This is a genomic window from Mesobacillus maritimus (assembly GCF_044803185.1).
Lineage (GTDB): Bacteria > Bacillota > Bacilli > Bacillales > Cytobacillaceae > Mesobacillus_B > Mesobacillus_B maritimus_B.
Map to the genome: position 1 here is coordinate 4958952 of NZ_CP085225.1, position 57671 is coordinate 5016622.

Annotated in this window: 52 protein-coding genes and 2 other RNA genes (2 of these 54 cut by a window edge); 13 read left to right on the top strand and 41 right to left on the bottom strand. The window is 42.2% G+C overall.

The window, feature by feature from the left end:
* A protein-coding gene (locus LG336_RS24005; protein WP_404329994.1) for a TetR/AcrR family transcriptional regulator crosses the window boundary here: on the top strand, window positions 1-301 show its 3' end. 581 nt of this gene lie to the left of the window's left edge; only the last 301 of its 882 coding nucleotides appear in the window; its start codon lies off the left edge, out of view; it ends in the stop codon at window positions 299-301.
* 63 nt (window positions 302-364) lie between these two features.
* Here the strand turns inward: LG336_RS24005 and wecB are convergent, their stop codons facing one another.
* Complete coding sequence (wecB, locus tag LG336_RS24010) at window positions 365-1513, bottom strand: non-hydrolyzing UDP-N-acetylglucosamine 2-epimerase (protein ID WP_404329995.1); 1149 nt, start codon at window positions 1511-1513, stop codon at window positions 365-367.
* A gap of 238 nt (window positions 1514-1751) precedes the next feature.
* Between wecB and LG336_RS24015 the strand changes: the two genes are divergently transcribed.
* The 3 genes from LG336_RS24015 (at window position 1752) to LG336_RS24025 (ending at window position 3257) form a co-directional block, all read left to right on the top strand.
* Window positions 1752-2234, top strand: a complete 483-nt coding sequence (locus LG336_RS24015; protein WP_404329996.1) for a YndM family protein — start codon at window positions 1752-1754, stop codon at window positions 2232-2234.
* Window positions 2235-2256: 22 nt separating this feature from the next.
* On the top strand, window positions 2257-2412 hold the full coding sequence (locus tag LG336_RS24020; RefSeq protein ID WP_404329997.1) for a hypothetical protein: 156 nt from the start codon (window positions 2257-2259) through the stop codon (window positions 2410-2412).
* Between the two features lie 164 nt (window positions 2413-2576).
* Window positions 2577-3257 carry an oxidoreductase gene (locus LG336_RS24025; RefSeq protein WP_404329998.1) on the top strand — a complete coding sequence of 227 codons (681 nt, stop codon included), beginning with the start codon at window positions 2577-2579 and terminating at the stop codon, window positions 3255-3257.
* A gap of 507 nt (window positions 3258-3764) precedes the next feature.
* Here the strand turns inward: LG336_RS24025 and tuaH are convergent.
* The 8 genes from tuaH to LG336_RS24065 all read right to left on the bottom strand — a co-directional run bounded on the left by tuaH (window position 3765) and on the right by LG336_RS24065 (window position 13051).
* Window positions 3765-5087, bottom strand: coding sequence for a teichuronic acid biosynthesis protein TuaH (tuaH, locus tag LG336_RS24030; RefSeq protein WP_404329999.1), 1323 nt, complete (start codon window positions 5085-5087; stop codon window positions 3765-3767).
* Window positions 5088-5117: 30 nt separating this feature from the next.
* Window positions 5118-5876: a teichuronic acid biosynthesis protein TuaG gene (gene tuaG / locus LG336_RS24035; protein ID WP_404330000.1), complete on the bottom strand. Its 759-nt coding sequence runs from the start codon at window positions 5874-5876 to the stop codon at window positions 5118-5120.
* A 52-nt stretch (window positions 5877-5928) separates the two neighbouring features.
* Complete coding sequence (locus LG336_RS24040) at window positions 5929-6603, bottom strand: hypothetical protein (RefSeq protein WP_404330001.1); 675 nt, start codon at window positions 6601-6603, stop codon at window positions 5929-5931.
* Window positions 6604-6652: 49 nt separating this feature from the next.
* On the bottom strand, window positions 6653-7942 hold the full coding sequence (gene tuaE, locus LG336_RS24045; protein ID WP_404330002.1) for a teichuronic acid biosynthesis protein TuaE: 1290 nt from the start codon (window positions 7940-7942) through the stop codon (window positions 6653-6655).
* A 70-nt stretch (window positions 7943-8012) separates the two neighbouring features.
* Complete coding sequence (tuaD, locus tag LG336_RS24050; protein ID WP_404330003.1) at window positions 8013-9341, bottom strand: UDP-glucose 6-dehydrogenase TuaD; 1329 nt, start codon at window positions 9339-9341, stop codon at window positions 8013-8015.
* Window positions 9342-9607: 266 nt separating this feature from the next.
* Window positions 9608-10804 carry a teichuronic acid biosynthesis protein TuaC gene (tuaC, locus tag LG336_RS24055; RefSeq protein WP_404333272.1) on the bottom strand — a complete coding sequence of 399 codons (1197 nt, stop codon included), beginning with the start codon at window positions 10802-10804 and terminating at the stop codon, window positions 9608-9610.
* Window positions 10805-10884: 80 nt separating this feature from the next.
* The gene (gene tuaB, locus LG336_RS24060; protein WP_404330004.1) at window positions 10885-12363 is read right to left on the bottom strand and encodes a teichuronic acid biosynthesis protein TuaB; all 1479 of its coding nucleotides are present in this window, start codon (window positions 12361-12363) and stop codon (window positions 10885-10887) included.
* A 19-nt stretch (window positions 12364-12382) separates the two neighbouring features.
* Window positions 12383-13051 carry a sugar transferase gene (locus tag LG336_RS24065; RefSeq protein WP_404333273.1) on the bottom strand — a complete coding sequence of 223 codons (669 nt, stop codon included), beginning with the start codon at window positions 13049-13051 and terminating at the stop codon, window positions 12383-12385.
* Window positions 13052-13454: 403 nt separating this feature from the next.
* Here LG336_RS24065 and LG336_RS24070 point away from each other — a divergent pair, with 403 nt between their 5' ends.
* Entirely contained in the window at window positions 13455-13748 is a 294-nt protein-coding gene (locus LG336_RS24070) for a c-type cytochrome (protein ID WP_404330005.1), read from the top strand.
* Between the two features lie 54 nt (window positions 13749-13802).
* Here the strand turns inward: LG336_RS24070 and LG336_RS24075 are convergent, their stop codons facing one another.
* From LG336_RS24075 to LG336_RS24090, 4 genes are all read right to left on the bottom strand, one after another.
* Complete coding sequence (locus LG336_RS24075; RefSeq protein WP_404330006.1) at window positions 13803-14183, bottom strand: hypothetical protein; 381 nt, start codon at window positions 14181-14183, stop codon at window positions 13803-13805.
* 567 nt (window positions 14184-14750) lie between these two features.
* Complete coding sequence (locus LG336_RS24080; RefSeq protein WP_404330007.1) at window positions 14751-15473, bottom strand: DUF421 domain-containing protein; 723 nt, start codon at window positions 15471-15473, stop codon at window positions 14751-14753.
* A 62-nt stretch (window positions 15474-15535) separates the two neighbouring features.
* A complete protein-coding gene (locus LG336_RS24085; RefSeq protein WP_404330008.1) occupies window positions 15536-16258 on the bottom strand; it encodes a DUF421 domain-containing protein in 723 nt (240 codons plus the stop codon).
* A gap of 138 nt (window positions 16259-16396) precedes the next feature.
* Complete coding sequence (locus tag LG336_RS24090) at window positions 16397-17866, bottom strand: alkaline phosphatase (RefSeq protein ID WP_404330009.1); 1470 nt, start codon at window positions 17864-17866, stop codon at window positions 16397-16399.
* 514 nt (window positions 17867-18380) lie between these two features.
* Between LG336_RS24090 and LG336_RS24095 the strand changes: the two genes are divergently transcribed.
* Window positions 18381-19826 (top strand): alkaline phosphatase PhoX, encoded by a 1446-nt coding sequence (locus tag LG336_RS24095; RefSeq protein ID WP_404330010.1) that lies wholly within the window; start codon window positions 18381-18383, stop codon window positions 19824-19826.
* Window positions 19827-19976: 150 nt separating this feature from the next.
* Complete coding sequence (gene tatA / locus LG336_RS24100; RefSeq protein ID WP_404330011.1) at window positions 19977-20222, top strand: twin-arginine translocase TatA/TatE family subunit; 246 nt, start codon at window positions 19977-19979, stop codon at window positions 20220-20222.
* 924 nt (window positions 20223-21146) lie between these two features.
* Here tatA and ssrS (LG336_RS24105) read toward each other — a convergent pair.
* The 16 genes from ssrS (LG336_RS24105) to LG336_RS24180 all read right to left on the bottom strand — a co-directional run bounded on the left by ssrS (LG336_RS24105) (window position 21147) and on the right by LG336_RS24180 (window position 39903).
* Window positions 21147-21343, bottom strand: a non-coding RNA gene (ssrS, locus tag LG336_RS24105) — 6S RNA.
* Window positions 21344-21519: 176 nt separating this feature from the next.
* Window positions 21520-21716: non-coding RNA, 6S RNA (ssrS, locus tag LG336_RS24110), on the bottom strand.
* A gap of 97 nt (window positions 21717-21813) precedes the next feature.
* Window positions 21814-22671 carry a biotin-dependent carboxyltransferase family protein gene (locus tag LG336_RS24115; RefSeq protein WP_404330012.1) on the bottom strand — a complete coding sequence of 286 codons (858 nt, stop codon included), beginning with the start codon at window positions 22669-22671 and terminating at the stop codon, window positions 21814-21816.
* A complete protein-coding gene (locus LG336_RS24120) occupies window positions 22655-23431 on the bottom strand; it encodes a LamB/YcsF family protein (RefSeq protein ID WP_404330013.1) in 777 nt (258 codons plus the stop codon). Before LG336_RS24120 ends, LG336_RS24115 begins: the two co-directional genes overlap by 17 nt.
* Before the next feature lie 90 nt (window positions 23432-23521).
* Window positions 23522-24274 (bottom strand): 5-oxoprolinase subunit PxpB, encoded by a 753-nt coding sequence (pxpB, locus tag LG336_RS24125; protein ID WP_404330014.1) that lies wholly within the window; start codon window positions 24272-24274, stop codon window positions 23522-23524.
* Window positions 24267-24878, bottom strand: coding sequence for a pyroglutamyl-peptidase I (locus tag LG336_RS24130; protein ID WP_404330015.1), 612 nt, complete (start codon window positions 24876-24878; stop codon window positions 24267-24269). Before LG336_RS24130 ends, pxpB begins: the two co-directional genes overlap by 8 nt.
* A gap of 3 nt (window positions 24879-24881) precedes the next feature.
* Window positions 24882-27896: a M14 family metallopeptidase gene (locus tag LG336_RS24135; protein WP_404330016.1), complete on the bottom strand. Its 3015-nt coding sequence runs from the start codon at window positions 27894-27896 to the stop codon at window positions 24882-24884.
* A 10-nt stretch (window positions 27897-27906) separates the two neighbouring features.
* Window positions 27907-28815, bottom strand: a complete 909-nt coding sequence (locus LG336_RS24140) for an ABC transporter permease (protein WP_404330017.1) — start codon at window positions 28813-28815, stop codon at window positions 27907-27909.
* Window positions 28812-29744, bottom strand: a complete 933-nt coding sequence (nikB, locus tag LG336_RS24145; RefSeq protein ID WP_404330018.1) for a nickel ABC transporter permease — start codon at window positions 29742-29744, stop codon at window positions 28812-28814. The genes LG336_RS24140 and nikB overlap by 4 nt, the downstream gene beginning before the upstream one ends.
* Window positions 29745-29959: 215 nt before the next feature.
* Window positions 29960-31537 (bottom strand): ABC transporter substrate-binding protein, encoded by a 1578-nt coding sequence (locus LG336_RS24150; protein WP_404330019.1) that lies wholly within the window; start codon window positions 31535-31537, stop codon window positions 29960-29962.
* Window positions 31534-32361 carry an IclR family transcriptional regulator gene (locus LG336_RS24155; protein ID WP_404330020.1) on the bottom strand — a complete coding sequence of 276 codons (828 nt, stop codon included), beginning with the start codon at window positions 32359-32361 and terminating at the stop codon, window positions 31534-31536. Before LG336_RS24155 ends, LG336_RS24150 begins: the two co-directional genes overlap by 4 nt.
* Window positions 32358-33377 (bottom strand): ABC transporter ATP-binding protein, encoded by a 1020-nt coding sequence (locus LG336_RS24160; RefSeq protein ID WP_404330021.1) that lies wholly within the window; start codon window positions 33375-33377, stop codon window positions 32358-32360. The genes LG336_RS24155 and LG336_RS24160 overlap by 4 nt, the downstream gene beginning before the upstream one ends.
* A complete protein-coding gene (locus LG336_RS24165) occupies window positions 33374-34360 on the bottom strand; it encodes an ABC transporter ATP-binding protein (RefSeq protein WP_404330022.1) in 987 nt (328 codons plus the stop codon). The genes LG336_RS24160 and LG336_RS24165 overlap by 4 nt, the downstream gene beginning before the upstream one ends.
* Before the next feature lie 626 nt (window positions 34361-34986).
* Complete coding sequence (locus LG336_RS24170; protein WP_404330023.1) at window positions 34987-38076, bottom strand: efflux RND transporter permease subunit; 3090 nt, start codon at window positions 38074-38076, stop codon at window positions 34987-34989.
* Window positions 38077-38079: 3 nt separating this feature from the next.
* Window positions 38080-38943, bottom strand: a complete 864-nt coding sequence (locus LG336_RS24175; protein ID WP_404330024.1) for an efflux RND transporter periplasmic adaptor subunit — start codon at window positions 38941-38943, stop codon at window positions 38080-38082.
* 81 nt (window positions 38944-39024) lie between these two features.
* Window positions 39025-39903, bottom strand: coding sequence for a TetR/AcrR family transcriptional regulator (locus tag LG336_RS24180; protein ID WP_404330025.1), 879 nt, complete (start codon window positions 39901-39903; stop codon window positions 39025-39027).
* A 72-nt stretch (window positions 39904-39975) separates the two neighbouring features.
* Here LG336_RS24180 and LG336_RS24185 point away from each other — a divergent pair, with 72 nt between their 5' ends.
* Window positions 39976-40155, top strand: a complete 180-nt coding sequence (locus LG336_RS24185) for a hypothetical protein (RefSeq protein WP_404330026.1) — start codon at window positions 39976-39978, stop codon at window positions 40153-40155.
* A 173-nt stretch (window positions 40156-40328) separates the two neighbouring features.
* On the opposite strand, the gene LG336_RS24190 is transcribed toward LG336_RS24185, so the two are convergent.
* Complete coding sequence (locus tag LG336_RS24190) at window positions 40329-41045, bottom strand: toast rack family protein (protein ID WP_404330027.1); 717 nt, start codon at window positions 41043-41045, stop codon at window positions 40329-40331.
* A gap of 383 nt (window positions 41046-41428) precedes the next feature.
* Here LG336_RS24190 and LG336_RS24195 point away from each other — a divergent pair, with 383 nt between their 5' ends.
* Together LG336_RS24195 and LG336_RS24200 are read left to right on the top strand one after the other, a co-directional pair.
* On the top strand, window positions 41429-41923 hold the full coding sequence (locus LG336_RS24195; RefSeq protein ID WP_404330028.1) for a CarD family transcriptional regulator: 495 nt from the start codon (window positions 41429-41431) through the stop codon (window positions 41921-41923).
* 380 nt (window positions 41924-42303) lie between these two features.
* Window positions 42304-42504: a cold-shock protein gene (locus LG336_RS24200; RefSeq protein WP_221875074.1), complete on the top strand. Its 201-nt coding sequence runs from the start codon at window positions 42304-42306 to the stop codon at window positions 42502-42504.
* A 630-nt stretch (window positions 42505-43134) separates the two neighbouring features.
* Here the strand turns inward: LG336_RS24200 and LG336_RS24205 are convergent.
* The 4 genes from LG336_RS24205 to LG336_RS24220 form a co-directional block, all read right to left on the bottom strand.
* Window positions 43135-43692, bottom strand: a complete 558-nt coding sequence (locus LG336_RS24205; RefSeq protein ID WP_404330029.1) for an HAD family acid phosphatase — start codon at window positions 43690-43692, stop codon at window positions 43135-43137.
* A 91-nt stretch (window positions 43693-43783) separates the two neighbouring features.
* Window positions 43784-44515: a GTP cyclohydrolase II gene (locus tag LG336_RS24210; protein WP_404330030.1), complete on the bottom strand. Its 732-nt coding sequence runs from the start codon at window positions 44513-44515 to the stop codon at window positions 43784-43786.
* 40 nt (window positions 44516-44555) lie between these two features.
* Window positions 44556-45656, bottom strand: coding sequence for an FAD-dependent monooxygenase (locus LG336_RS24215; protein ID WP_404330031.1), 1101 nt, complete (start codon window positions 45654-45656; stop codon window positions 44556-44558).
* A gap of 317 nt (window positions 45657-45973) precedes the next feature.
* Entirely contained in the window at window positions 45974-46825 is an 852-nt protein-coding gene (locus tag LG336_RS24220; RefSeq protein ID WP_404330032.1) for a VOC family protein, read from the bottom strand.
* Window positions 46826-47000: 175 nt separating this feature from the next.
* Between LG336_RS24220 and LG336_RS24225 the strand changes: the two genes are divergently transcribed.
* From LG336_RS24225 to LG336_RS24235, 3 genes are all read left to right on the top strand, one after another.
* On the top strand, window positions 47001-47336 hold the full coding sequence (locus LG336_RS24225) for a winged helix-turn-helix transcriptional regulator (RefSeq protein ID WP_404333274.1): 336 nt from the start codon (window positions 47001-47003) through the stop codon (window positions 47334-47336).
* A gap of 621 nt (window positions 47337-47957) precedes the next feature.
* A complete protein-coding gene (locus LG336_RS24230; RefSeq protein WP_404330033.1) occupies window positions 47958-48626 on the top strand; it encodes a SurA N-terminal domain-containing protein in 669 nt (222 codons plus the stop codon).
* A 275-nt stretch (window positions 48627-48901) separates the two neighbouring features.
* A complete protein-coding gene (locus tag LG336_RS24235; protein ID WP_404330034.1) occupies window positions 48902-49936 on the top strand; it encodes an aldose epimerase family protein in 1035 nt (344 codons plus the stop codon).
* Between the two features lie 681 nt (window positions 49937-50617).
* Here LG336_RS24235 and LG336_RS24240 read toward each other — a convergent pair.
* From LG336_RS24240 to LG336_RS24270, 7 genes are all read right to left on the bottom strand, one after another.
* Window positions 50618-51253, bottom strand: a complete 636-nt coding sequence (locus LG336_RS24240) for a queuosine precursor transporter (RefSeq protein WP_404330035.1) — start codon at window positions 51251-51253, stop codon at window positions 50618-50620.
* Window positions 51254-51317: 64 nt separating this feature from the next.
* On the bottom strand, window positions 51318-51818 hold the full coding sequence (queF, locus tag LG336_RS24245) for a preQ(1) synthase (protein WP_404330036.1): 501 nt from the start codon (window positions 51816-51818) through the stop codon (window positions 51318-51320).
* 658 nt (window positions 51819-52476) lie between these two features.
* The gene (locus LG336_RS24250) at window positions 52477-53790 is read right to left on the bottom strand and encodes a UDP-glucose dehydrogenase family protein (RefSeq protein ID WP_404330037.1); all 1314 of its coding nucleotides are present in this window, start codon (window positions 53788-53790) and stop codon (window positions 52477-52479) included.
* Entirely contained in the window at window positions 53787-54692 is a 906-nt protein-coding gene (gene galU / locus LG336_RS24255; RefSeq protein WP_404330038.1) for a UTP--glucose-1-phosphate uridylyltransferase GalU, read from the bottom strand. The genes LG336_RS24250 and galU overlap by 4 nt, the downstream gene beginning before the upstream one ends.
* A 132-nt stretch (window positions 54693-54824) precedes the next feature.
* A complete protein-coding gene (locus tag LG336_RS24260) occupies window positions 54825-55667 on the bottom strand; it encodes a HipA family kinase (RefSeq protein WP_404330039.1) in 843 nt (280 codons plus the stop codon).
* Window positions 55660-56775: a glycosyltransferase family 4 protein gene (locus LG336_RS24265; protein WP_404330040.1), complete on the bottom strand. Its 1116-nt coding sequence runs from the start codon at window positions 56773-56775 to the stop codon at window positions 55660-55662. The genes LG336_RS24260 and LG336_RS24265 overlap by 8 nt, the downstream gene beginning before the upstream one ends.
* 64 nt (window positions 56776-56839) lie before the next feature.
* Window positions 56840-57671, bottom strand: the 3' portion of a protein-coding gene (locus LG336_RS24270) for a hypothetical protein (protein ID WP_404330041.1). Its footprint extends 278 nt past the window's final position; the window shows 832 of its 1110 coding nt (coding positions 279-1110); the start codon falls outside the window, past its right edge; it ends in the stop codon at window positions 56840-56842.

Genomic DNA, 57671 nt, shown 5'->3' on the forward strand with positions numbered 1-57671 from the left:
ACAACTCATTTCCCCTGACCTTTTAAATAGCTGGTTCTCAGATGAAAGTAATACGATGGCCTTTCGCGAGCAGCTTAAAAATTCGGTTTTATTAGTGAGAAAGAAGGTAAAACAGTTAGAGGAAGAAGCTCGTTACCTCGAGTTGTTGATGTTTATTGAAGATGAGCTGATACACTCCCATCACCCACGGAAATTTTTGATTGAAAGTGCACTGGCTTCATTAAAAGCACAACCAAGTTTAGCGAAGGATAGCAGTATCAAAAACTTAGAACAAATCATTAACGATTACTATAAACAATAGGTGCAAGGCGAAACCATCATGTCGATGATTCTGCCTTGCACCTGTTTTTATATTCAAATCCGATTATTCACTAGTCCCAAATGACGCTGGGCGCTGCTCTGCTTTCCCATAATAATGTAATATAGCTTGAACAATTCGTTGGGAAGCCTTGCCGTCTCCATATGGGTTGGAGGCCTTTGACATTTTCTCGTACTCGCTTGGGTTTGTTAACAATTCTTTCGCCAATGTGTAAATCGTGTCCTCATTGGTACCTGCGAGTTTTAAGGTACCTGCTTCAATCCCTTCAGGCCGTTCTGTTGTGTCACGAAGGACAAGAACTGGCACACCTAATGATGGCGCTTCTTCTTGCACACCGCCTGAATCCGTTAATATGAGATAGGCCCTTGAGGCAAAATTATGGAAATCCACAACGCCAAGAGGTTCAATCAAATGAATTCTCTCATCGTCTCCGAGAATTTCATCGGCCACTTCCCTAACTGCGGGATTTAAATGAACAGGGTATACGACTTGAATATCGTTGTGCTCGGTAACCAATCTTTTAATAGCCTTAAACATTTGCCTCATTGGTTCTCCAAGGTTTTCGCGTCGATGGGCAGTTAGGAGAATCATTTTATCACTGCCTAATTTTTCAAGTATTGGGTGATTGTATGTATCAGAAACCGTTGTTGATAGTGCGTCAATCGCGGTGTTTCCTGTAACAAAGATCGAATCAGCCTTTTTATTTTCCTTCAATAAGTTTTCTTGCGACTTAACAGTTGGTGAGAAATGCAAATCGGCAATTACACCGGTCAACTGCCTGTTCATTTCCTCTGGGAACGGGGAATATTTATTCCAAGTCCGTAAACCCGCTTCCACATGTCCGACAGAAATTTGATTGTAAAAGGCAGCTAAGCTTGCGACAAAGGTGGTTGACGTGTCTCCATGTACAAGGACTAAGTTTGGGTTTACTTCCTTCATTACTTTGTCCAGACCTTCCAGTGCTCGAGTCGTCACATCCATAAGCGTTTGGCGATCTTTCATGATATTCAAATCAAAATCCGGGTGTACATTGAATACTTCTAGTACCTGATCAAGCATTTGGCGGTGCTGGGCCGTAACAGTCACAATGGATTCAATTGTTTCAGGGTGTTTTTCTAATTCTAAAACCAACGGTGCCATTTTGATTGCTTCAGGTCGAGTCCCGAAAATGGTCATGACTTTAATTTTACTCATAGTAGATTCCTCTTTCTATTTTCTCTTCTCTATTGTTCATCATAACCGACTAAAATCCTTTTATCTCTTTAGAAACATTACCTCAGGTTTATTTTAACAGAAGTAATAGAGAACTCAATGAACGTGGGATGGTATAACGGTGCAATCAAATGCATTGTACATGGCATAATGTGGATGGGAGTCAAAGATGGTTTCTGGGTATGTTATGGATAACCATTTACGATATGGAGGGAACCGAATGAAGCACTTTTGGGCATTATTGATTAAATTCGCTGCGATTGGAACGGTGCTGTTCTCTTTTTTGAGTATATTTAATACCGCATCCTTACCAGCCATTCTATTCATTTCGGTTGTAACGACAGCCATCTCTTATTTTGTTGGAGATTTGTATATCCTGCCTAAGTTTGGAAACTTTATTGCGACGGTTGCGGATTTTGGGCTAAGCTTTGTGCTAATTTGGTTATTAAGCGCTCTCATGATTAATTCTACCGGAAGTATGCTTGCGACTACCTTTTTTATTGCGCTAACCATCGCTGTCGTTGAAGCTCTCTTCCACTTATATGTAAACACTCATGTGAATTCAAACTCTGCTGAAAGCGTTATTCCAGGAGTTTATAAAGGGGACGCAATGATGACCGAGTTCTCCGAGGAGTTTGATAATAAACAGGCAAAGGGAAAATCCAATTCTAGCTCGAGTAAGGACCCGTCGCAGAAAAACTAACTGTTAGATAGGAGGCTTTAACATGCCTAGAGGTAAGGAATTAGAACAACTGCCAATGAGCAACACCCTTCCCGGAATGGGGGAAGACAGAAGCAAATACAACCGCGAAGTGTTGGGAACCATTGTCACGGGTGAACAACCACAACCCGCTAAGGTGAAAAACGCTAAAAAACAATAAACAGAACAACAAGGCAGTATTCCCTATGAGTACTGCCTTCGTTATTTCTTGAGACTGCCTCATGTAAAAATAACCCGGACCTCTCCATGTCTAAAAGTAGTGTTCTTCCCCCCGTACAGGTTAAAATAGGAGAATCAGAGCACGTCTTGAATGGAGTGAACGTGATGGAAACGACAGGTAAATCAGCCTTACTCGTAGGTGCAACCGGGTTAGTCGGCAGTGAGGTAGTAAAGATTTTATTACAGTCTACAAAGTATCAATCCGTAACGGTGCTCACTAGAAGACTACTCCCTCTCAATCACCCAAAACTAGAGCAGGTCATCACTGATTTTGACCAACTTGATCAATACAAACAACATGTTCAAGTCGATGATGTTTATTGTTGCTTAGGAACCACAATTAAAACAGCTGGCTCGCAGGAAGCATTTAAGAAAGTCGATTTCACCTATCCTCTCGAATTGGCTCAGTTTACAAAGGCAGCCGGGGCTCAAAATTTCTTCATCATCACCGCTATGGGCGCTGATCCTAATTCCAAGGTTTTTTATAGCCGCGTGAAAGGTGAAGTGGAAGCTGAATTGAAGAAGATAGGATTTCCTACACTTCACATCTTCCGCCCTTCCCTCTTACTTGGAGAGCGAAAAGAATTTCGCCTAGGAGAAAAGATTGGTGTCATCCTAAGCCCTGTTCTATCCTTTCTCATGGTTGGTTATCTAAAAAAATACAAACCCATCCATGCTAAAGACGTCGCCATGGCGATGTATCAAGCAAGTCAACGACCGGGGAGCGGCAGTTTCACACATGAATCGGATGAAATTTATAATTTAGGCAGCGTTACGAAAATTTAATTTCTTCGATAGAAAAACATCCAGTTATCGTATCTGGATGTTTATTTCATAGGATCTATCCTGTTATTGTGATTATCCAGTAAAAGTAAGTAAAATAGGAGTTTGTGTAGGGGATAACTGAGGAATTCCTGAGGATTTGTTGTACTTAAAAAGAGTACAGTTACCTTTTTTCATTTCTTTCTTTGAAAAAAGAATAATAAAAAATGAGGATAAACGCATAGCCAACACAGAATAAATATAGAGTATTCAGCAAATAATTCATACAACTTGCCCCCAATCAGAAAGTTTGACGGTTTACCCTTGGTTCCATCATTTAGCTGTCTGAGCATGAGTACCGGATCAATCTATATCTTAATCATAACCGGCTAACAACAAGGGAGGATTAAGGTGGTATTAACTTTTTGTAAAGATAGGTAGACTCGAGGACCAAATCATTTCTAAACGTGATTATAGCCCTCGACACAATACGAACATGAGAGACAACGCCTTTATCCTGTAAAGCCATCATTATTTAATCTTCCTTTTGGCTATTGGAAGCACAGTTTTACTTTCTTTTCGGACCGTTTTGGAAACAGCATGGCAAGTTTCTACCATTTCTTTAAAAATAACATTCCAGTCTTTCCTTTTTGCTAACTCCTGGCGTCTCATTGTCTGTTCTTTGGAATCTTTACTTTCTACAAAGCGCTCACAGGCGTTAAGGAAGTCTGAAGGATGACTAGTTTCTAAATGCGTGTAACTATCTACTTCCACACAATTTTTCGTTGATGGCAAATGGACCCCGACCACTGGCTTCCCTGCTGCTAAAAACTCAAACAACTTCAACGGAAAAACCGCGGCGTTATAAGGTGATTTTTTATAAGGCATCATGCCAATATCGATTAAGTTCATATACTTAGGAACCTCATTTGCCGGTACACTCCCCGTCCACAGTACATTCTTCAATGCTAATAGTTCTTGGAACTGTGAATGTTTCCCAGTGCCATCAGGTCCTACAAATAAAAACAACCAATCAGGGCGTTGCTTTGCTACTTCAGCAATTAAAGAAAAATCCAACTTTGGTTTAATCCCACCAATAAAGCCCAATACGCTACCAGTGAAATCTTTAGGAAGTACGTCGCTTGCCTTTTCTTCTTCCTGTGCAAAAAGAGAAAACTCTACGCCATTTTCAAATACATAAACTTGATCGGTGTTCCCTCGCTTTTCGACTACCTTTTCTCGTAAAAACTCCGAGGTGCAAAAAATCACATCTGCCTTCTGGATGATTCGATTCTCTGCCCCAGAAATAATCCTTTGTCTTAACGAAGAAAGTGCCGAGTTCCTCCCACTCATTGGAGAGGACCATAAATCACTGCAATCGTAGATAACCTGATCCCACGGAAAAAGGTCGACTAATAACGGGAAGCCTGGGAACGTATACCATAGTTGTATTCGGTTGTCTCTTTCACCTTGTTTTAAATAAAAGAGCAGCGAACGAAGTTTACTTTGATAAAATACATCCATATAACGACCAAAACGAAAAATTTTATGTGGCATAATATCGGTAATCGTTACTTGACGAATCCCATTAGGCAAGCTCGAATAGGCATCCTCGGTAATATGCGGACTTGGGCATAGCCAAACGACGTCTTTTGTTTCAGGTTGCTTTTGTAAATACTCTGCCAATCGATGACGTCGATATCGGAGTCCATCTCGCCCCCACTCACCTGCGGCCACAATAACATGAACGGTCTTCCGTTTAGACGCACCATTACCAGGAAGCTTCCTTTCTTTTTCCCCTGAATCAGTCTGGTTTCCGGCGTCTTCACCCTCACTTGTTAGATCCCATACCATATTCCCATCCCCCTTTTTAATAGACTCCAGTTAAAGTCTTTTGGCGACAGCATGAAAAGCATAATGAGAAAAACACCAAAATGCTTTTGCCACATTCAAGTTTTCGACCTTCCGATACACAAACCAATTCATTTTTAATGCCTTCCATTTATTTTTAGAAATAGATGGGTTTCCCGTACGATACTCGGCTAAAACCTCGTTCATTCCATAGGCGGTATAGCCTTTTTTCAACAAGAGTAGCCATGTTGCTAAATCCTGACGGGTACGAAGATTCGGCATCTTAAACGGCCCAGTTTGATTCCGGTCAATCATGACTGTTAAACAACCAATGACCGTATTCTTTAGTAAATCATGATAATCCATCCTGGCTGGCGCTGACACCTGCTTATCCAACCTCCTGCCTTCATGGCTCATGACTTCATAGGCGGTAAATGTGAAGGCATAATTGTTCTCCTGCATAAACCGTAGTTGTTTTTCGAGTTTTTCAGGTTTCCAGCAATCATCGCTGTCGAGAAAAGCGACATATCTCCCCGTCGCAAACTGTAATGCGTGATTCCGTGCAACCGCTGCTCCGCTATTTTCCTCTAGTTCAATCAGGTGGATACGGCCATCCTTGGCTGAATGTCTTTTTACCTTATCCCTTGTATCATCTGTCGAACAATCATCAACGATCACCATTTCCCAATTTGTAAAAGTCTGCCTGATAACCGAAGCAATGGTTTGATCAATATACTCACTTGCATTAAAAGCTGGAGTAATAATAGACACCACAGGTTGCATTCCAGTCATGATTGGACCTCCTCCATTTAGAGTCTCAAAAGGAGCTTTCAGCTCAATGTTCTTACGCTTTCCTCACCACTTCCGGCAGAACGATAATTAGAAAAGCGATGCATACGCCAATGAGGACACCTAATACAGCTCGGTCCCTTGAACTTAAGTTTTGGCTTTCCACTACAAGGTCGCTTGGGCGAGCTTCTCTTAAAAGCGTGGCATGCTTTAATCCAAGTTGGGCTGTTTCTAACTCATATAAAAATCGTTTCTGATCAACCTTGGCATCCTCGCTAACCTGTTCTTGCTCTGTAGCCGCAATCGAATCATCAATGATGCGCTTTTTATCAGCAAATTTCTGTTGATCGATAGCCAGAAACGCTTGAGCGATTTCATTCACCGTATTGGCTGCCTGTTGTGCTGACGAGTCAGAATAGACGAGTTTTACCATCTGTTCATTTACAGCTGAAACGGTTAGCTGACTTGGAACCCCGTTTTCTTCAACTAAATGGGCAAGGTTTTCCTGATAAAATGGAGCATGCGATAACAGCGTGACCACTTTTTTAGCCTGATTAAAGTCTTCATTTTGATAGTTTCCTAGTGAAATTGTTGCTTCTGCTCGGATAATGGATGGCTCTTTGCCAACAGGCAACGACCAACCAATTCCTCCTAGTAAAATTGGGATGACAAGGAGCATCCACAAAAACTTTCTGCTCCTTCCTGCAATCCTTCGAACCATGACTTCCATCCATGTTCTCCTTTGTTCTTTTTCCATAGTGACTAATTTCCCAATACGTCTAGTAGGGTTTATCATGAATCTGCTGTTGCTCTTTCATCTTAAAAACAGAGACTGTTGCGATGACAAAGCCTAGAAAAACCCAATGAAAGTACAGGTTGCTTACAGAACTCGGGCTAATGCTTGCTACCAGAAAGGCAATGAGGGCAGTCATCAAAGCTTCAAATAATGCTCTATGCTGCTCCCTTTCCCTATAAATCTTGTAAAGACTCAAGAACAGGTACCCATACATCGTTAGATATCCTAAAAGAACCAGCACCCCAAAGTTCCCAATAATCTCAGCGAGCCAATTGTGGACTTCAAAAACAGCATTGGTATCATAAACAGGTTCATGTTCCAAATAGAAAGGCAGATTCCCAACTCCCACACCAAACCCAAAGGTATCCAAGACGTAATGGAATGTGGTTTTAAGAAGATTGACTCTCACGACATTGGAAGAAGAGCTATCAAAGTCATCCCCGCTTGCTGGCATGTTTACGAACATGACGAGAGCCAAGCCCAACCCCACTAAACCGACCCCAATGATTACCTTTTTATATAAAGCCGGTAGTAAAATAAACGTATAGCCGGCCAAACCAACAACTACCGCTAATAGGCTGGCTCTTGATTCTGTCAAACTGATGATATAAATACATAAACCACCTAGGAAAAGACAGCTGGTCTTGATCCACATGTGCTTACTATTTTTAGCTGCTGCAAGATAAAAGAAGAACGAGATTGTTAGAAACGTAGCAAAGTCATTCTGATTGTAAAAAACAGCTGTTGGATAGCCTAGCTTGTGTTCTGAAGCTCCGTAAAGCGTTGAAGTTGGGAGCTGAATATGGCCATAATGATTGATTAACCCAACCATGAGCAGGATAATCGTCATGATCATCCAAATCGCATAGAACCCATACAAGCGGGTCACCTTTGTAAAGGTAAAAACAGCTAAAAACACAAACAATATCCCTAGTCCTAATAAAAATAAATATTTAATTCCATCCATAAATGACCTGGCCCAAAGCAACGAAACGACCCCATATCCAATCCATAACATAAGGAAGAGGAGCACCCCTTTTGCGTTCACCTGGTCCCAGTAGTCTGCTAGTTTCTTCTCTTTTGCCAGGGTGACGACAAAGAAGAAGGCCGCCACCATTAAAACCAATCTGTATAAAAATAATGTAAAAAAGCCGATATCAACTTGCAGGATAGACTGATTCAGAAACGTGACTACAACCAACACGTACATGGTTCCTGTAAACAGCCCTTCATAGGAGACATATCGGTTTTTTAAAAGAGCTGCGACACTCATACCACAAAATCCCCACATTCTACTTCAGTTAGTGTTTGCCTCAGCTGGCATGGAAAGGGAGAAACAACGTTTACAATCCTTTTGTTGCAAGGGATGCTTGCTTGACAATCGGGCGCCCAACGGAAAGGTAGGTAAAGCCTAGCTGTTCCATTGTTTCTAATTCAAAGAGATTCCGACCATCTACAAGAATAGGTTGTTTCATGATCTGCTTGACCTTTGTTAAATCGATCTGCCTTACCTGTTGCCAATCCGTTAAAACCAAACATGCATCGGCATTTTCAATGGTTTTATAGAGATTCTCAGAATAGGTACATTGGTAGCCTAATCGTTTTTTCACTTCTGAAACTGCAATCGGATCATACGCTCGAACTTCGGCTCCCATAGTTACTAACTGAGGGATAATGTCTAAAGCTGGCGAGGAGCGAACATCATCCGTATTCGGCTTAAACGCCAAACCGAGCACACTAATCGTCTTCCCTTCTAGCGTCCCAAGAGCCGAAACCAGCTTATTCACCATATGGACTCGTTGCTGTTCATTTGTTTCCATGACCGCTTCAATCAATTTAAAATTGTAGCCAACATTTTGGGAAATATGCCGTAGAGCTGCGGTGTCCTTTGGAAAGCAAGATCCTCCAAACCCGACTCCTGCCTGTAGAAAACTCTGACCAATTCGACTATCAAGTCCAATGCCTTCTGAAACCTTGGTGACATCTGCATCAACACGCTCACAAATATTGGCGATATCATTGATAAAAGAAATCTTTGTTGCCAAAAAAGCATTCGCCGCATATTTAATTAGTTCAGCTGTTTCAACCGAGGTTTTGACGATTTTCGATGTAAATGGTCGGTGAAGGTCCGCGATGAGTTGCCAGGCGTTTTCGCTTGTCGCACCAATTACTGCTCGCTCCATATTTAGACAATCCTTAATGGCCACCCCTTCTCGTAAAAATTCAGGATTCGATACGAGATCAAACGGTGTATCTGTCTGCTCCTTGATGATTGAAGCAATAAGCTTTCCAGTTCCGACCGGTACCGTACTTTTCGTTACAATCACTTTGTATTCGTTTAAATGCTCCCCAATGGTCTTTGCAACCTGCTTAATATAGGTTAAATCAGCCTCACCTGTTACGGTCATCGGGGTCCCGACCGCAATGTAAATGATCTCTGCATGTGAGATTGCTTGGGGAATTTCACTCGTAAACTGGAGAGTTCCTTTTTTGAGATTTTTCGTTACAAGCTCTGTTAATCCAGGTTCATAAATTGGCATGCTCCCTTGAAGAAGCTTAGCAATTTTATCTTGGTCAATATCGCAACAAGTGACCTCATTTCCAGCGTCTGCAAAGCAGGTCCCTGATACAAGACCGACATATCCAGTTCCAATCATCGCGATTTTCTTCATGTTTCCACTCTCCTTCATGTTTGCGAATCCGTTTCCTGCGCGAGATTCTTTACCCGTGTAAACTTGTTGCCTCTTGTGCTTTTTGATAAGGCTCTTTTCTCAAAGTTTGTTGCTTTTTAAGATGAAAACTAAGTGTTTGGGCCATCTTTAAATGGCAAACAGCCAACAATTATGAGAAAAGAACTTGCAAATTTACTTTTAACGTACAAAATAGCTTTTCTCACGTTAAAATCGGCTTTAGGTAGTAAAAATCGGCTTTAAGATTTTTACAATTTTAACAACAATCTTTCCGAAAACAGCCTTTGATAATAATCCAACAATTCCAGAGCATTTCGGTTCACATCATAGTTTTCATGTATCAGACCATATAGCTCCTCACGAACCTCAGAAGGGTAGCCTTGCCTGTATAACACTTCATGGATTCTGTCTACCAGGGACGAAACCGATTTTGGTTCAATGAGTAGCTGCTGATGTTTTCCAAATAGGTCGGGGACGCTCCCTACCTTCGTACAAATCACAGGAAGTTCAAGCGCCAACGCCTCAACTACAACCGTTGGCAATCCTTCTGTATACGATGGCAAAACAAAGGCATCGCTAGCACCTAGGTAATCTTTTACTCTTGCATTCTCTACTTGGCCTGCTAAAAAGAGCCGGGTATTAAAGTCAGGATGCTGTCGAAGCGTTTCCTGTGCTGGGCCCTCACCCACAAACACTACGGCCACTTCCTTAGGCAGTTGATTCATCGCTTCTACCAGTTCAAAAACGCCTTTCGCCTCCGTCAACCTTCCAACAAAGGTGATTACTGTTTTATCCTGAGGAAGCTGAAGTAGTTTCCTTAGAAGTTGCTTCGGCTGTTCTGGTCGATGAAATCTAGCCAAGTCCACACCAATTGGCAGGACTGTACACGTTCTTCCTGTCAGAGCTTTTGTTTTATGTTGAAGGCTTTCCCCTACTGCGATCACTTGATTTGCTCCTTGCACCGCTCGAATAAACGCTCTTTTCGCACTTGGACTATAATGCGGATAGATATTGACATCACTACCATGTAGCGTTAACACCCACGGTAATCTGTGCTCATTTGCCACCCATCGCGCTGCCCCTCCAGACGGCATTGCAAAATGGGCATGAATCAAATCCGGCTTTAGCTTTTGTGCCTTCATTGTTTGCAAGATAACGGATGCGATTCGCTTATCCGGCTGCGACCATCTAAGCTGACCAGGAAGTGCCGTATAGCGAGGTCGGTAAACAACGATTCCCTTTCGCTTGTAGACAAATGGAATATTTTCATGGAGCTGGTATTGCTTTTTTACGGACCGGAGTACCGCTGGATTCCGTGGTACCGGGCAAATCACCGTGACTTCCACCCCTAGTCGTGCCAACGCCTGAACCTGTGTTTCATGAAACACCCCAGCCCCAGGCTGCTCATCACTTGGATAGGTACTCGTTATCCATAAAACGTTCATTGCCCTATTGCTTCTCTGTTGAATCATGAATGAACCGCTCCCTTTGATTTAGATCAGCTGAGAATTTGCCCGCGCTTGTTTCACCCTTGGGACGTTTCGCAATTCATACTTCTTCTCTTGGCTCTCACCATTTTTGTAAAGATAAATGGATAAGAAATTCGTAATAAACCCATATAAACCATTGCTCCCCCGCCCACTGCTATGAAAAGATGCCAGAACGCTTCAATTGGTAGAAAGTAAATACTGGTTTCTTTTATCAAAAAAGCAATGATGGTCATGATAAGGGATAAGACGAATGGTTTGGAAATGGTTTTCGCATACTCTTTCAGCGGCAAGTGAATCAGCCATGAAAGCAGCCACCTCCCGATAAAAAAGTTCACGAGGCTGACCATTACATACGTCCACGCTACCGCCTCTATATCGCCCGTCCTGACAGCAAACAGGAGAGCTATGCCATATAAAATTAGAACGCCAGTGTCCCAATAAAAGGTGATATCAGCCTTGCCCTTCGCAAGGAGAACCGATCCATTTGGATTCATGAGGACTCTAAGCAATCCGACCATCGCCATTATTTGAAGGACAGGCACCGCTTCCAACCACTTCTCGCCGAAAATCGTTCCGATGAAGACATCGGCTACAGCCACCAGCCCCATCAATAACGGAAAGGCTACTATCCCTAATAACTTTGTGATATGAAGAAAGCCGTCTTTTATCGAAGCGTGATCATGTTGATTTTTCGAAAATAACGGAAACGCGACCCGTGTTAAAATGGGGTTGATTTTTAAAACTGGAATCGTGACAATCTGATTGGCTAAATGGTAAAGGCCAAGAGCCTCAGCCCCCATAAACCGCCCTATCAAAAGAACATCAAGATTGGCGCCTATTCGATTAACCAGCCTTGAAGCTAGCTGATAACCCCCAAACGATAAGATTTCTCTACATTCTCCCAAATGAAAGACAAGTCCCGGCCGCCACGTCTTCAGATAAAAGGCAAAATAGAGCAAGCCTTTCAAGCCATAAAAAAGAACCTGCGACAGCACATAGGCATGAATGGGACTAATGGCAAAAACAAGGCCAATTAAGACCAAAAAGGATAACAGCGTTGCAAGCATTTCAATGAAAGCTAATTCATTAAAACGGAGCTCTTTCTGAAGCATGTATTGACTTTGTTGTCCTAGTGGTGCAACTAGAAACATGACCGAGAGCAAGCGAATCAAATCTATTAGTTGTTCTTCGCGAAACATACTAGCGATTAGAGGACTTGCGGTCATGAGAAGGACAAACAATATCAATCCAGCAAGCATATTGATCCAAAATAACGTAGACAGCATTCTTTTCGTGACTTGCTCCTTTTGGATAACTGCAGAGCCAAATCCTAAGTCAAGTAGTATTTGTGCAAAGATGACAATGGTGGTCAGCATGCCAACTAGTCCAAACTCGGAAACACCCATGACATTTGCTAAGAGCGCAAACTGGACGATTTGGAGGACTGTAATGAACAGTGTTGAAATTCCTGTCCATTTCATCCCTCTATGTAATTGATTTCTAATAGCTGACACATGCTTTCCCTGCCTTTTACTAACGTGCTCCTTCTCCTGTTAAAATGACTTTTATCGTTTTCAAGAGAATCTTCACCTCAAGCACGAATGATAGATTTTGAATATAGTCGAGATCGTACTTCAGTTTCTCTTGAGGGGAGATATCATATCCCCCACAAACCTGCGCCAAACCAGTTAGACCTGGTTTAACTAGCAAACGGTTTTCGAACCCTTGTATTTCCTTGTTAAATTGTTCAGCAAACATCGGTCTTTCTGGCCGTGGGCCTACAATCGACATATCTCCTTTTAAGACCGATAGCAGTTGTGGCAGCTCATCAATTCTTGTTTTCCGAATAATTGCTCCTACCTTTGTTACCCTGGTATCATTTACCTCGGCCCATTTCGCTCCATCTTTTTCAGCATCTTTTTTCATGGATCGAAGCTTAATAATAAGAAAACGCGAACCATTTTTCCCTACTCTTTCTTGGATATAAAAGGGAGATCCAGGTGTCTCGATCACAATTAAAATCGCAAACACCACGATAATTGGGGTTGCAATAATGATCCCGACAAGGGACAATACAAGGTCCATCACTCTTTTAAAATAGCGATACTGCTCTGCTTGCTTTGATAGCGTGAGGGTAGTCGATTTTGTAGCATTAGTAATCGGGTAATTCTGGTAAAGGTTATAGCTCTTTCCAGCACTCAGAACAAACCACCTCCTAGGTTGTAGTATAAGGACAGACTTTGAAGGCAGTGTTGATTCCAAATAAAGATACTTTTAAGTTTGTAAATATTCTGTAAATTAAGTAAACATTTGTTAAGTTTTTTACAAAATACAGGTAGAAGGGCTTATTGGTTATTAAGAAAAATATTCATAATGCCTAGAATAAGGCTTTTAATAATTTTCCTTATCGTCACTGGGCAACTTTCAAAAAACGTTCATGTTTGGGTCTAAGTATTCAAGTTACCCACTTTATAATCTTAATAGGAAGGATTAAGCTAACCCTTTCATTACATAGAGACCCTTTAAAACTTCTTTCATATTCTAAGTAGATATCAGTAGTAGAAGGACGCAACGGTGATAGAGAGATGACAGAGGAGGAACGAACATGAAACAACTATTATTTGCAGCGGCATGTTGCCTTATATTTTTAGCAGGCTGTGGTTCAGATGCACCCGAAACAGCATCTTCTGATCCAGAAGTATTATATCAACAGGCTTGTGCTGCCTGCCATGGAGTAGATTTACAAGGCGCATCAGGGCCTCCTGTAACCAATATGGAAAGCAAATACACAGCTGAAGAAGTAAAAGCAATGATTGTCGATGGAAAAGGCATGATGCCTGGGAAGACATTGAGCGATGAACAGGCAGGAATTGTTACGGAGTGGTTGATGGGGAAATAGAAAATACAAAAGGAACCTAACTTAGGTTCCTTTTGTATTTTATTTTTTTGTTTTTTAGTGGGTGTGGTCGTCAATTGGAGCTATATAACCAAATGATATGATGGACCCAGACATGAATCCGAAAGCTGCACCTACTTCTATCCCACCTTCATCTAAAAAGACGACTTGATAAACCACCACAGATGGAGCAAATTCCCTCACCTCAATGGCACCAGCGCCTTGCCATACATAGCCTTGTTTCTCTAACTCAATTTTCTCTTCCTTAAACACATCACTTTTTAATAAATTCGCAACGATTTTATTCCTTTCGGCCCCTGTAAGAACCGTGCCAGGACATTCACATGGTGTTTCCTCTGCCTGTACAGCATTTCCTGGCGATAAAAACATCAAAATTAAAACTAAACTTCCACATACCAATGATATAAAACGCTTCATCTTTGTTGCCTCCTCATTATCAAATCCCTTCATTTTTCTCTATAAAAAGACAAAATCCTTCAAGAGCCTTGAAATATTCTTCGTTTTGTAACAATTTTCTACAAAATATGAAATAAAGGGGGAAATTAAATTGTGGTTTATAAGTTAATTGCTGAGTTAGTTACAGATATGTAAAGGTATTATTTACGAGGAATATGGTGGTTTATCTTTCTTTGTCATTTTCTCTAAAAAAAGAATAATAGAAGATGGCAGCAAAGGAAGCAAGAACGCTGAATAAATAAAAACTATTAAACAGGATATCCGTTTATCTCACCCCCATTGACTTACGATTCTAATCAGAAGGCATTGGTCACTTACTTATTCTCTATACTGCCAAACAGAAATTAAGGGTGGGTTAACTTGAGGTAAAAGGTTTGTAACTATTTTGTGTGATTGCTACTATCGATTGCCTTTAATTGAGGTAGCAGCTGATCAAATAAGGTGGAGCTTACCTAGGATGAAACAGTCCTTCCTTTCTATTATATGTCTGTATTTTACATATTATGGGTTGAACCTCAATTGATCTAGTTAATGAAAAATCGGTGGGGGTTCTTGTTGACTCTGACTATTCTTGTTCACGCTCCACTCTCCTTTTAAGTTGACGGTTGCATAAAAGACGGTTGCGACCTTATCCACACCATTCATTTTTAGTTCCTTTAGAAGCCATTCCTCATTGCGGTTCAATCTCCGCAAGACTTCTTTATCAATTTGTCCATCTAGGATAACCGGTATTTCATGGTTTGCCTCTTTGACCTGTAGTCCTAATTCAGGAGCCGTTACCGGTTGACCCTCAGGTTTTAAGGCAACCGATAGTCTCCCACTCGCTTCGACAATTGCAAGCTCAACCTCACTTACTTGAAACACATCTTTTTCTCGTAACATCTGTAAAACATTATCGATGGAGTAATTAATTTTTTTCATATTTTCTGAGAGGAATTCTCCTTTATAGACGACTATGGTTGGTTCGAAGGTAATCCAATGTCCAAACTTTCGATATTTTAATTTTAATACCGTGATAAACCTATGTAATAAACCTATGGCAATTACTGCAATAAAGGTGTGGATATGGCCGATTTTCGGATCTGCTATGTCCGCACCTACGACCGCTCCTAAAACAATAATGACGAGGACATCAAAAACTGGCAATTCGCCAATCGAACGTTTTCCCATATATAGTCCAATCGCCAGCATAAATGGTAGCACCGTCACAATCCGACCAATCACCTTAATCCCATCAATAAGCACATCCACCTTCAACCACCTCCTGGTTTTACAATATAAAGTCTGGGACAAGGGGACAGGTTCATTGTCCCTCAGTGAAAAATCGGAGGAACGCCCTGCTTCAGATGCCCCTTTAAAGTCAGACTTAGATCTCCTTTGGAATTCACCGCAGCATAAAATACATTCGACTTATCATTAACATGCTTGGCTGCTAGCTCCTTATCCAGCCAAGCATGGGTCTTGTTAATCCTTTGCAAAGCCTCGTTCTGGACTAGGCCGTCTAATATAAGCGGAATATCATACTCCACTTCTTTAGCCGGTATGTTCATATCAGATAGGGTAACCGTCTTTTTATCTGGAGTTAAACTTACCGACAGCCTTCCATTTCCTTCAACAATCGCCATCTCTACATCCTTCAATTGAAAGACGTCTTTCTCTCGAAGCATTTGCAAAACATTATCAATCGAGTAATTGATTCTTTTTAAATTGTTCGTTAAAAACTCACCCTTATAAACGACAATCGTCGGCTCAAAGGTGACGAGATGCCCAAATTTTCGGTAGCGGAGCTTCAGATAAATGATAAACTTTTGTAAAAGTGCAATCGCCAGCATCGCAACGACTGTGTGAATGTGGTCAATACTCGGATCCGCAATGTCAGCACCAACAACAGATCCCAGCACAAGGACAACCAAAAAATCAAAAACAGGGATCTCCCCAATTGAACGTTTTCCCATGTAAAGCCCTATAAACAATAATAACGGTAAAATGGTAATGATTCGTCCAAGTACTTTAATACTGTCCATAAGTACATCCATTGCGTATCCTCCGTTTAAAACTTTTTTAAATAGATGGTGCATCGTCTTTCTCTGGATGAACTAGTCTAACCGATAACCTCGGTACCTCTATAGTTTCTAGTTCGAGTCGTTATAAGCTCTCTCCAGTGGTTTTCAAGCCTACAGTCTATATCCCATCAGTTCGGCAATGATTTTTGGTATGTCTGTGTTATCGAGGACGCCTTCAAATTTTTCAGAACCCGCTCCGTAGGCAAATACAGGGACAAGGTTTCCCGTGTGTCCACCGGTACTACTTAAGGACCGTGTTGGACTATTCAACGTGCCTCCATGATAATGGTCGGCGATGACGCTTCCAATTTCCCAACCAACTTGGCGAGAACTGTAGACCTTCCCTCTGCTTCCCTTTAACTTCTGATTAAACTGATTGATTTCTTCATCAGATAAGTCAATATTGGCATACGTTTTAAATACCTTTTTGACGCTCTCGGGCGTATATTCCCCCGTCCGCTCTACTGTTTTTAGCTGATTGGCCATAAATTCATGCGATACGCTGATCTTTTTTAAGGCATTGATATCCATCGCATCTGTCGCAGATACCCCCATTGTTTCGTGATCTGCCACAACGACAACTAGCGTGTTTCCATGTTCCCTTGCCCAGTTGGTTGCATATTTAACGGACTCATCAAAATCAATGGTTTCCTTCCAAATACTTGTCAAATCAGCGGCATGGGAGGCATGGTCTATCCTTGCTCCTTCCACCATCATAAAGAACCCTTTATCCCCTTTTGATAAAACCTCGATGCCCTTCTCCGTCATTTCCTTAAGTGAAGGCTCTTGACTTTTCAGTTCGTCCCGGTCAAGTGTGAAGTTTAGGTGGTCATCGTTAAAAAGGCCAAGAAGCTTATTTCCCTTTGCCTTTTTCAATTCATTACGGTCTGCCGCAAAGCTATAACCTTTTTCTTTGAACTTTTCAATTAGATTAAAACCATTATGACTCTCGGGCTCAAAGTAACTACTACCTCCACCAAGAATGACGTCTAGCTCTCCATTAAATTGTTGTCGGGCAATTTCAGCCTGATCCGCCCAGCGGTTTGCTACATTGGCGGTAAAGGCAGCCGGAGTGGCATCCGTGACTTTATGTGTGGTGACTATCCCCACCCTATTTCCAGCTTGTTTAAACTTTTTTAAAATGCTCGTTATTTCTTTTTTATCAGGAGAAACGGCAATCATCTCGTTATTCGTTTTCTTTCCCGTGGACAGAGCCGTTCCACCAGCGGCTGAATCTGTTACAGGATTATTTGCGGAATAAGTATGTGCGAGCGCTACATTTGGGAGGGTCTCTATAAACAAACGCCCATCTTTTCCATGTTCGAACTGACGTGCAATTTCCATCTGACCAATCCCCATGCCATCGCCAATCATGAAAATAACATTTTTCGGAGTGGCCCCCTCAGGTTGATTCTCATTGGAATTTCCATCTTTCTGAAAAGGCGGGTCAGGGTTTGGAAAGAGCGCTAGTAGATCAGGTGACATGTTCGTTTTACTAAATGCCACCATTCCACTTGCAGTGTATCCAGGTAAAAAAAGAATAAGTGCAGCAAGGATGAACAGGATCCTTCGGTTTCGCATGATAATATCCTCCTTAAATAGGTTCCATTTCCTATTATTTGAAGGAAAACCAGGCAGAACTCAGGAAGTTTTTTCCACCCATTATATTTGTTCTTAAATCTAATGGAATAAGCGGGAGGAATTACAGAACTCTCCGAACGGGAAAGCTCGCTCCTTCAGGTGTGGGCGTATCAGTATTTAGTTCATATCTAGCAATAACTTTTATGAATTAAGTTCCCTTCATTTTTTACAAACCCTTAATAAACTTCCAAGTCTCTTAAAAGAAAAATAGGACAACAAACCTACTCCCCACGCCCCACGACCAATTGAATTTTAAATAATCCATTGTTTTTTTCGAGATATTTTACATTAATTACCTTTTATCTAAGTAAAAAGAACAGGTTCATATCCCGTCTTTGTAGTTTTACAAAGCATTACAAGACCTTAACACTGGGTTAAGAATAGTCTGATAAATTGTTCAGTGGAGATGGCAATCGAAGACAAGCATCCAAAAACGAAGCTGGAGGTAGGAGAAATGAGATCTAGCAATAGTGGCATGAACAGACGCGATTTTTTAAAAGTAGGTGGAGCGAGTACGTTAGCAGTAGCACTAGGAGCATCGGGTGTTTATTCCTTTGGAGGGATTACGACGGCATCAGCAGCTAAACCCAATAATCCAACGAGCGGGTTTGGCGGGTATGGTCCGCTAGTTAAGGATCCAAATGGAATTCTAGACCTTCCACAGGGCTTTCACTATAAAATCATTTCGAAAACCGGCGACCAAATGTCAAATGGAGACCTCGTTCCGGCGATGTTAGATGGAATGGCTGCCTATAAAGGAGAGAAAAATACCACCATCCTTGTACGGAACCATGAAAACAGCACGAATTCCCAATATCCCGTGAACGGAAAGAATCCTTGGAGCAAAGGGGCCGCTGGGGGTACGACGGCATTGGTAGTAGATCCAAATCGTGAGGTCATTAAGGAATATGTAGCAAGTTCAGGTACAATCCGCAACTGTGCTGGCGGTGCTTCAACCTGGGGCACTTGGTTAACCTGTGAGGAAACCCGGAATATGGGGCATGGATTTGTATTTGAAGTCAATCCACTTGACCCTGAAAATGAAATGTCAAAAACCCCTATCCGTGACATGGGTTATTTTTCACATGAAGCCTGTGCGGTTGATCCAGCGACAGGGATTTGGTACTTAACTGAAGATGCTAGTCCTAGCTTCCTTTATCGCTTTACCCCACATGACCGTAGCCAGACGCTTGGCTCGTTACAAAAGGGTGGAATTTTGGAAGCAGCGGCAATTGATGAACTGCCAACTACCTCTGCAAGTACGTTCCATTCCGGGAAGAAGTTTGGCGTTGTGTGGAAGAAAGTGAACCCAGAGCGTGCTCAGCAAGATGCCATGGATAAGGGCTGCATCCGCTTCAGCCGCTTAGAAGGAGCATTTTTCACAGCTGGTGTTTTCTGGTTTGATGATACGAGTGCGGGCAGTGGTAATCTAGGTCGAGTTTACCGGTACTTCCCGTCAACCAATACATTAGAACTTTTCTATGAATCTACTGATAAAAATAGTTTAGAGATGCCAGATAATATTGCGATGGCGCCTTGGGGTGACCTATGGATTGCTGAAGATGGAGGTGGGAATGACCGGATTATCGGGATGACTCCAGAAGGAACTGTTTATACCTTTGCTGAGAACACCTTAAACGGTTCTGAGTTTGCCGGACCAACCTTCTCTCCTGATGGCAATACATTCTTTGTGAATATCCAAACCCCTGGAATCACCTTCGCTATCTGGGGACCATTTGCACGCAGAAACTCTGCACGTCAGCGTGCCATGGGACATGCCGCCCCACCGGCAAACTTAGGTCCAGTCGTGTCAGACAAACTTGTTGCATTGGCTGAAGAACAAGGCATGAGCCTGTTGGAGGTCGCTGCATTAGAGCGCCACGGGATGCCGATTGTCTAGAGCTTCCAAGTCTATGTGGCTAGGAAATGGAACGTACCCCCTAGTCGGTGTTTAGACTTTGGTGAAAACGTTTGGGCAATTGTTGCAAATACGAACTGGCTGGTGTCAGGCACCAGCCATATGACAAAAACGAATGTAGGAGGTTAGTAGATGCTGCAGAATATTGGAGTTCCAGGGCTTATTCTGATTCTCGTGATTGCTTTGATTATTTTTGGGCCGTCAAAGCTACCTGAGATTGGACGGGCTTTCGGGAATACGTTAAAGGAATTCAAAAAGGCAACCCACGACTTGGTGAACGGAGAGGTGAACGGAGAGGCCAATGATGAAGCAAAGCCAGCCGAAGACAAAACGCACCTGAAACCAGTGGAGGATTCACAAAGCAAGACTGGAAGCTAAGTAGACTATCCGGATAACTGAGTGTGAATTTGGATAACTCCACTCACTTACCCTATTCAAGCGATGTAAGCTCCCCCTATGCCTACATCGTTCTAATTAAAAGATTACCCCACCCGAATTTATCTCAGGCGTGTTGGTGATCTTTCCGATGTTGCTTTTATATGAGTTAAGCATCACCTTAAGCAAAATAAGGAAAAAGAGCGTAATAGAAACAGGTTTTGCGCCAAATGAGAAAGGGGCTTAGTTATGGTGACCACAAGTCCAATCAAACCAACTGATAGTTTGAGGATAACCAAACAGAACGAAACCACCTGTAAAAAGTGTCAGTCCTGCCGCCTCTGTAAACAAGGAAATAAGAAAAGCGCAAGCGCCCTGTTCAGCGGCGTATGGCCTGGAGCGCTCCAACTTCGTTCGGGCAATTAGTACTCTTTTTTCTCTGGATTTCTCCAAAAAGTGCTCTATGAGGCTTTCATAAAGCACTTTTTTCTCTGAATTTTCCCGAAAAGTGCTCTATAACGACTTCATGAAGCACTTTTTTCACTGGATTTTCCCAAAAAGTGCTCTATGACGACTTCATGAAGCACTTTTTTCTCTGAATTTTCCCAAAAAGTGCTCTATGACGACTTCATGAAGCACTTTTTTCTCTGGATTTCTCCTAAAAGTGCTCTATGACAATTTCATGAAGCACTTTTTTCTCTCGATTTCTCCTAAAAGTGCTCTATGAAGCTTTCTTAATTAACCCGTTCAACCTTTCCTCGGCTTCGTTCGGGCAATTAGAGACCATTTATTTGTTATTTTTAGTTAGAGCTCGAATCAGGGGCATTGGTGACCCTTCTTTTTGTTTTCCATCTAGTTTAAGTAATTATTTAATTCTGGATGTACAAAAAAACCAGCTCCCGATAGGAAACTGGCTTGGCTTAGGTATGTACAGCCGCATTTGCCGTAATGTTAGATAAGAAAGTTTTAAACCACCACTCCTCAAAGTGGGTGTTCGCAGAAACCATCCTGCCTGTCCTCTTTGTCATATAGACGGAGGCCTGTCATTCCAGTTCCAATGTAAAACTCCCTATTACAGCATAAAGGTTAAAACTTAAATACGATTACGAACAACGCAGCTTATGTTTATATATTACCTAATACAGAACGTTTAATCAATGGTAATATCTTCGTGTATTAGCCCTTTTTTATTTCCTTGACAACTCCTCTTTTAATAGGACGATTCTCAACCCCTAATCCCCCTTTTCTAAAACACACAAAAAAACCAGCTCCGCTTCAGGAACTGGTTCATTTTACGTTATGTACAGCCGCATTTGCCGTAACATTAGATAAGAAAGTTTTAAACCACCACTCCTCAAAGTGGGTGTTCGCAGAAACTATCCTGCCTGTCCTCTTTGTCATATAGACGGAGGCTTGTCATTTCAGTTTCAATGTAAAACTCCCTATTACAGCATAAAGGTTAAAACTTAAATACGATTACGAACAACGCAGCTTATGTTTATATATTACCTAAAACAGTACTGTTATTCAATGTAATTTAGTGGAAATAGACTTAAATTCGTTCTTCAAATATCGACAGTTTCTCAAAACCCCCTCACCGTCTTTTAAAGCGAATTTCTCCGCCTCTTTTCAATTGGGCTACCTTCCATAGATCTGCTTGGGCAATTTTTCCGATGGTGGCATAGCCTCCAATCGTTTGCGCATCGGCCATTAAAATAATAGGCTGGCCGCTATTAGGTACTTGGATTGTACCGAATTGAGTGGCTTCCGACAGGATATCACTGCTATGAACGAAGTCTAGTTTAGGTCCATCTAAAAGATACCCCATCCTGTCCCCCATTTTTAGCGTGTAGGACGACTGAAAGAACTCCTCCACGGCCTCTTCCTTAAACAGGTCTAAATGAGGACTACGCCACACCTTTACCCAAATTTGCTGGGAATACGTCGGAATTTCAGAACGGCATAACCCTGTTTGGAAGCCACCACCACTCTCTCGCTTTGCATAGAGGATCCTATCTTTCCTAAGAGGTGTCCCAAGCAAACCCTTTGGGTAGACAGATGCACTTCCCAACAGTAGCTCCGCCTCAAAGCCCCCTTCTGGTATCACATAAGCAATGCTTCCTTCTATCGGTCGGGTAAAGCTCAATACCTGGCCTTTAAAAATATCGAAGGTTTTCCAAGTTGGAACGGGTTGGCCATCAAGCATTGCTCCCAGATCAGCACCAGTAATAACAATTCGATGGTCACTGAGTACCTCAAACTCCTGACCACCTAAAAATATCTCAAGCGAGGGACTATTTTCATCATTTCCCATGATGTATTGCCCTAATTGATGGGCCTTAAAATCCATCGGGCCTGAGACAGGGACCCCAAATCGTTGATAGCCAAAGCGCCCTTTATCCTGAACCGACCCGTAGGTTCCTGCTTTTTTTACCTTAAATAGAGGAACCATCTGTGATCCCTACCTGAAGGACTTGGACTCCTTCTTTTTCCAACGCTTCACGAACTAGGGCGGTATGATGTGCAACATTTTGACCATCCCCATGGAAGCAAATCGTATCCGCCTTTAAGCTAACCCAGTTCCCAGACGCTGTTTTCACCCGCTGGCGAAAGACGATTTCCCTTACCTGATCGAGGATTTCCTCATAGGTTTTCAACACCGCATTCGGCATGAGCCTCGAGGTTAATTTCCCCTCATCGGTATACCGTCGATCAGCAAAAGCCTCAGAAGCCGTTTTTAAGCCAAGTTTTTTCCCTGCCTCAACCAGTTCACTATTGCACAATCCAAATAAAATCGAATCCGGCGCAGCATCATGAACCGCCTTTGCTACTGCTTCAGCAACCGTTTGGTTTTCAGCTGCTGCATTATAAAGCGCACCGTGAGGTTTCACATGCTGAAGGGGCACGCCATGAATCTTACAAAACTGTTTTAATGCCCCAATTTGATAGACAATCGAGTTATAGATTTCCGACGGTGTCATTTTTAACTCTCTGCGTCCAAACCCTTGGAGGTCTGGGTAGCCCGGATGAGCACCAACTGCAATCCCGTGTTTCTTCGCGCGTTTAACCGTTGTTTGCATGACATTGAAATCCCCGGCATGAAAGCCGCAGGCAATATTGGCTGACGTGATATTCAAGAATAGCTTCTCATCTTCACCGATTGTAAACGTTCCAAAACTCTCGCCAACGTCTGCATTTAAATCAATTCTCATAAAAGCACACCCCTCCTGATTTCTTCCCCTAAAAGCTCAGGGATGCTTGGTTGGTCACAATGGACAAAGTAAAAATTCAATCAGTGTTTTTCAAACCTCAGGCATAGTGATAAACTCCCTAATTGTTTCTGGGTGTTTATCCATCTGACCCCTGATTTCAGCATACTCCTCTTTGGTGATTGGAGAAAATCCTAGCTGATCTCCTGCTTGAATAAAAAAGGGTTCATTTCTGTCTGGACGATAAAGGTCCAGCGGGGTTTTCCCTATGATATTCCATCCACCAGGACTATCCAAAGGGTAAATCCCCGTTTGGTGGCCCCCGATACCGACTGTTCCCTTTTCCACCTTAAATCTTGGCGTATGAAGCCTCGGCGTCGCCAATTGCTCATCCAACTTCCCTAAGTATGGGAATCCCGGTAAAAACCCTATCATATAGACAGTGTAAATCGGCTTGCAGTGAAGGGAAATGATGTCGTTCGCCGTCAAGTTTGTATGAGCCATGACTCGTTCCATGTCTAGGCTGAATTCTTCGTCATAACAAACAGGAATCGTTAATTTTCGTACAGATAGACCGCTCTCCGTCTCCTCACACTTCTGCCATTTGGATAAAAGCTGATCAACGATTTCTTCCGGGTTTCTCGGTTCTTTTTTTAAATAAACGGTAACCGTGTTATAGCTTGGGACGATTTCCTCTAAAAGATAAAAACCGTCTTGTTCGACCATTTTCGAAAACCGCATTACCTGAAGATACGTTTCCTGGTCCACCTGATTGCCAAACTTGAAGCGAATGCTCTTCTCACTTGTCACCATCGCTTCCGGTTGCCATTTTCGCTGCTTACTCATTTTCCGACAACACTTGAATACAAGTGATGATTCCCTTTTTCAAATCCTCATGGGACCAGCTTGGGATTTTCCCGTGCTGAATCGCCAGTTCATGAGAAGCAGGGATATGAATGAAGCCAGAAGGGGTCTTTTTCCCTTGCATTTTCGCGTAATGCAAGCCCTGATACATCACATGATTACACAAATACGTTCCCGCTGTATTAGATATCTCAGCAGGTAAACCCTGTTCTTGCAAACGATTAATCATCGAACGAACTGGCAATGTCGATAAATAACCGTCCGCTCCCTCCGACTGAATCACCTCGTCAACCGGGGCGTTTCCAAAATTATCACGGTCCCCATCATTAACATTGATGGCAATGCGCTCTGGAGTGATTTTATATCGTCCACCAGCCAGTCCTAACGAAATGACTGCATCCGGCTGGATTTTCTCTAAATGCTCAATCAGTTGCTTTCCTGATTCGCGGAAGTTAACCGTTAAGATTTCACCATGAACCTTATAACCGCCAATTTCCATGCCATTCAGGTCTTCAACAATCCGCATGGTTGGATTAATTGTAAAATCTAAAAACGGTTCAAAACCGGTCAATAGAAGTGTTTTCATATATCAACCATTCCTTTCATCAAGTTTAATTGGACGAATTCGCTCGAGTGATAGCCCAGGTACACGGATGCGCTCCGATTCAACCTTTGTATGTAAAAGCACATCGATAATCGCTAAATCAAATTCAATATGGGCATCGATACAGCTTTGCAGTGCTTCTCCATATACGACCTCATCGGCCGCTTCCGAAATAATATCGGCGGCTATCCAGTCAGGATATCTCGTAATTCCCACCGAAGCGTAGTTTGGAGTCACAAAGGTTTGACGATAAAAATGAATTCCAGGCGCCTCTTCAATTGGAAAAACATCCGGTAACCACTGGTTGCCATATTTGATAAAGCGTTCTTTCCAATAGTTATTTTCTGATTCAATCGAAGTTCCAATTAAATACTTACTTACACTAGAGACAATTTCTTCTAGGTTTTCTTCGTGAAACTTCCGGTAGGTTTCATCTGTTGAAACCCTTCCAATTCCATAAATATGTGCACTCGGTATGAAATACGAGACCGGAAACCTTGGCGGACTATTGTAGCCTGCAAATGGCTGAACCCATTCATGCGCTGGGATGCCATGATCATCAATAATGATGTCAGGCGCCCACCTTCGAAGAATTTCAGGATAAATATTCGCTTCGCCAAACACCGTTTCTTGAAAACGGACATGAGCAAATTCCAAACCTACCGCATTAAATCTTGCCGCATGATGCTTCCATTCAGGATGCTCGTTCGTAAGTTTCGTTAATAACTGGTAGCCATCAGGATTAGCTAATGGAATGAACACAACATTCATGTGCTTCAACCAATCACCAAATCGTTCCCCTGCCTCCTCCATTAGAGCCAGAACAGCAGGGGTACTAGACACCTCATTCGAGTGATGGCCCGCTTCAATAAACAACGTCTTCTTGAACACTGACATTTTTAATGGCGAATAGAACTCTTCACCTGCATCTAAAAAACATTCGACAACAGGTATGGCATGTCCACCATAAGAATAATCAGGATACATGATGCGATACCTTGTTCCGGTTTCCATCCATTGTTGAACATCTGGATGAATTTGCTCAGATGGCTGTTCGAAAGGCTCAATGGGAAGTTTGAACTCTCGCTCCCCATCACTCACGATGGCTTCAGCCAAAGCTCCTTCTGGGTGAAACACGAGTGCCTTGGTGATCAATTGTTCAACCGATTTTTCTTCCCAGCCGTAAACTTTGATCTGGGCTTCCGGTTTCTCTCCCGTTCTTATATGCATAAAGGGATGAACACCACCAGGAGCAGAAAATGGCTTCCCTTCCACTTCTTCTCCCATCTGGGCGAAATAATCCAATGTGTTAAAGTACAAATCCTCATGCAATGCTTCAAGGGAGGAAACACGCTCTTTATCCACTTGAAGACTTTTTTCTTCCTCACTCATCCATACATCGATTTCAATTCGGTCAAAGAGCGGACGGGTGTGTCCCTGCCCTGGCTGGTAGTCGGATACTTCACGCCATAGCTTTGGAAGGACCTCCTCGACATAAAAACGGTAAAACCGTTCCCTGTCTGTTTGAATAAGATGCTCCTCAACCATAGTACCGTGATGAATCCGCACCGCACTAGAGACGGGATAAACCATATGCTGACCATCCACATAGGGAAGGCTTGAAACCGGCACGTCCAAATGGCTAAGGAAAAATTTATCCCCTTGCTCATCAATCCCATAAATTTCATACGTATGATTGAGGTCCTCTTCAAGCTTAAAATAAACCTGACCTGCCTTTAAGCCCATCAGTTCCTCGATGCAGCGATCGATTGGATACAACTCTTGAATCCAACGAATTGGCAGCTCCAATCCTTTTTCTCCGGTTTCTTTTTGGACCTTTATCTCAATCCCATGTATGTGTCGATTCGATGCTTGCCACTCAGGCAGAACTTCTTCCATCATCCAATGCAGACCTGTTTTAAAAGCGGAGCGAATGACCAACGAGTGTATTCCCGGGAACTTACCCTTCCACTCTTGTTCAAGCTGCTGACGGATCTCGAATGGTTCCGATAAAAACACTTCCACATCGGCCCCATCAAGACTCTCAGATTCTGTTAAAATCTGAAACGCTAAGTCTACTTCACAATTATCCTTCCAAGCCATCTCAAACAGGAGGGGTGCCTCTGATTTCTGGGATAATTGCTGCTTCTTTTCCCAATATCCAAATGAACCACCTTCACTCCAGTGTTTGGATCTAGCAAGCTGGGACATTGCAGAAGGGAGCATCTCTCTCGAACCTTTAAGAGATAAGACATTTGAGTCTAATAGCTCTAAAATAGGGCCCACTAGGTTCTGGTATTCTCCTAATCCTGAGCCAGCCCCTGGTCCCTCCCCAATAACAATCTGCAAACTGGCATCCGGTTCTCCAGTGACTGGAAAGGAGATCCTCGTCGAATACATCGCACTTCTTGCAGCAAAGTAGCATAATTCTCGTAAAAGCGCTGTCGTTAACAGGGACTCTTCTACTTCAATGTTCATGCTTAAAGATTTCCCTGGGCTCGCTTCTTTATTTTTACCAACACCAGAAAAACTCCATAATTCACTTAGGTTATCGATAACAGGATGGCTCTCATCACTTTGTGTTTGACCAGAAACAACTGAAAGAGCGACTCGGCCAGCATAGGGCTTTCCGTCCCGTAATTCAATTGCGATGCAACCATCACAATCCTGTTCATCATCGATTGAAGCCAATAATTTTAAAAACATGGAGAGCTCTGCTTCATTTTTATAATGAACCAAAAGCTTTCCCGCCTCGATTCTAATATCCGTTTTGAAATCCGACTTTTCAAAGCCTACTTCAACCGTGCCCTCCCTTGGTTCAAAAAAATTAAAGGATAAGGAGGTCGTCTCAAACCCAAGTCTGGCACAGAAATCAATTAACCCCTCCGGAGCAAGATGTTCCGGGAGATTGATAAAAACATTTGTCCCGTCAATGACACCATCGCCGTTCTGGTCCCGCAGCAAGCCATCCTTCGTCCACATTTCCAGAAGATTCTTCAATGGTCGTCACCTACACTTTCATATTTGGATCCAATTTATCGCGCAGCCAATCTCCAAGTAGATTAAAGCCTAATACAGTAATCATAATTGCCACACCTGGAAATACAGCTGTCCACCAAGCACTAGTTATATAATTTCGACTATCAGCAAGCATTCCACCCCAAGACGGAATCGTCGGATCGACACCCAAACCAAGGAATGTCAGCGAAGCTTCTAATAAAATAAACTCAGCAATATACATCGTTCCTAGAACTAGAATCGAAGACAATACATTTGGTAGAATATGCTTGCGAATAATTTTAAAATTCGTTCCACCAATCGCCCTAGCAGCCTGAATATATTCTTGTTCTTTTAATGAAATCACCTGTCCACGAATTAGGCGGGCAAAGCCAACCCAATAAGTTAACCCTAAGATGATAATAATTTTCCAAATCCCCGTGCCAAGCACACTCATGATGACGATTGCAAATAAAATGAATGGGAAGGCTAACTGAATATCGGCTACACGCATGATGACATCATCAAGCCATTTCCCGAAGTAACCTGAAATCAACCCCAGAATCGTTCCAATCACCATCGCAATTAGGACACCGAAAATTCCTACCATCAAGGAAATTCTCGCCCCGTATATGATTCGACTCAATAAATCCCGGCCAACCTGGTCCGCACCAAGGAAGAAAGCTGATTCACCCGTTGGATCTGCCCAAGAAGGAGGGGCCAACCTTGATGATAGACTCGCCTTTGACGGATCAAATGGTGTGATAAACGGAGCAAACAGGGCACAAGAAACACTGAGTGCTACGAGGATTAACCCGATGAATCCAACAGGATTCTTTTTAATAAAACGCCAAACCTTTTTAAGAGGGGATTTTCTCGGAGGATTAACCGGCACTGTTTTTTCAAGCTCTACAGATGTCATGATTTACTCCCTCCTACTTTCACTCTTGGATCAATTAGTGAGTAACTTAAATCGACGATTAAATTGACTAACACCATGATGATGGCTAAGTAAATAACCCCACCCTGAATGACAGGATAATCTCTCTGGTTGATGGCATCAATGATCAAACGACCAACGCCAGGCCAAGAAAAGATTTGCTCAACAATGACGGTTCCGCCTAGTAGCGATCCAAATTGAAGCCCGATAAATGTTACGGTTGGTAATAAAGCATTACGGAAAGCGTGTTTAATGATAACCGTCCATTCACTGATCCCTTTCGATTTAGCCGTTGACACATATTGTTGATTCATCACTTCAAGCATCGATGACCGGACAAGTCTAGCTAGAATCCCAGACAAGATTAAACCCAGTGTAATCGAAGGCAAAATCAAGTGCTTGAAGCCTTCAAAACCGGAAACTGGTAGCCACTGAAGGGTCACCGAAAAAACAAGGATAAGCATAATCCCTAACCAGAAATTCGGGAAAGAGATTCCTAATAGAGAAAAGATACGACCAAAAAAATCGACTGCGGTATCACGTTTCACCGCGGACAAAATCCCAACTGGGAAGGCAATGATAATCGCTACTGCCATGCCACCTAAAGCAAGTGCAAGCGTGGCACCAATTCGTTCATTGATTAAGTCCATGACTGGCATCCCACTTCGAAACGATTCGCCAAAATCAAAAGTGAAAATACCTTTTAGAAAGATTCCATATTGTACATATAGTGGTTCGTCTAAACCTAGATTGCTTCTTACCTCGGCAATTGCTTCTTTCGTTGGCTCCCCTGCTGAAAACATTACGGATACAGGGTCACCTGTCAGACGAATTGAAAAAAAGACAATCAATGAAATCCCGAGTACGACTAAAATCGTGTGTAGCAATCTTCGAATCACATAAGCTATCATGTTTGTTCCCCCTTAATACCAGCAGTGATCAACTGAAAGAAGTTTTTAGTGAAGACAATCAAATCCATCGCTCCTAGATGGATTCTCAAAGAGTTCGAAATCTGACTTCATCCTTATGGATGAGTGTTGCAAGACTGACCCCTTCGTTTTTTAAAAGAAAGAGATAGCATGAGGTTCATACTATCTCCTTCTGACTGTTACATCAAAACTGACGTTTACTTAACGGTAACTTCTTCTAGACGCATTCTATCATCATGAGGCGGCTGGAAGTTTTCCAAACGGCTATTTGCTGCGTATAAATCAACAGCTTGGTAGAGATTTAGTTCTGGTGCCAATTCGTGTAGCAGCTCTGTTAACTCCATGAAAATTGCTTCACGCTCTTCTTGGTCCACTGTTGCACGCTGTGCAGCAAGCAATTCTTCTACTTTTTCATCTTTAAATGATGGGTTCCATTGCTCCCCTTCGTGGTACATTAGGTAAGCCGTGTTATCAAAGTCCAGAGTCCATCCACCCCAGCCTTGACGGTACATATGGCCAGCTTTTCCGTTTGGTACTAACTCGGAGATTAGGGTAGTGTTATCAACACTGTTAATGTTCATTTTTAAGCCAACTTCTTCTAGGTAGAAAGCTACCGCTTGAGTAATCTCTTTGAAGTTTCCATCATTCCCTGGAATGTAGACATCTAATGTTGTCCCTTCAGCTACTCCTGCTTCCGCTAACAACTCTTTCGCTTTTTCTGGGTCATATGGATATGGCTTTAAGTCAGGGTTGTTACCAAATGAAAGCTCACTTTGGTAAGTGCTAATTTGATGACCATAGCCGCTTAAGATTTCATCAATAATCGCTTGCTTATCCACTGCATAATTAATAGCTTGTCTTACAAGTTTATTGTCCATTGGCTTTTGTCCTGGATCAAAACGAAGGGAGAATACAGTTGGCGTACCAACATCAATCAATTCTAAGAAGCTAGATTCTTTCACCGTTTCAGCTTGAGCGACTTCGACACGCTTCATCACGTCAATGTTTCCAGTTTGAAGTTCTGCTAATCTAGTAGAAGCTTCCGGAATCACTTTAAACGTTACTTTATCCAGCTTTGGCAGTCCCTCTTTCCAGTAATCAGGGTTCTTTTCTAACACAATTTCCTGGTCACGCTTATAACCTGTCATTTTGAAAGGCCCAGTACCAACAGGGTTATTATTGAAAAACTCATCGTCATTTTCCTGAACGTATTGTGGAGGAACAATGACTGCCCCATAACCTGCAAGCTTTGTTAAAAGAACAGGGTCAGCAGTATTCAAATGAAACTTAACAGTAAATTCATCGACCACTTCTACACTGTCAATTGAAGTATAGTTTGAATATTGAGGTCCCTTTTGACCTTCTTCCCCTAGCAAGCGATCAAACGTAAATTTTACAGCGTCGGCGTTAAATGGTTCTCCGTTATGGAATTGAACCCCTTGGCGAAGCTTAAATTCTAATGTTTGATCATCAAGATACTCCCAGCTCTCAGCTAAACCTGGCTGAATCTCTAAATCCAAAGTTCGGTCCACTAGTCCCTCAAATACAGAGGTTGCAACCGTACTCCAGTCTAACAAGAAGGTATCGATTGGATCCCAGTTTTGTGGCTCGCTTGAAACTCCAACAACAATTTCATTTCCACGATCTTTAGCAGGGTTTTCCCCACTGTCGCCCTTTTCATTTTTGCTCGATTCTTCTCCTCCGCCAGAACATGCCGCTAAAACGAGCGTAAAAGCAAGCATGAGCGAAAACAATGATAGCCATTTTTTCTTCATAATCTGTTTTCCTCCTTTTGATGTTGTTTAAAATTTCCACCATATGGATATGGTTGGGTATAACCAAGTTTTTTTGAGATTTCAGCAGCTGCTTCCCATAAGGGGCCTACAAAGAGGGCAACCTTTTCTCTTGGCAACGAGGTTGAAAATCCCGCCATACTAATCGAGTACGGGACGGTTCCAAAGCGGTCAAAGATAGGTACCGCTATTGATACACTTCCTTCCTCAAGCTCAGAATCACTATAAGCAAACCCAGATGCCCTTGTCTGTTCAACCAATTCTAAGATTTCCTCCTTGGATGTGGGTGTCTGACTTGCATATCTAGTCAAGGGTATTTCTAAAATTCTATCAATCTCATCATCTGGCAAATAGGTTAGAAGTATACGCGTACATGCACCCGCATATAAGGGTGCATATCGTCCAACTCTTGTATAAAGCCTTACTGGTCTAGTGCTATCAATCTTTTCAATATAGATTCCTTGATTTTGCTCCCGCATGACAATTTGGACGGCTTCATTAAATTGCATCTGAATCTTTTTCATATAAGGATAAGCAATTTGCCGAATATCCAACCTTCCTGCTACCCGTTCACCTAGTTCAAGAAATTTGGTTCCTAACCCATAGACCTCACCGTCTATCACCAAATCATCCTGCTGGAAGGAAATCTTCTGTAAATACCCAAACTGCACAAACTTCTTCAACAGCCGGTAAGCAGTGGGTTTTGGAATATCCGTAAATTTTGAGATTTCATCCAAGCGCCAATACGGTTTTTCTTCGGTGAAAATCTCAAGCAGTTGAAGTGCTTTTTCTACCGTTTTACTCATATAGACACTCCTGTTGGTTCAGCTTCCTTTTTAGCTTCTGTATAAAGATGGCAGGAAACATCATGTTGATCGCGAACCGTCTGTAGAGACGGTGCATCCGTTTTACAAATCTCCATGCAGGACGAACATCTAGGATGGAACGTGCACCCACTTGGAGGATTTGAAGGGCTTGGTACATCGCCTTTTAGGATAATGCGTTCTTTCTTTTTTAGCGGGTGAGGACTAGGGAGTGCTGATAGCAAGGCTTTCGCATATGGATGAAGTGGTTCATCATACAACCGGTTCTTTTCGGCTACTTCCACCATCTTCCCGAGATACATAACCCCTATTCGATCACAGAAATGTTTTACAACACTTAAATCATGCGAGATAAAAATGTAGGTAAGTCCAAATTCCTTCTGCAAATCTCTCATTAGGTTCAATACTTGTGATTGGATGGAAACATCGAGGGCGGAAACGGGCTCATCGGCAATAATCAATTTCGGTTTAGAAATTAATGCTCGTGCGATCCCAATCCTTTGGCGCTGCCCACCTGAAAATTCATGTGGAAACCGCGAAAGCTGGGCGACTGTTAAACCAACCTGGTCGGCAACCTCTAGTACCCGTTTTTCCCTTTCGGATCGATCTTTCACATCAAAGTTGATAAGAGGTTCCTCAATAATATCGTTCACTCGCATCCGCGGATTGAGTGAGGCAAAAGGGTCCTGAAAGACAATTTGGATGTCCTTTCGCAGCTTCCTCATTTCGGTTTTATTGAGTTCTGCGATATTTCGCCCTTGGAAATAAATGTTTCCACTGGTTGGTTCGAGGAGTCGAAGAATCGTGCGGCCCGTGGTACTTTTCCCACAACCTGATTCACCAACAATCCCAAACGTTTCCCCTTCCTTAACGTCAAAGGAAACTCCATCGACTGCTTTTACTTGATTGAGAGTTTTATTACCGAAGATTCCCCCTTTAACCGGGAAGTGTTTCTGTAGATTTTCAACCTTCAGTAAAACATTTTGCTGTTCTGTCACACTTTCACCTCCGCTTCCACCTGCTCATATAACCAGCATTTCACTCGAGAACCATTCTCCATTTCAAATAGTGGCGGAATTTCGTTACAACGGTCATGCGCCTGCGGGCATCGCTCTGCGAACCGGCAGCCACTTGGCATATTGCCCGGTGCTGGAACAACCCCCGGAATCGAGGAGAGATATTCCTTTTGCTCGTTGATATCAGGGAGTGAGGCTAATAAGCCTTTTGTATAGGGATGCTTTGGATTGTCAAATAGCTCGACAACCAACGATTCCTCCACGACCTCACCTGCATACATCACAATGACACGGTCACACATTTCTGCGACAACACCGAGATCATGGGTAATCAACATAATCGACATATTCATTTGGTTCTGGAGTTTCTTCATCAACTCTAAGATTTGCGCTTGAATGGTCACATCTAGTGCAGTCGTAGGCTCGTCCGCCACAAGAATTTCTGGGTTGCAGGAAAGCGCAATCGCAATCATTACCCTTTGGCGCATCCCCCCTGAAAGTTGGTATGGATATTCATCCAAGACTTGTTCAGGCCTAGGAATTCCAACAAGCTGAAGCATCTCTAGCGCTCTCGCTCTTGCTTCCTTCTTAGTCATCTGTTCGTGGTTCAAAACCATCTCCATGATCTGATTTCCAATGGTATGTACCGGGTTTAACGAACTCATCGGCTCTTGGAAAATCATCGCGATTCGTTTCCCACGAATCTTACGCCAATCCTTTTTACTAAAATCTTTAAATTGAAGACGATCTAAGCGAACATCGCCACCCAAATACTCTACTCCTGGCGGTAACAGTCCCATTAATGACAGGGATGTCATGCTTTTCCCACAACCTGATTCCCCAACTATTCCAAGCGTTTCCCCTTTATAAAGGTCAAAGCTAACACCATTTACAATATTGATTTTCTTTCCTTCATCATTTATGCCCACTTTAAGTTCATCGACTTCTAATACTTTTTGAACCATTATGACACCCCTAACGGTTTCATATTTTGAAATCAAGTTTCATTTTTTGTATTTTAAATACTACATAATAATTAGAATATTATCAATAATATTTTTACTAAAATATACTGAAAAATTTTTACAATTCCTCAGAAACCGTATCATATCAACAAGTTATCCGAATAAAAAGTATGTAAGATTTGCTCACAATCCATCAAATAGTATTCCAAGGATGGTTTGGTGCTAGGCACCTTACCTACTTTTGTTATCGCATCATAACGGGTTCTCTTAAACCGCGGAAAACTTAAGAAGGCTTTTCCTTAATTGAGTAACTAGTGAAAGTAAAATAAGGGGAGATTTTCCGCTTAATTTCAGAATGGAGCTCGTTTTGGGGGATATAAGGGGAGATTTTACCGTTATTCTAATAAAAATCCACCATTTTCACGTTTTTCGAGTGAATAGCGGGAATTTCTCCCCTTATTTAAGCCATTTTTAATGCAATTCACTAAATAAGCGGAATTTTTCCCTCTATTCTTGTTAAGTTTCACAGAAGGCAATAGGAATAACGAAAAAAGCAGGGCCAACCAATATGGTTTCCCTGCTTTTTTTACTTTTTTACCTCAAAAGAGACACCTCCGCTTTTGACCTTAAGCTTCGGCTTCTTCTGCTTTCCGGCGTTTTTTTCTACGACCAGTAATCCAACCTGTTAAATCATCAAACATCGTGTAGATGACCGGTACAAGGAATAATGTAAACAGTGTTGATACGCTTAATCCGAAGATGATGGTAATCGCGAGTGGCTGTTGCATTTCAGCACCTTCTCCTAGTGCTAGCCCTAATGGAATCATTGCCAAAACTGTAGTTAACGTCGTCATCAAGATTGGACGTAGTCGGCTACGACCAGCCTCAATAATTGCCTCATTCCGTTCCATTCCACGACCTCTTAGAATGTTGATATAGTCAACCAAAACAATGGAGTTATTAACAACAATCCCCGCCAACATGATAATTCCAATGAATCCCGGTACACTTAACGGCACACCAGCGATAAACAAACCACCAAGAACACCAACTACAGACGTCGGCAAGGCGAACATGATGATAAACGGATAGAGGAAATTCTCAAACTGGATGGCCATGACAGCGTACACCAAGAAGATCGAGAAGGCCAAGGCTATTGCAAGGTCAACGAAGGCCTCTGCCATATCAGCAGCCTCCCCACCCATCGTATAACTATAGCCTTCCGGGAAATTCATCGCGCCCAGTCTCGCCTCGATATCCGCAGAAATCCCACCAAGATCACGACCAGTAATACCCGTGGTCACATTCATTTGCGCCTGTTGATTCTGCCTTTGTAGCGCTACCGGGCCTTGCGTTTCACTAAATTCAGCAAGTTCATCTAAAGGAAGCACAGTCCCTGTGGACGTTTGAATTTTAATATCGTGTAGATGATTGATTGTGCTTCGTTCATCCTCTGGATACACGAGCACAACACTCATCTCTTGGCCTTCCTCACGATAGCGTGTCGCCGTTTGGCCCATAAAGTGCATTTGGACTTGACTCATAATTTGTTCCTGGGTTAACCCATAGGCAGCCGCTTTTCCTTCATCAATGTTGATGCTCATCTGCGGCACACCTTCCAAGGCACCAGTTGTTGGATTTGAAACTCCATCAATCGTAGCAATTTCGTCCACGACTTGTGTCGCTAGCTCCCGTAACACTTCATGCTCTGGTCCATTCAATTGAATCTGAATGGGGTCCCCCGTACTTAGACTAGCATCCGTCGCACTTGCTGTGATCTCAGCCCCAGCAATCGACTGCAGACTTTCGTTCATTTCATGCATGATGTCTTTCGTTGAACGGTCCCTTTCAGAAACGGGAATAAGCTGGAGTGTATAGCTTGCCTGGTTAGCAGAGCTTGGTCCCATCATTCCCATGCCACCATTGCTGATTGTGACATAGCTAACTTCTATCACGTCTTTATAGTCAGTAATCGTTTGATTTACTTGCTCGACAATGTTTAGCATATAGTCCGAATTTGTTCCTGCCTGGGTCTCAATGTTAATCTGTGCCTGACCTTGGTCAGCAGCAGGCATGAGCTCTGCCCCAATCAATGGAATCAACGCTAAACTGCCTGCAATTGCTAAAACTGTGACAAGCACAGTCGTTTTTCTGAACTTCAATACTCTTTTTAACCCACCGCTATACCTAGCACGAACCTTATCAAGGAAAGTGTCAAACCAATATCTACGTCCATCCTTCTCCATTGCTTTTGACAGCAACTTCGATGAAAGCATTGGTACTAATGTAATTGCAACCACTAGCGAAGCCACTAGCGAGAATGCTACCGCTAAGCCCAGTGGCATAAACAAATCAGATGCTATCCCCTCAACAAAGACCATTGGTAAAAATACGATGATGGTTGTGGTAGTTGACGCAATAACGGCTGGCGCCAATTCTGAAGCTCCTTTAACTGCCGCTTCTTTTAAGCTATAACCCTGCTTACGATAAGAATAGATATTTTCTAAAATAACGATTGAGCTGTCGACCATCATCCCGATTCCAAGTGCTAATCCACCTAGCGTCAGAACATTTAGTGTCTGACCGGTAAAATACATCAACGCAAAGGTGGAAATCAAAGCAATTGGTATCGAAAGACCGATAACGAGTGTTGCTCGAATACTGTTTAAAAATAACAGCAAGACGAAGACAGAAATAGCTCCACCAATTAGGATATTTTGAACGACCGAGTCGATACTCATCGTGATAAATTCTGATGTATCAATTAGGACTTCCAATTGAACATCAGAGCCTAGTTCTGCTTGTAAATCCTCAAGGCTATCCTGAATATTTCCCGCTACCTCAACCGTATTGGCATCGGTTTGCTTCATCATCGATAAAACAAGGGAATGCTCCCCATTTACAAAAGCAGTTGAAGTGAAAGCGTTAAATGTATCGTGAACTTCTGCAACATCTTTTAAAAGAATGGTTGCACCTGTTGGTGTTTGGATAATCGTTTCGCCGATTTCATCAACCGACTGGAATTCACCGGTTACCCTTAACTGTAGATTTTGATTGCCCTTTTCAATCGTACCAACGGAGCCTGAGCGATTCGTGCTGTTAAGGGCTTGAACGATAGATTGTGCGCTAATGCCGTATTGTTGCAACTTCCCCTGACTTAGCTCAATTTGAATCTCCCGCTCCTTGGCCCCCTCCACTGTGACGGAGGCTACGCCGCCCTGGCGCTCAATATAAGGAACCACTTGCTCATTGGCAATCTCCGTTAACTTCACGGCATCCTTGCCTGTTAAGCCTACATACATAACTGGCATCGCTTCCGGACTAAATCTTAAAATCGTTGGATCGCCTGCTTGTTCAGGAAGCATGGCCTTTACTTGGTCCACCTTTTCCCTGACATCAAGTAAAGCTTGATCTAAATCAACGTCGTTTTTAAACATCATCACAACAAGCGAGGAACCCGCTTGCGAGCGAGATTGTAGTGTATCAATCCCCTCAACCGTACTAACGGCCCCTTCTATCGTACGACTAATTAAATTCTCGACATCCTCTGGTGCAGCATCCTGATAACTGGTCGCAACGACCGCAATAGGTAGATCAATTTTAGGAAAAAGATCCACTGCGAGGTTTCGAACTGAGACAATCCCGAGGGCAATGATTGCGAGTACAATCATGATTACGCCGACAGGACGTTTAACAGATGTATTGACTAGTTTCAAAGTTTATTCCCCTTTCACAACGTTCACCTGAACGCCATCTGAAAGTGTAAGCTGACCAGTAACAATGACGGAATCGCCGATTTGAATGTCGCCTTCGATTGCAGTTTCAGCAGACTGCGTTTCAACGACGGTAATAGCTTGTTTGATCGCTTGATTGTCTTTCACCACATAGACGAAACTTTCATCGTCTTCTTCATTAATGGCTGCTGTCGGTACGATGATTGCATCTTTAATTTGTTGCTCAGGAACAGACAATTTCGCCACCATTCCTGGTAAAATTGCCCGGTCTTCGTTATCCACTTTTGCTTCTACAGGGTACAAGCCTGTATCATCTGGCATGGTGCTAACAGACGTAATTGTTGCTTCATATTGCTCGTTTTCAATCGTCACTGTCATTTTTTTATCAACAGCTATGAGCTTGTGTACATCTGCCGTGACCGTGAAATTCAGCTTGATTGTTGCCAAATCTGCAATAAGCGTAAACGGTTCTTCATTGGAAACAGAGTCCCCTTCTGCTGCTTTTAAGTTCGCCACTTCCCCATCTTTCGGTGCACGAATGTTTTGCTTGCCCATAGGAGTTGAAACTTTCGCAATGATATCATCTTCTTCCACTTGTTCGCCGTTTTCCACTTCTAAAGAATCTACTTCTCCTGGCGATTGTAAAAGAATTGGAGTCGTGCTATTAGGAGCCGTACGGCCAAAGATTGAGCGTTCAAGGGTTAGATCTCCTTCAACGGCCTTTGCTACCTCTACGGCCGCAACCCTTTCCTCAACGTCTCCAGTTTCTCCCTCAGACTCTGTCTGGGAACAGGCTGCAACGGAGGATAATAAGAAAATAGCAGCTGCACTTAAAAGTATTTTTTTCATTAGAGATCTCCTTTCAAGATCGGTTTATCGTAGTTTAATTGTTGGTTTTAGTATTCGTTTCATGCCTATTTGTACACATGCCTAAGATAATAGCTCTACATCCAGTAAACGAGCTAAGTCCTGACACTCTGCCTCTATCTCCGAAATCGGTTTGAAGTGAGCTAATAAGCCTTGGACGACCACTGGCTGCCATTCCTTTTTTGAAAGTTCCGTTTCGAGGACTTCCATTACTGCTTGTAGTTGGTCTATTTTTTCAGAGGGAAGAGCTAACGCCTGTACCTTTCTTTTCAGGGAGAGTAGGATTTCTGGGATACTACGACATGCTTGTCTGTGAGCTTCATAATCCATAGAAAGCTCGTCAAAAGAGATGAGCGGGGCTTCCTGTCGCTCTTGCATCCCCTTGACAAGGTCATCCAACCGCCTTACGAGAAACGGTCCGACTTGATTGACTTCAAGGTTGACATCATCAACAATTTTCCACTTGGTGTACGAATGTAACAACCCTTCCATTTGAATCACCAAATCAAATAGAATAGGCTTGATTTCTTGCTTCCCATGGATGTTCTCGATGTTTTCGCGCATCCAATGATAGCTGTCTACCTTGATTTCCTTTGCCCATTCATCCACGCTACCCGCAATTGAGATATTCTCCTTCATATGAAGGATGATAAAATCCTTATGCTCATAGATATACTGGAGCCACACAGTAATTTGTTTCGCTAGGCTTTCTCTCGGAGAAAGGTTCTCTACCTTCACGCGTTCAATTTTTTCCTTAATCCGCGTATAAAAATATTGATAGGCTGTGAGCATAAACTCTTCTTTCGATTGAAAATAAACATAAAAGGACCCCTTAGAGACCCCAGCCTCACTCGTAATCTCTTGAACTGAAGTTCGATGGTAGCCCTTGGTCGCAAACAATTTCATTCCCGACTCAATTAACTTCATCTGCTTTTCATTCATTCTTATCAACACCTGTTTCGTAATACGTATTTAATTAATCAATGGTTTCATTTTTTGACCAGGTGGTCATTAATGACTTACCGGTCAGTCATACAACTTCAGAATAAAACCTGTACCCGATTTATTTTATACATTTCGCAAATGATATACAAGCAGGACGAGTGTCAAGATAGTGAACGAACAGTCATGATGGAAATAGGTATCTCGTTCGTATGCATCTTCGAAATTGAATTTAATCAAACGTTTGATTAAAAATGCCTTACCATGACTGGGCTTAGCGGCTCTTAGGTGGAAGTAAACTCAAAATTGGTCTATATTTTCTTAGTGAAGAGTTTAAAAAAGAGAAGGAAAAGACCTTCCCTTTTTATCATGCTATGGAAAGAAGCATGTTAGATCTGGATAGCGAACTCATCCAAGCTTAAATCTTATTCCATTTTAAAAGTCGCTTCGCCCACTCCTAAGGTTGTTTTAAGGTTGATCACGACATCAGCATCCTCATAGGCATCATTAACATAAACACCATCACCTTGTGAAATAAACCCTACAAGATTCGATTTCCCAATCCCTTTTGAAGCTTCAATCTTTACCCCTACTTCAGAAGGAAGGATAATCGTGGATTCGCCAACCCCCATATCCAAACTAGCCTCAAAGCTTTCCTTCCAATCTCCACCAAGGTCAATCGTGATATCGCCAACACCGGCATTTACTTCGAGGTTATTTAGTTGCAACCCTTTTAAATCTAACATTGTGTCTGAAGCCCCCGAGTTGATGATTAAATCCATTGGAATTCCGTCATTTAAACGTAGGTCCCAATGATTGTCAATCTCTCCGATGTTTATTTTATCAAAAAACCCATTCTTTCCCTGCTCAATCACTGCGACTCCTTTATCCCCTTTTACCTTATAGGAAACCTCCGGCTCCAATTTATCGTAATTATAATCAATGGTTCCCTCGACCCATTCTGTTGCACCCGATTCAACATTCAATTCTCCCGCGCCAATTTTTAATTCAAGCAGCATTTCCTTAGCCCGATCCTTTTCAACCTCTATCTCGGTGCTCTCTTCATTCCCACTAACATGCAGCATACAACCTGAGAGAACGAACAACATGAAAACACTCAGGACCCCTAATCCCTTTTTCATTTTAATTCCTCCGTTTCTTGACTATGATTTCATCTTATCGAAACAAATCATGTTGTAAAAACGGCTCTGGCTTTAATTGCTCCTCAGACTAAAGACTTACTGCACCTAAGCTTTTAAGTAAATATTCTCAGTTCTATTTTACTACGAAGCTCATGGAACGAACATTCAAAACCTCTGAGAACCATGAAATGATTGGATACAGCACCGTTTTACCAGAAGCTAATTTCCATAAACCGGTCCCTAATGTTCTAGCGATAAAAAATAATCTAAAATTTACTAAAAACCCATTGACGTCATCAAAAAACCTATGGTATCATTATTAATTTGCTTAAAATTATGTTCTATGTTATGCTTATTTGTGTACTTACTACGGAGGTGGATGAATGTTTCAAATTGGTGATCAAATTGTTTATCCGATGCATGGGGCTGGGACTATTGAGGCCATTGAGGACAGAGAGATTCAAGGGAAAATCCAGCAATATTATGTGATTAAGATGGCAAGCAATATGCAGGTCATGATTCCCGTTGACAAAATGATTCATTCTAGCGTCCGTTCCGTAACAGATAAGGTCGATTTAGAGAAGGTGCTGGACGTTTTCCATCACGAAGAGCCAGATCATACGCTAACATGGAAACAGCGTTTTACCTCAAACATGGAAAAGGTGAAATCAGGGAATATGCTTGAAGGAGCCGAAGTTGTCCGTGATTTGATGATTCGCAATGAAGAAAAAAAGTTAAACTCAAGTGAAAGACAAATGTTATACAACGCCAAGAAAATCCTCGTTAGTGAACTTGGATTAGCAAATGGAATAACTGAAAACCAGGCCAGCGACCTATTGGATGAAAAAATGTTAGGTGCCATGGCCAAAGTTGATTAAAGCCCTTAAAAGGCTTTTTTTCTTTTATAAAGCTCTTTTCTCAAATTTTGTTGCTTTAGCTGATAAGTTTGATTGGTTGAGCTATGTTTTCATAAAATAACATGGTTTGCGAGAAAAGAGCTTGCAAACTATATATTAACGCACAAAATAGCTTTCCTTACGTTAAAATCGGAATTAGGATTTTAACAACAATCTTTACGAAAACAACTTTTAGAAGGTGAATGGGTTATTATCCCATTGCATTTTTTTGGTATTCCTGTTATATTTAGAAAGAATTATTTTTGTTTGTTCGAAAAGATCGTTAAGTGAATCTGCTTTCTGTCTCTTATAAGCAAGGATAGTAACACAATGTGTGCTTAGCACACGAGGAGGATACACAAATGGAACAAGGTAAAGTGAAATGGTTTAACGCAGAAAAAGGATTCGGATTCATCGAACGCGAAGCTGGAGACGACGTATTCGTTCACTTCTCAGCAATTCAAGGAGAAGGCTTCAAATCTTTAGACGAAGGCCAAGACGTGACTTTTGAAGTTGAACAAGGTCAACGCGGACCACAAGCGACTAACGTACGTAAAGCATAATTATAATTGAATCGACATATATAAAAGACTCTCGTTGGAGAGTCTTTTTTTATTTGGTTATTTTTCATGATGAGTTTTGGAGGATGGTAGGGAGTGGCACTCAGTTCCCATACTTTCGGCTTTTTGTTGAGTATGGGCATTGAGACGGCTCTTCATTTCCCATACTTTCGGCTTTCTGTTGAGTATGGGCATTGAGACGGCTCTTCATTTCCCATACTTTCGGCTTTCTGTTGAGTATGGGCATTGAGACGGCTCTTCATTTCCCATACTTTCGGCTTTCTGTTGAGTATGGGCATTGAGACGGCTCCTCGCTTCCCATACTCTCCGCTTCTTGTTGAGTATGGGCATTGAGACGGCTTCTCGCTTCCCATACTCTCGGCTTTCTATAAGGTATGGGCAATGAGAGCAGAGTTTTTTAATAAATAGTTCCTAATTACCCGTTCAGGGTTAAACAAGATGCAAACCGGCAATTAGAAAGGCTCTATTTACCCGTTCGACCCCAAAAATAACACAAACGGTAAAATAGTTTTCACGCCCTCCCCTTCCGCACCCAAAAACCAAACCAATCAACAAAATCCCTGTTCCAGAAAAGAACAGGGATCCATCCTCAATCTAAATACCTCAACGAAATCAATCCTCAAACGTAAAATCAACCCATTCCTTCACCCTTGGGATTGCTATATGCTGGTTATAGGATTGATCTTTTACATAAACTCGAAGTGATTCGCCACTAAGCGTGTCTAATACTTCTGGTTTGTCATCAAAATAGTAATCAAGCTTTAAATTGCGAATAATGTCCACTTTCTCGGAATCCTTCATTCCGTAGAAAAAGCGCTCCTTCTGAACAGGAAAGCCATTTTCCAGCATCCATTTCATTGTTCGCTCCCCATGTTCTTTCGGTCTCGAGGTAATGTAATAGACCTCATGCCCCTTATCCACCAAGTCATTTAGCAGCTCCACAGCACCTGTAAAAGAGGGACAAGAAGTGTAATAGATATCTTCTAGCGAGGAATTCCACATATGCTTCCCCTCTTCATCTGTTAGACCAAAAGGCTCATGAATTTCCACTCTTTTAAGCTCTCGGAAGGCCTTTAAATCTATATTTTTATTTAACTTCTGATTATAAAGATGAAAAGCATGCTCCCGCAAATTAATCAATGTATCATCAATATCAAACCCAAATTTCATTTAAAAACACTCCTAACCACAAATGGATGGCGCTTAGCACCATCCAGAATTTTTAGCGAACACAGTCGTCTTAAAACACCGCCAACTAAACCTACGCCATATGTCCAGACTTGTTCATTTTTGTCTGCAAGTAACGTTCATTGTACTCTGAGACATCGCCCCATAACGGCGTTCTGCCTGAAACGGGCAAGCCAGCTGCCTTTAAGGCTTCTAGTTTTTTCGGATTATTTGTAATCAGGGTTACAGGCTTTGCTCTTAACGCCTTTAACACCTGAATCGCTTCATCATAATTTCGTGTATCATCTGCGAAACCTAGTGCTTGATTGGCCTCAACGGTATCAAAGCCATTTTCTTGGAGGATATATGCCATTGCCTTGCTGAACAAGCCAATGCCACGCCCTTCATGATTGGCCAAATAAAAGAGTGCCCCTGAACCATGTTCAACCATCATTTTCATCGACTGCTTCAACTGAAAGCCGCAATCGCAGCGCTTGCTACCGAAGATATCTCCCGTATGACAGATGGAGTGCATGCGAATTAACGCATCGTCGCTATAGTCAAAATCGCCATATACTAGAACGCTAGATTGTTGGGACTCAGCCAATCGTGCTGACGATAATCGGTTGATTACTTCCTGAAAGTCCTCAATCACATCGTCTGTTTGCAACCAGCTATACCACTTAAACTCGACGGTTTCTCCGTGTAGATTTACCGGTAGTTTAATAGGTCCTACTAAATAAATCGCACCTTCATCATGCTGAATGAGCTTTATTTTATCTTCCAACACAGATAGACTGTTTGATTTCACCTGTAATTCTTGCATTGTATACCCCTCCAACCCCAAACCTTCGCGTCTCCCTGCTTTAGGAAAGCACCGGAACCACGAACGCTTCTTTAAAGTTCGCTTCTCTTATTAATTGCTGTTTTTGTTGTGCTTCCACCCAAGTCCGACGATGCAGCTCATATTTTTTTAATTGCTCGGCACTCGCATCCCCATGAACAAGTGCTTCAACGAGGACTTCACTTAACACCTTTGCGTCCACCAGGGCAGCATTGATTCCAAACGCACCGGTTGGACTCATCGTATGGGCTGCATCCCCCATGATCGCTAGCCCGTCCATTACCCACGTCTCACATTTACAGCTATGAACCTTCAATAATATAAAATCATTCCATGATTGAATATGCTGATTAACACTTGTCGTCAACTCTGGAAATGTAGCTGTTACCTGATTGATAAACGGTACAAAGGATTGCTTTTTCAAGCGAGGAAATGAACCTTCTTCAATATTCCATCCTATTTGAACGAACCCGCCCGCCTGAGTAAATAAAGCAAATTGATGATCATCCACAAGGGCCTGACGAATAGTCGGCTCCCAGCCTAGGGGACTCGGAATTTTCGCCCAAAGCAAGTCATAGCCATGGTTTACAGTTGAAAACGGAATCTGAGCCAGTTTCCGAACCGTGGAAAACCGTCCGTCAGCCCCGATGACAACGGAGCTTTTTATTGTAATAGGTTGATCGCCTTTTTTGGCTTTTATTCCCGTTACCGATCCATTCTCGTTCAACATAATCTCTGTTACCTTTGTGCCCATCATTAATTGGTGGTTTGAAAACCGCTCCGATTCACGAAACAACACACTAAGTAAATTTCGTTGCGGAACATGAATCCCTACATGTTTTTCCCCCGCTGCCGGCCATACCGTTTTCAACACTTCGCCTCGCTGCCAATATTCGACTCGGTCCATAAGCAGGAGCCCTTCTTCTTCCACCTTTTCATATAGACCAAATGCTCGTAAAACCTCTTCACCCTCGGCATTCAGGTGTTCACCGCGAAATTCTTTATCGTATGTTTCGTGCTGTTCCAGAACAATCGTAGACAGATTGTTTTTCGCCAGTAAATATCCGAGCAGTGCTCCCCCGGGACCAGCCCCAACTATACAAACATCCGCTTCAAGTATCATGTTAAAACCACCTAATTTTATATCATACATACACATAGTCGCGCATCTTATTTAACTTAATCGTACTGAAAATATTGTTTTTTACCATGAGCCCTTAAATCGTAACGCTCAAGTATAACGGCATCCACTCAATACAGATGCCGGCTAACGCTACTTTTTGGGACTGCCAGAATGTTGATTACGCCTTAATCAACTTTTGGGACTGCCAGAATGATTACGCCTCAATCAACTTTTTAGTATTACCAAACGGTTTTTAGCACGCTTTTTCTATCCTATCTTAAAAGTAGGACCTCGCCAAGACTCTTTTCACTTCCAATTTAAACCCTTAATTCAATGGAGTTTCCAGAAGGGTCTTTGGTGAAAAGTGCGCCCTGCTCTTCAGTCAACACAGCACCAAGAGTCGATAACCGTGTAACGGCCTCATTGCGGGCTGTTTCATTTGGAAAAACCACACGATACGAACTCATTCCGACACTGTTTTCCGCAGGAGTCGGAGCTCCAACACCATTCCAAGTATTGAGGCCAATATGGTGGTGATATCCACCCGTAGAAATAAACAGAGCCTGGCCGCCGTATCGACAAACAATTTCGAACCCAAGGCCCTCACAGTAAAACTGTTCTGTTTTTTTAAATTCGGCAACATGCAAATGGATATGACCCATGATTGTGCCAGCAGGGAGACCGTTCCACGGTTGGCCATCGTCTTCTTTTAAAATACCTTCCACATCCATCGGCTCAGTTGTCATTACAACCTCGCCGCCTTCCCATTTCCAGGTGGACGCTGGACGGTCATGGTAAATCTCAATTCCATTGCCATCTGGATCAGCTAGGTACAACGCTTCACTCACAAGATGGTCAGACCCTCCTTGGATAGGATATTGGGTTTTGATCATATGAAGGATGACCTTCGCTAAGTCCGCTCGGCTAGCAAGCAACAATGCATAATGATACAAACCCGTTGTTCGCTGTTGTTTCGGACTGATATCCTTTGGCTGTTCGATTGTCAGTAAGGTTGTTTTCCCATCGGCCGTTAATTCCACCCTGCGCTCCTGTTGTTCTAACACCTTCAAACCAATGATGTTTTGATAAAATTCTAGTGAACGCTCGAGGTCTTGAACCTTTAGCTGAACTTGGGAAACAAACGTGCTCGGTGCTTGATGAAAAGTCATTTCTCATCCTCCAATTTGGTTATAGGTTATTTATTTCAATAAGTTTAGTTAGTTACTTTATGTAAGTAATTATATTTTTAATATTAACTTGTGTCAAGTGTGTGAATGTTGTATTGTAATTATATAGTTATCTATAATTAAGATGTCATATAAATATAGATAGAGGTGATAACCCATAGATACTTCCATCATTTGCCCTCGATTTGAAAAAGCAATGAGTTTGCTAAGCCAGCGGTGGACCGGGTTAGTGATTTACCAACTACTTACAGGGCCAAAACGCTTCTGCACTTTAGAATCGTCAATGGGAATTAGCGGTCGCGTCCTATCAGAGCGACTAAAGGATCTTGAGACTCAAGGCATAGTCAAACGCGAGGTATATCCCGAAACTCCTGTACGTATTGAGTATTCCCTCACCGAGAAGGGCTTAGCCCTAGAGCCGCTCATGAAGGAACTCGAAAAGTGGTCCCAGAATTGGGTAGAGGCCGAAGGAAAGAGTGACTCAGAACAGTAAAAGCCGGTTGTCAACAGACAACCGGCTTTTACTGTTCTTCTATTGTAAGAACTTGTATCAGATTTTTTAAGAAAATAAAAAAACCCTGCTCAGTAAATGAGCAGGGAACATGAATCGGAAAACGGTAGACAAAGTATACCATAAGAACTTCATAATCCCTAATTTTTTTATTTTTCCATATTTCTAGGTCGAATTTATTCAAAACGGAAGGCTCAAGATAACATCCATTTCTCCTTTGGCAGTTGGGTTAAAAATCAAACTTCTGTACAAATTGGCAACCTTGACAAGCCCTACCTATTTGTTTTCTAGATGTGGTATCTATATAGTAAACCTCATCAAACCCACAAATTGAGCATTCTAATACATGGAGAATCTCTCTCTCTCCAAACAGGGCATTTAATAGATTTTCAAAATACATTCTGTCACCCCTCTAGCGTTTTTTTTAAAATACCAAATGGCGCATACAAAACTACAGGAAATTTGTCATCAGCTATTTCTTTTCTTTCGACATACTTCTCCACTCGTCCGTGGGTTACAACAAGATAACAATTTTTTTACATAACCCTACATGACTAGTAAATGTGATACAATGACGTCATTGGATTGAGAGGAGAGGTTTTTTTGTTTAATAAAACATCTAAATGGTTTATTTTATTAGGAATTGTCACGTTAATCCTAGGAGCTTGTAGCGGGGGCAACTCTTCAGAGGTTGTTGCAACTGTAAATGGCGAAGAAATCTTGAAGACTGACTACGAAACTGAACTAGAAAATACGAAGAATATGTACACTCAACAAGGCATGAACTTAGACGAGCTTGATGATGAAATGAAGGAACAAATCGAATTGTCGGTTCTAAATCAACTCGTAAATACAAAGCTTGTTCTTCAGACCGCTCAAGAAGATGGCGTTGCGATTGAACAAAGCGAAGTGGATACAGAATTAGAGGCGATTAAAGGACAATTTGAAGATGATAAAGGCTTTGAAGAGACATTGAAAAAAAATAAAATCACCGAAGATGAATTAAAGGTGAAAGTTAAAGATCAACTTACAATCACAAAGTATTTAGACACTACGATTGGTAAAATTGATGTTACGGAAGATGAAGTAACAGTCAAATACGACGAATATAAAGAAGCTCTCGCGAGTCAAGAGCAAGAAGCAGAAGACCTCGAAACAATAAAACCTCAATTAGAACAACAAATCATGGCCGAAAAGAAAAGTGAAAAGGTTAATGAACTGATTGAAGAATTACGGACAGCAAATGAAAAAAACATTGAAATTACACTTTAATTGGTAAGACGATCGCCTCCTTCCCCTAAAACGGTAAGGAGGTTTTTTGTATGTTTTGAAAGTTGCTTCCTTCCAGCACTTGTCTCATGAAAAGATTCCTAGTAGACTGGAACTAACTTAGTGCATTACTTAAACTAAGTAAAATAGAGCAAATATGTACAGAATAAACTGAATCGACAAAGGCAATATTCTGTTATAGGCTGGTTGCAAATTATTCTAAAAAAAGAAGCGTTTAAGCGCTTCATTTCAAACTAACTATCTAGGTGGAATGGAACATGAACATTCAAACAAAAGAAATTTTAAGTAGTTGGAAGGAATTTACTTTAACCAATGACAAGCAAATGTCGGTTAGTGTTCTTAATTATGGCGGGATTATTACGAAAATACTCGTACCTGACCGTAATGGCGTGCTTGAAAATGTTGCTCTCGGGATGAAAGAATACCAAGATTATGAGGCAAACCCTCCTTTCTTGGGCGCACTTATTGGCCGAGTTGCTGGACGGATTCAAGGTTCATCGTTCGAGTTGAATGGTGAAAAATATAACTTGGAAGCTAATGACGGAGAGAATCATCTACATGGTGGGTCAGAAGGATTCCATCAGGTCATTTGGGAGGTTACGCCGTTTCAGACTGGCGGGACTGTTGGGTTAACTCTTACTCATAAAAGTGCCGATGGCGAGGGAGGATACCCAGGGAACGTTGAGGTCACAGTCACTTATACACTAAATAATGAAAATCAACTTTCGCTTGCTTATGAAGCAACTAGTGACCAAACGACAGCTTTGACGCTAACAAACCATTGTTATTTTAATTTGAGTGGTGATTTAAAAAACACTGTTGAAGACCATCACGTAACGATTGATAGTCGCCAGTTTGTTGAATTGGATGAGAACTTAATTCCTACTGGATCAAAGCTTCAAGTTGAGGGGACATCGTTTGATTTCCGTCAAGGTCGTAGGCTTGGGGATGGATTTAATGGTGAGTTCGAGCAAAATAAAATTGCTGGCAACGGATATGACCATTATTTTATCTTTGACCATTCAACGACGCAGCAAGCAATTGTTCGTGAGCCAAACAGCGGCCGCGTAATGTCAGTTAAAACGAATCAGCCTGGTATGGTGATGTACTCAGGAAATAGTTTAGATGATCAAATGCAATTGGCTGAGGCAAAGTCTCAGAAATACCTTGGCGTTTGCTTTGAGACTCAGGCTTCCCCTGCGTCGTTACATCACGAGGGATTTCCAGATGTACGGTTGAATGCTGGTGAGAAGTATGAGAAAGAGACTGTTTTTACGTTTGGGGTAGAGTAAGATTCTAAACCTAATCATGTATAGAGGTTTTTCTGATTGAGGAATTGAGATTTAGGTCCATGGGGATGTTCATGGTAGATCTAGTTTTGAATTCGAAAGCAAATTGGGGTCCCATTAGGCGTTCATGAGACCCTTTTTCTGCTTCCGGAAGCAGATTTGGGCTCCATGAAGCGTTTATGAGACTCTTTTTCTGCTTCCGGAAGCAAGTTTGGGCTCCATGAAGCTTTCATGGGACCCTTTTTCTGCTTCCGGAAGCAAGTTTGGGCTCCATGAAGCTTTCATGGGACCCTTTTTCTGCTTCCGGAAGCAAGTTTGGGCTCCATGAAGCTTTCATGGGACCCTTTTTCTAATTCCTGAAGCTATTTTGGGCTCCATGAAGTGTTCATGGGACCCTTTTTCTGCTTCCGGAAGCAAGTTTGGGCTCCATGAAGCTTTCATGAGACCCTTTTTCTGCTTCCGGAAGCAAGTTTGGGCTCCATGAAGCTTTCATGAGACCCTTTTTCTAATTCCTGAAGCTATTTTGGGCTCCATGAAGTGTTCATGAGACCCTTTCGCTGCTTCCGGCATCAAATTTGTGCTCCATGAAGATTCATGGTGCCCTTTTGCCACATTCAAGAAGCTAATTTGGGCTCCATGGAGAGATCCATGGAGCCCAATTTCTGCTTTTCGGAATAACTACCACTACCCCTGCGTTGTTAACCCTTCTGTCCTAAGCTCCTGTTTTTTAACGAAGCCGACCAATAGATACACAACTGGCGTTAGGAGGATGGAAGCGAGGAACTTGAAAACATATTGTGTAAAAATCAGGCCTCCAAGTACCGCCAATGGCATGGTTCCGTAAAACGCTATCGCTATAAAAATCGTCGTATCGATTAATTGACTAGTCATGGTTGATGCATTGTTGCGCAACCACAGCTTCCTCTGGCCATGTTTGGCCTTTAACTGCCCAAACACAAACACATCGAGGTTCTGGCTGATCATATAAGAAATCAAGCTTGCAACGACTACTCGGAAGCTCCCACTTAAAATGGTCTCAAATGAGGCTTGCTCTCCAAAAACAGGTGCAGCAGGTAAAGAGATCGTAATCGCGATGAAAATAAGAGCCAAAACCTGTGTAATGAAGCCCGCACGAACGGTCCGCTGCGCTTCTTTTTTACCATAAACTTCGACAATCACATCCGTAATTGGAAAGGTAAAAATATAAATAACCACTGCTGCAGGTAACATCGCCCACGTTCCGATACTAAACAGCTTCACAGCAACGATATTTGATAATATTAGTAAGCCAACAAAAATTCCATTTAGATATAAAAGCATTTATAGCTTCCTTCCTCATTTTGATTCACTCTTGGTTCTTTCACGTGAGACCTCAATTTCCAACTTAACGATTGTCGACCTTCTCAGGGTATAGGTCATGATTCATCAACCTGAAGTGAGCCATTTCTTCGTATTTGCTACCTGGCTTGCCATAATTGCACCAAGGGTCAATTGAAATCCCGCCACGCGGGGTAAACTTGCCCCAAACCTCGATATAACGAGGGTCAAGTAGCTTGATTAAATCATTCATGATGATGTTGACACAATCTTCGTGGAAATCCCCATGATTTCTGAAACTAAACAAATATAATTTTAATGACTTGCTTTCAACAATTTTTTTATCAGGAATATAGGAAATATACATGGTTGCAAAATCAGGCTGACCAGTAATTGGGCAAAGACTTGTAAACTCAGGACAATTGAACTTTACAAAATAATCTCGATTTGAATGCAAGCTATCCACAGCCTCCAACACCTCAGGTGCATAATCGGATGAATATTGTGTATGTTGATTTCCAAGCAATGTTAGATCCTTTAAACCTTGTTCTTCTTTACGTCCAGACATAAAAAAACCTCCCAATATCGTGTACCCACACGCGTAACAGGGAGGTTTTCATAGCTAAATATCAAAAGGAGGATGCAAAAAGCCACATCCGGGTATGGATATGGCTTCTATAGTCATATATCCATAGTTTTTTATAGAGGGTTTCCGCTATGAACCTCTCCCGTCCGAGCACGGGTATTAAATTCTTTCCCTATCATAATGAATACGCGTCGAATCGTCAATAGAAAGTTTTACCTCAATAATCTTTCCGGTATGATCAGTAATACTAAAATTCAACAATAGGATAGGTTTACATCCTATCAATAAGCAATCCTATTAATTTTACATTTTAATGGAGCCGAAAGACAGGGAAATTTCCGTGGGTTTTTCGTATAAAAAGAACAAAAGCGCAAGCGCCCGTTAAGCGACGTATGGACTGGAGCACACCGACTAAGATAAAGGAAACACGAAGAGCGTAGCGCATTCTTGCTTGAAGCAATCGTTGCGGAGGTAAAAATCCAAAAGCCGATTTTTACTCGGTGGACGAAGTACACTAGTCGCTGGGCGCTGGAGCTGGATGCAGACAACGCATACAATTATCCACACCCTGGAACTTTTTTAAATTCCTTAACCACTGGAAAAAGCCAGGATTACTCCTGACTCTACTTCAGATTTCTCCTTATGTGATAATGGCCGGTCGTCCGATTGGGTAGTACTCAATGTTTTTGCAACTGTGAATCTTCTCTTCATCAAAACAGTTGCGCCCATCAAAGACGATCACTTTCTTCATCACTTTCCCCAGCAGAGCGATATCCAACTGTTTAATTTCCTGCCACTCTGTTACCACAAACACAGCATCCGCATCCGTTATCGCCTCAAGAAGGTTATCAGCGTAGGTGATTTTTTCTCCAATCACTCTTTTCGCATTGCTAGTTGCAACCGGATCGTAGGCGACCACTTGAGCCCCATGTTTGTTCAGTTCTTGCGAAATTTTTATCGACGGTGCCTCCCTCATATCGTCCGTATCCGGCTTAAATGAAAGACCCAACAGCGCTATTTTTTTTCCTGATAGATGCCCGTCAAAGCGCTTTAGAGCCTTTTTCACCAACAGGACCTGCTGCTCATCATTCACCCTCATCGTTTCAGCAAGCACCCCAAAATCTACGTCATGTTTCCTAGTTGTATGCCACAAGGCTTTCACATCCTTCGGAAAGCAAGAGCCACCATAGCCAATCCCGGCCTGTAGAAAATGGTTCCCAATCCGTTTATCCATCCCCATTCCCTTTGCGACATCTGTGACATCGGCTCCGACGGCTTCACACAAGTTGGCAACCGCATTTATAAAACTAATTTTCGTGGCTAAAAATGCATTTGATGCGTATTTAATCATCTCTGCACTTCTAATACTTGTCATCATACACGGAACCTTTAATGGACTGTACATCTCTTTTACCTTGCTCGCAGCTTGTTGATTTTCACTTCCAATGATGATTCGGTCGGCCTCTAACGTATCCTTTAATGCTGAGCCTTGTCTTAAAAACTCCGGATTCGCTACCATTTCTACCGAAACATCTTCATGGCAATTTGTTTCAATAATCTTTCTGATTTCATCATTCGTCCCAACTGGCACCGTACTCTTGATTACTACAATCGTACCCTGGATGAGGTGGGCAGCCAAATCTTTTGCAGCTTCCTCTAGATACGTTAAATCCGCACTACCGTCGTCTCGTTGAGGGGTTCCAACTGCAAGAATCACAATTTCGGCCCCAGCTAAGCCCTCACGATGTGACGTGGTAAAACGCAGTTTGCCTGCGGCGATATTTCTTGCTAGAAATTCTTCCATACCTGGCTCATATATCGGGGAAATTCCTTGTTGTAATAGGCTAATCTTCCCTTCATCCACATCGATACAGCACACATGATGGCCGATTTCAGATAACGATACACCTGTCGACAATCCCACATAACCTGTACCTAAGATTGCAACCTTCATTCTGCTCCACCCTCAGTCTCTCGCGGCAGAGTTTGGTCTGACTTACTCTTTAAAAATGTTAAAACCTCTTCGCGGAGGTCTTCTCGTTGCAATGCAAAATCAATGGTCGCTTTGATAAAGCCAAGCTTATCACCGATATCATAACGTTTCCCCGCAAATTCATAAGCGAAGACCGCCTGCTTTTTTGCCAACTCATTGATAGCATCGGTTAACTGTAGCTCATCCCCAGCACCAATAGGGGTTTCTTCAAGAACATCAAAAATATCTGGTCTCAGCACATAGCGGCCCATGATGGCGTATTGTGATGGCGCTTCTTTTGGCTTTGGCTTTTCAACCAAGGACTGTACCAAGTGAAGCTTGGATGTGTGGAGTGTGCCATTCGTCTTGACGATTCCGTATTTACTAACATCTTTCTTCGCAACCTTCTGGACCGCTACAACCGAACTGTTGCTATATTCAAACGCATCTGTTAATTGCTTTAGGCATGGGGTCTCTGACATGACAATGTCATCGCCAAGTAAGACGGCAAAAGGTTCATTGCCAATAAACTTTCTCGCACATAACACCGCATCCCCCAAGCCGTTTGGCTCCTGTTGATAAAGATAATAGATATTGACCAAACTGGATAGTTTCTGGATATCTTCTAAAATGTCCATCTTCTGTTTCTTTAACAGCAGATCTTCTAATTGGTGGGATTTCGTAAAATGATGCTCAATCGACCGTTTGCCTCTACCAGTAATGATAAGGATTTCTTCAATCCCTGAAGCGAGTGCTTCTTCGACGATATATTGTATGGTTGGTTTATCGACAATCGGAAGCATTTCCTTTGCCTGTGCTTTCGTTGCTGGCAAAAAACGCGTACCAAGGCCCGCTGCTGGGATAATTGCTTTCCTAATTTTCATATGTGTCCCTCCTTGATTCACAAAATCTGTTCATACAAGCGGGCACATTCTGGTCACCTTGGTAGTCTAGTAATCTTTAAACCTTGTGAACCAGCCCTCAATCAATGATTTATGATGACCATGTGAAAGGTCTCAACCGTTTTCTGTTTTTAATGGCTGGTAGACTTTTTTTATAAACCGCTCGATTAGCTTTGGCAATACCTTATGCCGGCGATAAAGAAGCGAGGTCACAATGGCCTTTCGTTCTTCTTTTGAAACACCCCATTCGTCGGGAATAAGAGTGACGATTTCTTCGATTAATAAAATCGGAATCGTCTGGATGACCTCAAGTTGCTTATAAAATTCTTCCTCACTTTCAATAAAGGATGCCATTATCTTATGGGCCATACTTTTCACAATCCCATCTGATAAACCTTCAAGGTCAGCCAGTTGCCAATTAAAACCGCCGAGAATCTCAGCATGATCGATTATCCATAAATGATAGATTCCTTGGTCTTGGTCTTGGTCTTGACCTTGTGCTTGTTCCTGCGCTTGAAACAAAATATTTTTCCGCGTCCGGTCTTGATTGCCTACCCAATAATCAAATAATATAATGTTCGCTAAGCTAGCGGAATTGGTGATAGTATTGATATCTGCAACCTCATGACCGTTAACACAATCGGCTACATATAAAGAGGCAAATTGGTAGGGCACGTCGCTTAGTTGAGAAAAATCTGGTACTTCTGTAGCCCCTTCTCCCTTCTTTTGGTCCTGTACATTTTTAAAAAAGTCGCTTGGGATATCGACAATCCGACCATACGGGACAGGCATTTGCAGGTACCTAGCGAGGCAATAGCCAATCCACTCATTGGGCAAGGTCTTTTCAAAACCAGGCTGAAAAAATTTCACCACATAGTCGTTCCCATCACTAAAGGTGATTAGACGAGCATTCGACTTACCTTCTAGTTTTTTATGGTAAGCAACAGGTTCAATCATCTAGCTTCACCTCTCCCTCAGCTGCATCCGTTTGTAACAGTCTTTTTAATAGCTCGACATATTGCTCTGCCACGGCTTCAATTGAAAAGTTGTCTTGAACATGCTTGATCGCAGCGGTGGACATTTTTTGATGCATGTCCGGATGATCGAGAATGGTATAAATTTGGTTAACAGCGTCATCGACATTTTGCCCCCGGTACAGCAATCCTGTCTCACCTTCTTTTACAAGCTCTGTTACAGGCATCATCCTTGATGCAACAACCGGAACACCTGACACCATGGATTCAATAAACGTATTGCCGTATGACTCAGATTTCGTTGTTGCTAATGTACATCCCCCTGATTCGCGGACCTTTGCATACATATGTGGCATTTGCTGATAGGGAATGACCGGGAACCATTTGACGATATCCGTCAGTTGCTGTGCCTTCCATTCTGTTGCAAATTCCTCCCGCTGGACACTTTGCGCTCCACCAATGATCCAAAACTCAACATCGTCACGCTCCTGTTTCGCCCGCTTGGCAATTTCAAGGAGCATCGGCCAATTTTTCCGCTTATCCAAACGGCCAATATAAGCAACGATTTTTTTATTATTAGGAAGGAACGGCTCGCTGTTAAAATCAATTTCATCAGATTTTAACGCCCGGAAAAATTTCGTATCGACGCCGTTGTAGATCACATTAATAGGGATTTCGTCGGTTAGGATTGAAACCAACCGCTTTTGATAGGAAGAAGGAACGATGATCGTTTCCGGAGAGTACCCTCTGAATGATTTTAAATGAGGGGTGAGCTTAATAAGCTCGGGTGTCCTCGCTTCGACAATAACTGGTCCCTGATAGTTTGCCTCCCGAAGCCATTTATAAGCTTTACCTGTATCAACGACTATAACAGCTTCATAATGATTGTCCCGGATAATTTTAACGATTTCATCTTCATCCTTAGTTAAATATATCGGGGCTACATCCGCCATAATATGCATGCCCCCATGGTCAGTTGTGTACAGGAATTCCGTCTCAATTCCATGCTGTTTAAAATAAATCGCTCGGTTCCTCCACCCGGCATTCACCCCACCAACTGTGAGCAGCCGCCAGATTATTAGCACTTTCATTTTGGTCTCTCCTCGCTTTCATTTTGGGGATTCCCCAAGTTTAGACACTGCGCGTCGATCACTTCTATATCAAGCCAAAGGTCAACCATTTGCTGTATTTCCCTTTACTTTTCTTAGATTTGTCCTTATCTCGTTTACTAGCATCTTTTCCTTTGTTCTTCGATTTGACGTTTCCAGACTTTTTGCCTTTTGTAGCCTTCTCCGTTTGCTCCCACTTTCTTCTGGGTCTAGGCTGTTCTTTTTTCGAATCCTTTGCTTTTTTGGCTTTCCCAGGATTGTCGTCATCCCAGTCACGATCATTGTCGCGATACTCTGAATCTTTTAGCGCTTTAAATTCACGCTTATGAGCATCCCAATGTTTATCCACCTTTTCGATGACCTTATCAGGGTCAACCCCGCGCGCAAGCATTGTTTTCACCCACTGCTCTTTGAAAACCTTATGCATCAACCCTGCCATCAGGACTACATATCGTTCTTCATCATTCGTTGTCAACAGTTTGTCACTAAGAGCCTTTACCATGTCTTCCTTTTCTTTCGGAGATTCCAGCAATACCTGATAGATTTCACAAGAAATCTCCTCCATGCGGATGTAATGAAGCCATTCGTTATACAATGTCGGCGCTAACTCCTGAACATGAGCCGAAAACACTTCCTTATTGTCTTTGCCCAGAGAATTTAATAGCTTACGAGGATAGGGATAAACCCTGTCCCTCCATACTGTTCTTGCCACATCGATAACTTTGAGGCTGCCGTCCTCTTGTAAGTAGATTTGTCGTTTATGATGGTCAATCCTCTCATAGCCGATTTCTTTAAACGTGATCAACATCTCAATCAACTTCACCGAAAGCTCCTTTGACAGCGGTTGAGATTGTAGATATTCGCGCAAGTCAACTCCT

Coding starts and splice junctions, on each gene's coding strand:
- LG336_RS24120 (WP_404330013.1), bottom strand. CDS start 23,431: ATGAGAATTGATTTAAATGCAGACGTTGGCGAGAGTTTTGGAACGTTT.
- LG336_RS24175 (WP_404330024.1), bottom strand. CDS start 38,943: ATGAAAAAAATACTTTTAAGTGCAGCTGCTATTTTCTTATTATCCTCC.
- LG336_RS24155 (WP_404330020.1), bottom strand. CDS start 32,361: ATGAGTAAAACGGTAGAAAAAGCACTTCAACTGCTTGAGATTTTCACC.
- tatA (WP_404330011.1), top strand. CDS start 19,977: ATGCTGCAGAATATTGGAGTTCCAGGGCTTATTCTGATTCTCGTGATT.
- LG336_RS24140 (WP_404330017.1), bottom strand. CDS start 28,815: ATGACATCTGTAGAGCTTGAAAAAACAGTGCCGGTTAATCCTCCGAGA.
- tuaD (WP_404330003.1), bottom strand. CDS start 9,341: ATGAAGAAAATCGCGATGATTGGAACTGGATATGTCGGTCTTGTATCA.
- LG336_RS24240 (WP_404330035.1), bottom strand. CDS start 51,253: ATGCTTTTATATCTAAATGGAATTTTTGTTGGCTTACTAATATTATCA.
- LG336_RS24085 (WP_404330008.1), bottom strand. CDS start 16,258: ATGGATGTACTTATGGACAGTATTAAAGTACTTGGACGAATCATTACC.
- LG336_RS24040 (WP_404330001.1), bottom strand. CDS start 6,603: ATGGAAGTCATGGTTCGAAGGATTGCAGGAAGGAGCAGAAAGTTTTTG.
- LG336_RS24190 (WP_404330027.1), bottom strand. CDS start 41,045: ATGAAAAAGGGATTAGGGGTCCTGAGTGTTTTCATGTTGTTCGTTCTC.
- LG336_RS24020 (WP_404329997.1), top strand. CDS start 2,257: ATGCCTAGAGGTAAGGAATTAGAACAACTGCCAATGAGCAACACCCTT.
- pxpB (WP_404330014.1), bottom strand. CDS start 24,274: ATGAGTAAGCAGCGAAAATGGCAACCGGAAGCGATGGTGACAAGTGAG.
- LG336_RS24185 (WP_404330026.1), top strand. CDS start 39,976: ATGACTTACCGGTCAGTCATACAACTTCAGAATAAAACCTGTACCCGA.
- LG336_RS24235 (WP_404330034.1), top strand. CDS start 48,902: ATGAACATTCAAACAAAAGAAATTTTAAGTAGTTGGAAGGAATTTACT.
- LG336_RS24095 (WP_404330010.1), top strand. CDS start 18,381: ATGAGATCTAGCAATAGTGGCATGAACAGACGCGATTTTTTAAAAGTA.
- LG336_RS24025 (WP_404329998.1), top strand. CDS start 2,577: ATGGAAACGACAGGTAAATCAGCCTTACTCGTAGGTGCAACCGGGTTA.
- LG336_RS24215 (WP_404330031.1), bottom strand. CDS start 45,656: ATGATACTTGAAGCGGATGTTTGTATAGTTGGGGCTGGTCCCGGGGGA.
- LG336_RS24210 (WP_404330030.1), bottom strand. CDS start 44,515: ATGCAAGAATTACAGGTGAAATCAAACAGTCTATCTGTGTTGGAAGAT.
- tuaE (WP_404330002.1), bottom strand. CDS start 7,942: ATGAGTGTCGCAGCTCTTTTAAAAAACCGATATGTCTCCTATGAAGGG.
- LG336_RS24200 (WP_221875074.1), top strand. CDS start 42,304: ATGGAACAAGGTAAAGTGAAATGGTTTAACGCAGAAAAAGGATTCGGA.
- tuaH (WP_404329999.1), bottom strand. CDS start 5,087: ATGGTATGGGATCTAACAAGTGAGGGTGAAGACGCCGGAAACCAGACT.
- LG336_RS24090 (WP_404330009.1), bottom strand. CDS start 17,866: ATGCGAAACCGAAGGATCCTGTTCATCCTTGCTGCACTTATTCTTTTT.
- nikB (WP_404330018.1), bottom strand. CDS start 29,744: ATGATAGCTTATGTGATTCGAAGATTGCTACACACGATTTTAGTCGTA.
- galU (WP_404330038.1), bottom strand. CDS start 54,692: ATGAAAATTAGGAAAGCAATTATCCCAGCAGCGGGCCTTGGTACGCGT.
- LG336_RS24195 (WP_404330028.1), top strand. CDS start 41,429: ATGTTTCAAATTGGTGATCAAATTGTTTATCCGATGCATGGGGCTGGG.
- LG336_RS24220 (WP_404330032.1), bottom strand. CDS start 46,825: ATGACTTTTCATCAAGCACCGAGCACGTTTGTTTCCCAAGTTCAGCTA.
- LG336_RS24015 (WP_404329996.1), top strand. CDS start 1,752: ATGAAGCACTTTTGGGCATTATTGATTAAATTCGCTGCGATTGGAACG.
- LG336_RS24130 (WP_404330015.1), bottom strand. CDS start 24,878: ATGAAAACACTTCTATTGACCGGTTTTGAACCGTTTTTAGATTTTACA.
- tuaC (WP_404333272.1), bottom strand. CDS start 10,804: ATGAACGTTTTATGGATAACGAGTACCTATCCAAGTGATGAGCAGCCT.
- LG336_RS24260 (WP_404330039.1), bottom strand. CDS start 55,667: ATGATTGAACCTGTTGCTTACCATAAAAAACTAGAAGGTAAGTCGAAT.
- LG336_RS24150 (WP_404330019.1), bottom strand. CDS start 31,537: ATGAAGAAAAAATGGCTATCATTGTTTTCGCTCATGCTTGCTTTTACG.
- LG336_RS24070 (WP_404330005.1), top strand. CDS start 13,455: ATGAAACAACTATTATTTGCAGCGGCATGTTGCCTTATATTTTTAGCA.
- tuaG (WP_404330000.1), bottom strand. CDS start 5,876: ATGACTGGAATGCAACCTGTGGTGTCTATTATTACTCCAGCTTTTAAT.
- LG336_RS24180 (WP_404330025.1), bottom strand. CDS start 39,903: ATGAATGAAAAGCAGATGAAGTTAATTGAGTCGGGAATGAAATTGTTT.
- LG336_RS24115 (WP_404330012.1), bottom strand. CDS start 22,671: ATGGTTCCTCTATTTAAGGTAAAAAAAGCAGGAACCTACGGGTCGGTT.
- LG336_RS24205 (WP_404330029.1), bottom strand. CDS start 43,692: ATGAAATTTGGGTTTGATATTGATGATACATTGATTAATTTGCGGGAG.
- LG336_RS24265 (WP_404330040.1), bottom strand. CDS start 56,775: ATGAAAGTGCTAATAATCTGGCGGCTGCTCACAGTTGGTGGGGTGAAT.
- LG336_RS24250 (WP_404330037.1), bottom strand. CDS start 53,790: ATGAAGGTTGCAATCTTAGGTACAGGTTATGTGGGATTGTCGACAGGT.
- LG336_RS24165 (WP_404330022.1), bottom strand. CDS start 34,360: ATGGTTCAAAAAGTATTAGAAGTCGATGAACTTAAAGTGGGCATAAAT.
- queF (WP_404330036.1), bottom strand. CDS start 51,818: ATGTCTGGACGTAAAGAAGAACAAGGTTTAAAGGATCTAACATTGCTT.
- wecB (WP_404329995.1), bottom strand. CDS start 1,513: ATGAGTAAAATTAAAGTCATGACCATTTTCGGGACTCGACCTGAAGCA.
- LG336_RS24075 (WP_404330006.1), bottom strand. CDS start 14,183: ATGAAGCGTTTTATATCATTGGTATGTGGAAGTTTAGTTTTAATTTTG.